We start from the raw sequence: 51911 nt of genomic DNA, 5'->3' as shown, positions 1-51911 counted from the left end.
ATTTTTTATATTTTCCGGTTGGTGAATTCCAGATAAAAAGCGATCTAAATATAATTATTGAAAATTAATTTCTTTATGCTTTGACTTTCATTTTTACATTATTAAACTGATAACGCGCTGTAACAAACGTGCGAAGGATATATAAGGATAAAATTATGCGTGAATTAAACTCCATTGAAATTGAAAATGTCTCTGGTGCTGGTTTCTTTGCCGATCTGGGCAAGAGCATTGGTTCTGCCATCGGCTCCATCGTTGATTTAGGCACTGGCGCAGGCGGGCTTAATACTGATGCCACTACCGCGGCAGAGAAACTGGGTTCCGGTATTGGTAGCCTCTTCGAGCTGGATTTTGTGAGTGCCATCTCTAATATCGGTGCTGGCATTGTCAATATTGTCGAATTCGGTATTGATGCAGTCGCACAAATCAAAGCTAAAAATTCAGCTTAAAAGTCAGTTCATCATTTTTAGCAGGACGATTATCGTCCTGCTTTTTTATATCGAATAATTACCACTTTTTATTCAGCACGCGGTCGATGCTGTAAGCGCCCGGACCGGTGATAAACAGCAGCAAATAGCCACCGCTGATAGACAGGTTTTTCATAAAGTTGATGGAGTTACCATCAACACTAAAATTAATGTGGAAAATAAACGCGGTAATTAGCGTGAACACGGCAGTGAAAATCGCTGTGAAGCGGGTCAGGAAGCCGAACAGGATTGCCAGGCCACCACCAAATTCCAGCAAAATGGTCAGCGGCAGAAAGAAACCGGGCACGCCCATATGTTCCATATACTGCTGAGTCCCGGCATAACCGGTAATCTTGCCCCAACCCGCCACAATAAACAGCACTGGCATTAAAATACGTGCGATCAGGAAACCGGCATCTTCTAATTTTTTCATCATCAACCCCAACAAGTTTTCACTGACTGACAGGTTTGTCAGTCGCTTTAAGTTCAGGCCTGGCGCGTATTTCGCGCTTAGTACCTTTCGTTGCTGGAGATAATATTCGCCGGAGGGAATTATTGTAAGCGAGTTAATCTGTCGATGTTTTTCAGGAAAATTGAACACAGAGGCCGGGCCCGGAACATACTGGACCCTGTGTCAGACTGAGGAGAAGCTGCTTTAGCGGCGGGGCAGGTAGTTGCGTACCACGCGCCATGTGCTCCATACGCCGAAGCCGCGTTTGGCCCAGCGGGTGATAAAACGGGGATTTCGGACTGACCAGATCGCCATCAGGCCGCTGCCTACCGCCACATAGCGGCGCAGGCCAACCAGTGTCAGCCAGCCATGATCGTAACGGGCCGTACGTTCCAGCCACAGATTCCTGTCGGCACTCAGGTCGAGACGCTGCTGCTGGACCTGACGCAGCAGCTCAGCCTTACGCTCGTCACGTTCGCGGCTCATCAGTCATCCTCCAGCAGCTTGCGGTCGGACTTCAGTTCTTTGCGCGTGGCGCTGAGCAGCGTGGAGCGACGCGATTTGGCCAGCGTCCAGAGTCCAAAGATAATGGCCAGGGCGAACAGCACTGCCGTGGTAATGCCAATAGCCATAAGACGGTATTGCGCATCCACCGCCCAGATAATCAGCACCATCAGGCTCATCAGGCCGAAAGCAGTAAAGAGCATAGTCAGGCCAATCATCATCAACATCTGAATCAGATTAGCTTTCTCTTCCTCAAGCTCAACCACTGCCAGCCGCACGCGGGTTTCCACGATCCCCACCATGGTGGTGACGATACGCTGCCCAATGTTAATGACCCCTTTGCCGGGGCCTTGGCTTTGCTGAGAATCCGCCATCATTAACGGCGCGTCAGCAGGACACCCAGTACCACACCAATGGCGGCACCGATACCCACGCTGGTCCAGGGATTTTCACGCACGTAAACATCGGCATGATCGGCCACTTCGCGAGAAGTTTTGGCAATACGATCGCCGGATTCACCCAAACGGGCGCGGGTGTCTTTCAGGGCGCTCTGCGCTTTGCTGCGCAGCTTGTCCAGCTCGGTTTTCGACTTGTCGCCGGTATTGCTGAGCACTTCTTCCAGCGTGTCCGCCAGGGTTTTCAGTTCCGCGCGCAGGTGCTCAGAGGTGGTATCTTTTGACATGACAAACTCCTTTAGTGATCAATGGTGAGAGTCCGGCTAAGGGCGCTCAGTAGGGCGCAGCCTGGACTTCCTTCAGTTCATGTTTTGCTTCTGCCAGCTTCTCTTCACGTTTGGCGATTTTTTTGTGGTCATCGCCGTCCGCTTTCTCCCGATCCAGCTCTTTCTGACGTTCTTCAACTTTTTGCTGATGCTCTTTAATCTTTTCCTGATGCAGTTTTGAGAGCTTCTCATCCGTACAGCCTGCGCGGGCTTCGGTCAGTGCGCGTTCCAGCCCGTTCACCCGGCGCTGATTGTCATGCTGGCGGGCAATCTCAATTTCATGCTGTATATCCTGCTCTTTTTGCAGACACAGCGAATCCGCCGCCTGGGCAAAAGTGGTCAGGGATAAAAGGCTGAGTCCGAGGATCGTGCGGTATTTCATCTTGATATTCACCTTCCGTTGTTTGGGCGCCGGAACACCCTGTCAATCCTGTAACGCTTCGATTTAGCTGGCTCAGGTTAAGCATAGTCAGAAAAACCAGAAAGCTCAAAAAGAGAAAAGATTCTTAGAGATAGCGTGCCCGGCGGGCGGTGAGAGCCGGGCAACGAGGCGGCTACCCCACCGTCTGACGGTGCGGGCTGATGCGGCTGATCCACTCTGACGCGGCGGGCTGCTCCAACTGAGCGATGTCGAAACCGTAGGGCAGTAACTCCCGCAGCACTTTTTCGGCCGCCACGCTTTGTTCCTGCGAATCAAATTTGATCACCAGTGAGTTTTTATCCGGCGTGATGCTCTTAATTTGAATGCCTTCAGCGTTAAGTCGCTGATAAACATAAAAACCATCGGGCAAAGCGATGCCCTGGCGAGAGGCGCGGATCTGCAGGGCTGTCTCGCTGCGGAACAGCGCAGGTAAAAAGACCACCATCAGTAACGCGGCGGTGGCAACGGCCACAATGGTCAGGCAGCGCGGGGTGGCCCAGGGTTTGATCTGATTCAGCATCATGAGTTTTTCCCGGCGTCTGCACTGCGTTTTTTACGCCACAGCACGTAGAGAGACCCAAACAGCCCGCAGACCAGCAGTAGCAGCGGCAGCATCATCAGGCAGAACATCAGCTGATCTTCATATTTCCGGAAAATCGGTGTTTTGCCCAGCGCAAAGCCAAGCACCGTCAGGATCAGCACCCACAGGAAGCCGCTCATCCAGTTGAAGAACTGGAAGCGTGCGTTACTCAGGCCGGAGAGACCGGCAATGGTGGGTAACAGGGTTCTGACGAACGCAATAAAGCGGCCCATCAGCAGAGCTGAAAGTCCGTGGCGATGAAACAGACTGTGCGCCCGCTCGTGATACTGCGCCGGTAAATGCGAGAGCCATTTCTGCACGGTGGACGTGTTGCCCAGCCATCGCCCCTGTATATAACTGACCCAACAACCCAGGCTGGCAGCAGTGGTCAGGATCAGCAAGGTCAGCGGAAAGGTCATAGTGCCTTTGGCAATCAGCACGCCGACCAGGATCAGCAGGCTGTCGCCAGGCAGGAAAGCGGCCGGAAGCAGGCCATTCTCCAGAAAAAGGATCATAAACAGCACAAAATAGATTGCCCAGACCAGCGTGGGGTCGGCCAGCATCTCGTAATCCTGCTGCCAGAGTGCGTGGACCAGGTCTTTAAAAATATCCATAAAAGGTATTCCTGAACAGCGTTGTTAACCCGGTTCTGGCGGCGGCCGGCACGATTTGATTATCGTTAGTATGAGTGCGGGTCGTCATCTGAACAGGGACAAAATCTTCACGGGGTAGAAAAATCGGGCTTCCGATCTCTCTCCCGTCTCAAACGGTAAAAAAAAGCGATTAACTGTAACAAAATGCCGACGGTTGAGACAGGGGTAACTTGTCGCCAAAGATGTTTTACAGGGGCTGCACGCCCTGGCAAAGGAGTTTTACACAGGCTGACATAATTGCGCTTACTGAACATTGATTACGCCCCATGACAGGGCGTAAATCTACTTTTTACCGTCCGGGAGAGCATCGAAGGCAACCACCGGGTTTTCGGTGAACATATAGCGGTCAACATTCGATTCAAAATCATCGGTAGTGGCGCGAAAAAGCATCTGGCGGGTGTGTTCCAGGTGCTGCCACATGGCCAGTTTGCTGGCGGCAGGATCTTTACGCATCAGTGCATTTAGGATTTTATCGTGATCTTCACACCAGCTCTCAATGGATTTTTCATCGATGTGCTCATGCAATTTCAGCCAGTATGGATTTTGCAACCGGTGTCGCCACATTTTTTCCACAATAGCTGCCAGCGCGCCATTCTGTGTGGCTTTCGCAATCTGCACGTGAAATTTGAGATCCCACTCAGAATCCCGGAAGCGATCTTCTTTTCGGGCCTGCTCCTGAATCTCCATCAGCAATAAAATATCCTGGCGGGTGATCTGGGTGGCAGCAAATTCAGCGATGTTGCTTTCAATCAGTTGGCGGGCCTGAAGCAGTTCAAAGGGGCCGAAGCTGGCAAACTCCAGTCCTTCAATATTAACGCGATTTTTTTGCTGCCGTGAGACGACGTGGATGCCGGAGCCTTTTCGGACCTCAACATAACCTTCCACCTCCAGCATGATGATGGCTTCACGCACCACAGTGCGGCTGACCCCCATCTCTTCAGCAATAAAACGCTCTGCAGGTAATTTCTCACCTACCGGATACATCCCTTGTTCAATGCGTCGTTTAAATTCCGCGGCGAGTTGTTGGTAAAGTCGACGAGACTCAGTCAGGTCCATGATCCACCCTCCGGCATAATTCCTGAAAATTGGAATTTGTTATACCACTTTTGTGCCGGGGGCGGAACTGGTTCATTAATGCTGGGGCGAGGCGTCCGGTATCGCCGCCGGTTCCGGATGCAGTTCAGAAATGGGTTTATTCTTTAACAGCGTCCAGATTGCCACCGCGCCCAGCAGATCGAAGACCGACAGCGCAGCGAACAGCGGGCTGAATCCCAGCGTATCCGCCAGTGCGCCTATCACCAGCGCAAACAGTGTACTGGCTGTCCACGCGGTCATCCCGGTCAGGCCGTTAGCCGTGGCAACCTCATTGCGACCAAAGATATCTGAAGAAAGAGTGATTAGCGCGCCGGACAGGGCCTGGTGCGCGAAACCGCCCACGCACAGCAGCGCAATCGCCGCATAGGGGCTGGTGAACAGGCCGATGGTGCCGGGGCCAATCATCAACACGGCACCCAGCGTCACCACCAGCTTACGTGAGACGATCAGATTGACCCCGAACCAGCGCTGAAACAGCGGGGGCAGATAGCCGCCGACAATACAGCCGAGATCGGCAAAAAGCATCGGCATCCAGGCGAACATGGCGATCTCTTTGAGATTGAAACCATAGACCCGAAACATAAACAGTGGGATCCATGCATTGAAGGTGCCCCAGGCTGGTTCTGCCAGAAACCGGGGCAGTGCGATGCCCCAAAACTGTCGGTGGCGGATGATTTGCCAGGCTGACATTTTTTGCGCATTTGTCGTCTGGTGATGCGCTTCCTGGCCGGAAAGAATGTATTGCCGCTCTTTCTGTTCGAGGCGTTTCTGATCTTTCGGGTGCTTATAGAAAATCAGCCAGCATAACGCCCAGATCATGCTGAGAACGCCGCTGACCACGAAGGCCATTTCCCAGCTGTGCGCAACGATCGCCCAGACCACCAGCGGGGGCGCCAGCATCGCCCCAATCGACGATCCCACATTGAAATAGCCCACCGCAATGGAACGCTCCTTCGCCGGAAACCACTCGCTGCTGGCCTTCAGTCCGGCCGGGATCATCGCGGCTTCGGCTGCGCCAACGGCAGCACGGGCAATTGCCAGGCCGCCCCAGCTGTTGGCCAGTGCGGTTGAGGCACAAAATATCGCCCACAAAATGGCAAACATGGCATAGCCGACTTTGGTTCCCAGTACATCCAGAATGTAGCCTGCCACCGGTTGCATTACCGTATAGCAGGCCGAATAGGCCGCAACGATATAAGAGTACTGCTGCGTGGTGATATGCAACTGCGACTCCAGGGTGGGTGCGGCTACTGCGATTGTGTTGCGGGTCAGATAACCCAGTATCGTTCCCAGCGTCACCAGACCAATCATATACCAGCGTAATCCTTTGATTTTACGCATCAATAAAAACTCCCGACGGTATTATCCGGGCCACATTGTGCTGTGGCCGCCCTCTACGAAGCGGGACGACTTGTCGGAGATGACACCCGCGCGACAGATGTTTACTTTCTGACCGGCCGAAAATAAACGCCGCCACGATAACTTGTCATACATCTTTTAAAGGTGCGTGCCATCACAAAAAGACATTAAAAATAGTGTGGTTAATATAATATTTCTATAAAACAAATAATTGATGATTGTTTTTGTTCTTTAAGAAAAAATACACCGATAAAAAGTGCTTCTTTTGTGATCTGGCAGGTATAAATGTTCTCATTATTGGCGTAATTGGTGTGATAACTTTATCCATAGCTTGTTGAAAAGGAGCCAGAGATGGCCGGATTTATCCACGAGAACTTTTTACTGAAGGGCGAGTTTTCCCGCCGGTTGTACCATGAATATGCCGCAGGACAGCCCATATTTGACTATCACTGCCATCTTCCGCCGCAGCAGATTGCGGAGAATTATCGTTTCAGCAACCTGTATGATATCTGGCTGAAGGGCGACCACTACAAATGGCGTGCGATGCGCGCTAATGGCGTTTCGGAAAATCTCATCACCGGTGATGCCAGCGACCATGAGAAGTTCCTGGCCTGGGCGAAAACGGTGCCGGACACCCTCGGTAATCCACTCTATCACTGGACACACCTGGAGCTTCGTCGTCCGTTTGGCATCACCGATATTCTGCTGTCAGAGAAGACGGCTGAGCCTCTCTGGCAGCGGTGTAATGCCCTGCTGGTCAGAGAGGAGTTCAGCGCTCGCGGCATTCTGCAGCAGATGAATGTCAACATGGTGGGAACTACAGACGATCCCGTCGACAACCTGCGTTATCACCGCCAACTCGCTGACGATGCCTCTTTCAGCATTAAAGTTTTGCCGAGCTGGCGTCCGGATAAAGCCTGCAACATTGGTGCGGCTGGTTTTATTGATTATCTGCAAAAACTCTCTGCCGTAGCGGATGTGCATATCACCCGTTTCGACGACTTATGTGTGGCGCTGAGTCGTCGGCTCGATCACTTTGCGGCGCATGGCTGCAAAGTGTCCGACCATGCGCTGGATGAGGTGCTCTATGCTGAAGCGGATGACGCCACGCTGGACACTATTCTGCAACGCAGGTTGAAGGGAGCATTGCCCGGCGCGCTGGAGATTGCACAGTTTAAAACGGCCCTGCTGGTCTGGCTGGGCGAACAGTACGCCCGTCGCGGCTGGGTGCAGCAGTATCACATCGGCGCGTTGCGTAATGCCAATAGTGAGCAGTTCGCGCTGCTGGGACCGGATGTTGGTTATGACGCGATCAATGACCGTCCGGTCGCCATTCCGCTGGCCTTGCTGCTGGATGCCCAGCAGCGGAACAAGGCATTACCCAAAACTATCCTTTACTGCCTGAATCCGCGCGACAACGAAGTGATTGCCACCATGGCGGGTAATTTTCAGGGAGAGGGACAACCGGGAAAAATGCAGTTTGGCTCGGCCTGGTGGTTTAACGACCAGAAGGACGGCATGACCCGCCAGATGACCCAGCTGGCGCAGATGGGGCTGCTCAGCCGCTTTGTGGGCATGCTGACCGATAGCCGCAGCTTCCTCTCATACACCCGCCACGAATATTTCCGCCGCCTGCTGTGCCAGATGATGGGCCGCTGGGTGGAAGACGGCGAAGCCCCTGACGATATCGAACTGCTGGGCAATATGGTGCGCAATATCTGTTTTAACAACGCGCGGGATTACTTCGCGATTGAGCTCTGATCCGCCGGGGCAGGGTTTTCTCTGTCCCTGTCTTATTAGTCCTTCAAAGGAAAACGCTATGCTCCGTTTAAACCGCAGGGATTTTCCAGGACGGTTTCACCCTGACCGGATTATTCAGTTTGGCGAAGGAAATTTTCTTCGCGCTTTCACCGACTGGCAGATTGATCTGCTTAACGAACACACCGATCTGGACGCCGGGGTGGTGGTGGTGCGTCCCCGTAACAGCCAGCCAGCCAGAACACTTAACGGGCAGGATGGCCTCTATACCACACTGATCCGCGGCATTGATGAAACGGGTGAGCGGGTAAATCAGCCAAGGCTGATCCGCTCGGTAAACCGCGAGATCCACCCTTATCAGCAGTTCGACGAATATCTGGCGTTGGCGCGGGATGAGGCGATTCGCTTTGTATTTTCCAATACCACGGAAGCTGGCATTCGCTATGAGGCTGGCGACAGCCTGACGGACAGGCCACCGGGATCATTCCCCGCAAAACTGACTCAGCTGCTGCTGGAGCGCTGGCGATATTTTAACGGTGCCAGTGACAGGGGCTGGGTGATCATTCCCTGCGAGCTGATTGACGATAACGGAGAGGCGCTGAAAGCGCTGGTGCTGCGTTATGTCAGCGAGTGGCAGCTTCCGGCAGCATTCAGCCAGTGGGTTGAGCAGGAGAATATTTTTTGCTCCACATTAGTGGATCGCATTGTGACTGGCTACCCGCAGGAGGCCGCAGAGATTGAACAGCGGCTGGGCTACCGCGACGATTACCTGGTGGCCGGAGAAGTGTATTACCTGCTGGTGCTCCAGGGACCACGCTGGCTGGAACAGGCGCTGCGGCTGGATCGCTGTGCGCTGAATGTCCGGCTGGTTGATGATATCAAACCCTTCAAAGAGCAGAAGGTGGCGATCCTCAATGGCGCGCACACAGCGATGGTGCCGGTCGCGTTTCTGGCCGGGCTGGACACGGTGGGGGAAGCCATGGCCGATCCGGAAATCGCGGGCTACATCGACAGCCTGCTGCGTGAGGAGGTCATCCCGACGCTGAGCCTGCCAGCCGCAGAACTGAACAGCTTTGCGGATGCCGTTCTCAATCGCTTCCGCAACCCTTTTATTTGCCATCAGTTACAGGCGATCGCACTGAACAGCATGACAAAATTTCGCACCCGCCTGCTGCCTCAACTGCTTGCCAGCCAGCGCTTGCAGGGGAAACCGCCGGTCAGGCTGACCTTTGCACTGGCAGCGCTGCTGGCGTTTTATCGCGGCCAGCGCGAGGACGGCAGTTATTCGCTTCAGGATGAGGAGCGTTTGTTGCAGCGCTTACGCGAGTTGTGGAACCAGCTCAGCAGCGGGAACATCGCCCCGCAGCAGTTGGTGGAAGCGGTGCTGGGTGACGCGCAGCACTGGGGAGAAAACCTTAATGAAGTACCCGGATTAACCGCCGCCGTGACAGAGCATCTGCAGCGGATCGAAGGTGATGGCATGCGTGCGGCACTGACCCACGTGAACTGAGGAAATTGCTATGCAGCGTTTTATTAAAATACATAACAACGATAACGTCGCCGTGGCCCTCAGCGGGCTGGACGAGGACGAAAAACTGGACGTGGCGGGTCTCTCCGTCCTGCTGCAACAGCCGGTGGATCGCGGGCACAAATTCGCCCTGCAGCCGCTGGAAAAGGGTGAGCTGATTATGAAATACGGCCTGCCAATCGGCCACGCCACCCAGCCGATCGCCGCCGGAGAAGCGATTCATTCCCACAATGCCCGCACCAATCTGAGCGATGTGGACGACTACCACTATCAGCCTGATTTCGCCACGCTTCCGGCCCAGATGGGCGATCGCGAAGTGAAAATTTACCGTCGGCGCAATGGTAACGTCGGCATCCGCAATGAGCTGTGGGTGTTGCCAACGGTTGGCTGTGTGAACGGCATTGCGAAGCAGATTGTCAGCCGCTTTCTGAAGGAGAGCGATGACGCGGCGGGGATAGATGGCGTGCACCTGTTTACCCACCCGTTCGGCTGCTCGCAGCTCGGCCAGGATCATGAGAATACCCGTACCATGCTGCAAAATATGGTGCGCCATCCTAACGCCGGAGCGGTGCTGGTTATCGGGCTGGGCTGTGAGAACAATCAGGTCGGCGTGTTTCGCGAAACGCTGGGAGAATACGATGCTGATCGCGTCGGGTTTATGGCGCTGCAGCAGCATGATGACGAGGTGGAGGCCGGACTGGTCCATCTGCGACGTTTATACGCGGCGATGCGCCACGATCGCCGTGAGCCGGGCCGCCTGAGCGAGCTGAAATTTGGGCTGGAGTGCGGCGGCTCTGACGGCCTGTCTGGCATTACCGCCAACCCGCTGCTGGGACGTTTCTCCGATCAGATGATTGCTAACGGCGGGACAACGGTGCTGACTGAGGTGCCGGAGATGTTTGGTGCCGAACGTATTCTGATGAGCCGCTGCCGTGACGAAGCGACGTTCGATAAAACCGTGCGGATGATTAACGACTTCAAGCGCTATTTTATCGATCACCACCAGCCGATTTATGAAAACCCTTCGCCGGGCAACAAGGCAGGCGGCATCACCACGCTGGAAGAGAAGTCGCTGGGCTGTACGCAAAAAGCCGGACAGAGCAAAGTGGTCGACGTATTGAAGTATGGCGAGCGCTTGCAGCAGCCGGGGCTGAACCTGCTGAGTGCGCCGGGAAATGATGCGGTCGCCACCAGTGCGCTGGCTGGTGCTGGCTGCCATATGGTGCTGTTCAGTACCGGACGGGGCACGCCCTACGGCGGCTTTGTGCCAACGGTGAAACTGGCGACCAACAGTGAGCTGGCATTGAAAAAGCCGCACTGGATCGATTTTGATGCCGGTGCGCTGATCCGCGGCACGGAAATGGGGACGCTTCTGGCGAACTTTGTCGACGTGCTGGTAGAGATTGCCGATGGGCGTCAGACCAAAAATGAGCTGAACGATTTCCGCGAGCTGGCGATTTTCAAAAGTGGCGTGACTTTGTAGGAATGAAAAAGGCCGCCACGGCAGGGCGCTGTGGCGGGGAACATCAGGCTTTTTGCTCTACATTACGATCTTCAGCCATACAGGCTGCGGCGGTAAACAGAATGTCCGCCGAAGAGTTCAGCGCGGTTTCGGCTGAATCCTGCAGCACGCCGATGATAAAGCCTACGGCAACCACCTGCATTGCCACCTCATTCGGGATGCCGAACATGTTGCAGGCCACCGGGATCAGCAGCAGCGAACCGCCCGCCACGCCGGACGCGCCACAGGCGCAAATCGAGGCCACCAGACTCAGCAGGATCGCCGTGCTGGTATCCACCTGAATGCCCAGCGTATTGACCGCCGCCAGCGTCAGCACGGTAATGGTAATCGACGCACCGGCCATACTGATGTTTGCGCCAACCGGGATCGACACGGAATAGGTATCCTCATCCAGATCCAGCTTCTTAGCCAGCGCCATATTCACCGGGATATTGGCGGCCGAGCTGCGGGTAAAGAAGGCGGTTACGCCGCTTTCGCGCAGGCACATAAACACCAGCGGAAAAGGATTGCGACGGATTTTCCAGTAAACCAGAATCGGGTTTACCACCAGCGCCATCAGCAGCATACAGCCCAGCAGCAGGCTCAGCAGATGGGCGTAGTCCCACAGTGCAGAAAACCCGGTAGTGGCGAGGATCGAGGCCACCAGGCCAAAGATGCCCAGCGGCGCAAAGCGGATCACGATGCGCACCAGCATGGTCACGGCATCCGAAGCATCATTGAGGAACGCACGGGTGGTGTCGCTGCTGTGACGGAAGGCAAAGCCCAGACCAATCGCCCACACCAGAATGCCAATGTAGTTGGCATGCATCAGTGCCTCAATCGGGTTTGAAACCATGCTCATCAGCAGGCCGTTAAGCACTTCCATAATGCCTGAAGGGGGCACAATTTCCTGATTTGCAGCGGTCAGCGTCAGGTTTTGCGGGAACAGGTGACTGAACACCACTGCCAGCACGGCGGCAAAAAAGGTACTCAGCAGATAGAGGATCACGATAGGGCGGATATTGGTCTTCTGCCCGTGCTGATGGTTAGCGATTGAGGCAATCACCAGCACCATGACCAGCAGAGGAGCAACCGCTTTCAGCGCGCTGACGAACAGCGACCCCAGCAGGCTGACGGACTGAGCACTCTCTTTTGAGAAGTACGCCAGGGCGATACCGGCCACCAGGCCGATCATAATTTGGGTGACCAGGCTTCCCTGCAACAGACGTTGTAGCAGCCCCGGACGGCTCTTTTCCATAGACATAATAAAAACCAGCAGTGTAAGTGATTGTGGTACCCGTCAGCGTCGTTTGCGCTGAACTTAGCGGTGTTCTTGTGTTTGCGGGGAGAAGTATAAGGAAAAGATATGACAGGGGAAACGAAAAATGACCCGGCGGCAGAGTAGTGCTGCCCACGCCGGGCCTGATGTTACGTGCAGGTAAACAAATTATTTGCTGTTTTGCCGCTGGTCGTTGCGATGGTTGACCCAGGCGTTAATTAATAGCGTCACGGTCAGGATGCCGCCAACGATGCTCAGGGAAACAGCCACCGGGATATGGTAAAAATCGACGATCAGCATCTTGAAGCCGATAAATACCAGCACCACAGCCAGACCGTATTTCAGCATCGAGAAGCGTTCCGCCACGTTAGCCAGCAGGAAATACATCGCACGCAGGCCGAGAATGGCGAACAGGTTAGAGGTCAGCACGATGAACGGGTCGGTAGTGACCGCAAAGATCGCCGGGATGCTGTCCACGGCGAAAATCACGTCGCTCAATTCAACCATGATCAGCACCAGCAGCAGCGGGGTGGCAAACAGCACGCCGTTGCGGCGGATAAAAAACTTCTCGCCTTCAAGATTTTCCGTCATGCGCAGATGCCCGCGCAGCCAGCGGACTACCGGCTTATCGCCCACGGCGCCTTCGTCATCTTCTCCGGCCATCGCCATCTTCACCCCGGTGAACAGCAGGAAAGCACCGAAGACGTAGAGGATCCAGCTGAATTCGTTAACCAGCCAGCTGCCCGCGAAGATCATGATGGTTCGCAGCACAATCGCCCCGAGCACGCCATAAATCAGCACGCGACGCTGCAGATTTGCGGGAACCGCGAAGTAGCTGAACAGCATCAGCCAGACAAAGACGTTATCAACGGCCAGCGCTTTTTCCAGCACGTAGCCGGTGAGGAAAGCGAGAGTTTGGGTATGAGCGATTTCCGGCCCAACGGTGCCTTTCAGGTACCACCACAGACCGGCGGCGAACAGCAGAGAAACGGAGACCCAGACCAGCGACCAGAACGCGGCCTGTTTAAGAGACATGGTTTGTGCACCACGGCGGCCCTGCAGAAGCAGGTCAATGGCCAGCATGATCAGCACCACGACAGCGAAGCTGCCCCAGAGTAACGGTGTGCCTACGGTATTCATAAGTCCTTCCTGTACAAAATAAAATGGCCAACGTCGGAAGACGTCAGCCACAGTATTTTTGCTGTATGCAAACCTCGCCTTCCGGCAAGGTCTCACTTACAACACAGGACATATCCTGGATGCCCGGCAACCGGGTGCTTGCGCACCGTAATGACGATTAACCGGCAATGAAGTTACTCCCCTTTGCTGCGACTGAAGATAAAGGGTGAGGCAGCAAAGGTCAACGGCGCACGGTAATATTTAGAAATATTTACACAGTGGCCTGATCGGGTAACTCATCCGCCGGGAAAACCACCCCGGTCTGACGGCGGATTTCAGTCAGCAGTTTCGCCGTGGTGCGGGAGGTCGCCAGCCCGGCATGGTTCACTTCGTTATTCGTCACCAGTCGGGCAAAGGTTTCGGCCTCGTACAGCATGGTGTTGATATGCTGGGGCTGGCTGAGGTCCTGTGATTTACCTCCACGCGGCACAAAGCTGACGCGCTGGCACTCGGAAATCAGTTCAATCACCAGCGAGCCATCTTCCCCCTGGATTTCGCTGGGGATCACTGACTGGCTGACTTTGGAATGTAGAAGCGTGACGTCAAAATCGCCGTAATTCATCACTACCGTGCCGTGAGCGTCAACGCCGCTTTCCAGCAATGAGGCGGTGGCGGTTACGCTGTAGGGTTCTCCCCACAAGCTCACCGCCGAAGCCAGGCAGTAAAAGCCGATATCCATAATCGAGCCGTTCGACCAGGCGGGATTGAAGGTATTCGGGTTCTCACCCTCCAGATAGCGCTGATAGCGGGAAGAGTACTGGCAGTAATTGATCAGCGCTTTACGCAGCTTGCCCGCCTTCGGCAGTGACTGTTGCAGGATGTGGAAGTTAGGCAGGCTGGCCGTTTTAAACGCTTCAAACAGTACCACCTGGTTGTCGCGCGCACAGGCGATCATCGCCTCCACTTCGCGGATATTTGAGGCCAGCGGCTTCTCGCAAATCACATGTTTTTTATGCTGCAGAAAAAGCAGTGACTGCTGGCAGTGCAGGGCGTTGGGGCTGGCGATATAAACCGCGTCAACCGCGTCCGACTGCGCCAGTTGCTCCAGCGAAGTGAACAGGTGTTCCACAGGGTAGTCATTGCTGAAGGCCTGAGCCTGTTCAAGCGAGCGGGAATAGACGGCGGTAAGCTTCATTTTGCCGCTTTCATGCGCGGCATCGACAAACTGGCGTGTTATCCAGTTTGTCCCTACAACAGCGAAGCGTATCATGGCGTGTTTCAGTCTCCACACGGTCTGGGTGGACGGATCCGGGTCCGACACAGGATTAAATATCAGAGTAGCATGCGAGCCTGTCAGGGCAATGGCTAAAAAAAGCGATGCACTGACTATTTGATTTTTAACGCATCCTCTCTCACGATAAGAGCATACCAGGGGTGTGGAGTGAATGAAGACAATGACCACGGGCAGCAAACATGCACTGAACTGGACCAGTATTCTGGTCGCTATCCCCGTGGGTCTGATTGCTTCGCTGGTGACGCTCGGATTCCGTGGCCTGATTGAGCTGATTAACTCGCTGGTGTTTGGTACCCAGCAGGATGTCACTCAGGCAATTGGCGTTTATCCGTGGTATTTGTGGCCGCTAATTGTGGGTTTGGGCGGCCTGATCGCCGGGTTCTTCCTGCGTTACGCCACCGCTATCGAGCAGAAAGAGACGGTGCGTACCGATTATCTGGAAGTGATTAACGCCCGGCTGGATGCGGTGCCGACCAAAACATCCCTGTTTCGCGCGCTCTCTTCCATTGCCAGCATCAGCAGCGGTGCCTCGATAGGTAAAGAGGGGCCGATGGTGCAGCTTTCCGCCCTCAGCGGCAGTCTGATAGGGCGGCTGCTGTTCAAAAATTTCAGGCTGAAGAACAGTGACGTGGTGGCGATGGCTGCCGCTGCCGGACTCTCTTCGGTCTACCACGCGCCGCTGGCCTCGGCTATCTTCGTCGCAGAAATCGCTTTCGGCATCTCCGCATTACAGCGGCTGATCCCGCTGATCATCTCTTCCGGCGTGGCCGTGCTGACGATGTGGACGCTGGGTTACCGTTCGGCCATCTACCCGTTCTCGCATGCGCAGTTTGAAATGACGATGGGCAATATGCTGCTGACCATCGTGATTGGCCTGCTGGCGGGGCTGGTGGGGTTTGCGATGATCTGGCTGATTGGGCAGAGTAAGCAGCGTTTTGGCCGGATTAAAAGCCTGCCACTGCGGCTTGGGCTTGGCGGCTTGCTGGTCGGCATCATGGCGATTGCCACCCGCAATATTCTCGGGAACGGTTATGAAGTGATTGTCGCCATCATGGCGGGAGGCTTTTTACTGAAAGGGCTGATTGTCCTGCTATTGCTGAAGATGATTGCTACTGCCGTTTCGGTGGGGTCGAATGCCGTCGGCGGTTTGTTTACGCCTTCGTTGCTGATTGGCGCAGTGCTGGGCGTGCTGGTGAGCACCCTGGTAAGCCTGGCGGGCTGGCCGGTAAGCAGTACGGTAATATTTGCCGCAGTAGGGATGGGCGCGGTGCTGGCCTCGGTCAGCCAGGCACCGCTGATGGCAATGCTGATGGTGCTGGAGATGACGCTGAACAGCAGCCTGTTGTTCCCGACGATGATCGCCTGCGTGCTGGCCTCAATGACCGTTTACCGCCTGCAGTCAAACAGCACCTATCCGGTGATTAAAAATCACTTCAGCCGCTCGGACGCCAAGTTTGATTTCGACAACGGCATTATCTCTCAGTTTATTGTCTCCGGCGCGGCGCTGAAGCCGGAAGATTCGGTCGGTAAAGCGCTGGCGGTCAGTTCACTGAAGCGCGAACGCTTTGTCTATGTGATCAGCGAAACGGGGCAGTTTATGGGGGCCGTCTCTATCCACGATATCTCCCGTAAAGTGCTGGATAAAGAGATCACCCTCAGTTCACCGGTCAGTTGCGTGATGGATGAGGATTTCCCTTATATTTTCGAAAACCAGACTATTACCGAAGGGTGGGAAGCCTTTGCCCGTGTTACCCTGGAGCGCCTGCCGGTGTTGAATAACGCGGTTGAGAGGAAGTACCTCGGCGCACTGACCAAGACCAGCCTGATCCAGAAGGCTAAGGATTTTCTTTAAGCGCTTTCCGGCCATTTTAATCGAGGCAAAGTGTCACTGGTAAGAGGCTTCCTTCTGCCAGCGCCTGTGGCGCCAGAGCAGAGAGTTCACCTCGCAGTTCATCGCTTAATGCCGGATCTTTCAGAATCGCTTCCCGTTTTATTTACTTGTGACCGAATGGGTGAAAATGCTCCCTGATCGCAGCAGCCAGCGGATAATAAACTGAGAAAAGCACGCTGAGGGCTCGCGATACGCCGAACCCCCGCATAATGCTTACATACAGTCGGCCTTGTATTCGTACTTATCAGCCTTAGCGTGTTCGTGCGAATCAATGCTCACCAGCTCGGTCAGGGTCTGCTTCGGTACCGTCTGTCCCGCCATCATCTTGCTGGCCGTTTCAATCACCGCTTCCCCTTCCTGCTTTGGATTCTGAGCAATCAATACGTTGATGGTGCCGTTCTTCAGCGCGCTCACTTCCGCCGTTGCGGCGTCATAGGCCACCATCTTCACCTTTTTCGTTGCACCAGCCTGGCGCAGCCCGGTAATTGCCCCAATCGCGCCCTGATCGTTGGTGGAGAAAATCCCGGCGAGTTGTGGATGTGCCGACAGGGTCGAAGTCACAATTTCCGCCGCTTTTTGTGGGTCATCGCTCTGATACTGCGCCCCGATGTAGTTGATCCCCGGATACTTTTTGATTTGCTCAGCGAAGCCGTGCTCGCGGGCATCCTGCGCGGCCGATCCTGGCGGCTGAGTGATCACCAGCACCTCACCTTTACCGCCCAGAAGCTTATTCATCGCATCCGCTGCCATCTTCCCGCCCTGTTCGTTATCCGAGATAATCTCCGTTTGCAGGAATGAGGAGTCGTTCAGCGTCTGATCGACCGTCAGCACTTTCGTTCCTCGTCCTGCCAGCTGTTTCATGGGAGCAATCAGCGCCTGGGTATCTGTCGGCACGATAGCGGCGACGGCAGGCTGAGTGGCGGTTACGGCATTCACCACCGGGATCTGGCTGTCGGCGGCAAACTGATCGGGAGCCGAGACCACCAGGTTAATGCCCATCTGTTTTGCTTTCTCCTGCGCACCACACTGCAAAGCCTGATAAAACGGGCTGCCTTTCACCCCCAGCACCAGCGCCACGGACTTATTTTCGGCGCTCATGCCCGGCTGGATCAGCGCCAGTGAAAGGGCGGTACCAACCGTTAACCTGATGAACTTACGCATACTGTTTTTCCCCTGTGTCCGAATGAAAGGTGAGTGCTAACTGCGTTCTCTTGCTTTACGTTTTAACTGATCGATCCACACGGCGAGGATCAGTACCGCGCCCATCGCCACGGTCTGCCAGAACGGCGGAATGCCGAGGATGACAAAACCGTTCAGCAGGATGATGGGAATAAACACGCCGATTACCGTGCCCGCCACGCTGCCGATGCCGCCGAACAGGCTGGTACCGCCCAGCACCACCGCTGAGATGGTGGAGAGGTTATCCATAGCGTGGCCGGAGAGGGTGGTGGTAGAGAAGCGGGCGTTGGACATTACCGCTGCCACGCCAGCCAGCGCGCCAGAGATCATATAGATGCCGATTAGCCGGATGCGCACGTTGATCCCGGCGCGGCGCAGGGCTTCCATATTCGACCCCAGTGCGAAGGTATGCAGGCCGAAGCGGGTCAGATGCAGGATAAAGGCTGCCACGGCCACCACCACGATCGCCACCACCACCAGTGAGGGAATTCCGGCCACATCGCCGCTGCCCAGGCTGTCGACCAGCTTTTCCGGCATGGCCCGGACGTCCACGCCGCCGGAAAAAATCTGCGCCAGACCGAGCGCCATACCAAATGTTCCCAGCGTGACGATCAGCGCGGGGATCCGTGCCACGGCGACCAGGAATCCATTCACTGCGCCCCACAATGTCCCGGCGATAACGGCCACCAGCGATCCGGCGGCAATCACTCCCCAGCCCGCATCGGTGGTGCCAAAGGTCGTACCTGAAGCACCGGTCATTGCCAGCATCACTTGTGCTGAAACCACCGAGGAGAAGACCAGCACGGCACCGACGGAAAGGTCGATCCCGGCGGCGATAATCACCCAGGTCTGGCCGACGGAGAGTACCAGCAGGATCGCGGCGTTGATGGTCAGCTGCGAGAGGTTATAAGCCGAGCCAAACTGTGCCGGTCGTAAAAAGCTGAAGGTGGCAATAAGCAGAAGCAGCAGAATAAAAATCCAGCCGCCGCCGATCAGACGTGCCAGCAGCTCTTTTTTGCCCTGACTTTTCTGAGGCCCGTTCAGCGACTGGCTCAGCACTGTTTTGTTCATGCTTCCTCCCCAACCGGGCTGCAGGTGCCGCTGGTCATCAGTGAAACAAGGTCGTCAACGCGCAGGCCGCTGGTGGGCATCCGGGCGACGCTTTTGCCCAGCCGCAGCACTTCAACCCGGTCGGCAATCTCCAGCACCTGCGGCATGTTATGGCTGATCAGGACTACCGCGATGCCGGTCTCCCGTACCTGACGGATCAGCTGCAGCACCCGATCGGTTTGTACCACGCCAAGTGCTGCGGTCGGCTCATCCATAAAAATCACCCGGCCTGCCCACATCGCCGCCCTGGCAATCGCCACCGACTGACGCTGACCACCGGAAAGGGTGGAAACAGGCACCGACAGCGAGCGCAGATTCACCCCGAGCCTGGCAAATTGATCGACTGCTTTGCGCCTCATCGACGCACGGTTCAGCATACCCAGTTTGCCCGCCAGCCCGCTCCTCAGCTCTTCACGCCCAAGGAACAGGTTATCCACCGGCGTCAGCTCCGGAGCCAGCGCCAGATCCTGATACACCGTGGAGATGCCGTACTGCTGGGCACAGCCCGGCGAGTCAAACACTACCGGCTGCCCGTCAATCTTCAGGCTGCCGCTGTCCGGACGATCTGCGCCGGAGAGGATACGGGTCAGAGTGGATTTGCCCGCGCCGTTATCACCAATCAGGGCGCAAATTTCTCCCGGATAGACGCGAAAACTCACCTCTTCCAGTGCCCTGACCCCGCCGAAGTGGCGGCTGATACCGGTTGCTTCAAGAACTGGCGTGCTCATAGGCCTGTTTCTCCAGCGCCATGCCGACATTGTTGGAAAAGGCAAACCACTCGTTATAGGCGGCGGCGGTCAGGCTGGCCCAGTAAGCAAAAGCCGCTTCCGGGCTGGCGAACTGCCAGATCTCAACGGTTTCAAAATCATGCTGGCCGCGCACGTGGTACTGGCCGACAAAGGTCGCCCCTTCTGTGCTGGCCTGTTGTGCCAGTGTGGCCCAGCGGGCACGTTTTTCCTGCTGCTCCTGTGCTGTTAATCGGTACCAGTGTGGGCGCGGGCGGGCGTAGTGGATCCAAATACTTTCCGTCATAAATCAGTCCTCAATAGGGGGCAGGTAACAGCAGTTCGCTCAGTGGACGCAGGCGACCGATCACGTGTCGGGAGGTGGTGAACATAAAGTCCGCCGCGTCTTCATGGCCGGTAATGGCCCGGTCGGCGACTTCCGGCGCGGCAATTTCCCAGATCCCCAGGTGATGCCAGTTGTGCGCCCAGTCCAGACGATGGCGACCGGCAATATTGACGTTCAGCGCCAGATCGCCTTTGAAAGCCACATCGCACTCGGCATCGTATTCCACGCGCTGTTCAGCGGAGGCTTCACACCAGGCGTCGTTCCACTCCCAGAAGGCCATAAAGCCCCAGTCGCGTGGGATGTCCGGCCCGCTGCCGTTGACCGTGGCGAACTCGCGCGGGCCAATCAGCCATTCGGTGGTGAACAATTTTGCCCAGCCAGCCTCTTCAAGCCGTATCGTCCCTGCGATGGCCGCGCTCAACGTCGGGGCTTCAAATGCTCCGCTGATGTCCCAGGGATGGGCGAAACCGCTGTCCATCGCCATCGGGGTGGCGGCAGATTCCGGCGTGAACATCGCGCGGAAGGAGAGCAGCCAGCCTTCTTCAGAGAGCTGAGCCAGCAGCGCGATAAGCTGCTGATAATCCTGCTGGCTGTACAACGTATCGGCCTGGCGCCTGGCCAGGAAAGCCACCACGCAGCGCGAAGATGCCAGCGGTTGCGAGCTGAAGACTTCGGTTTCACCGGTCAGAAGCGTCATAGCCCCTCCCGCACTTTCATTACCGCAGTCATCAGCTCCTCCACCCGTTTGGGATCGACCGGCTTCCACCACTGGCCGTCCTGTTTCAGCCACTGGCCGATAATCGCGCCATCGGCGGTGGCGAACAGCTCAGGAACCTGTGAAGGCGACAGACCGGACCCGACGATCACCGGCAGATTGGTGCCGTTGCGTACTTCATCCACTTCACTGGTGCTGGTGGGGTTGCCGGTTCGTGTACCGGTGGCGATCAGCACATCCGCATCGAACCATTCGGCATCGGTGGCCTGCTCCGGAATACTGCGATCGGCGGTAATGGCATGCGCGCCGAATTTGACATGAACGTCGGCGAAAATGGCGACATCGCGGGCATCAATCATGGAGCGGTAGCGCATCGCTTCCGGGGCCGGGCCATTGATAAAGCCTTCATTGGCGATATAAGCGTTGGCCCACTGGTTGACGCGCACCCAGCGAGCGCCAACCGCTTTGGCAATGGCGAGGGCGGGAATTGCACCATTAGCCACGCAGGTAATGCCAATCGGCGTATCCACGGCGTTGCGCACGGCCAGACAGGCGGCGGTCAGGGCGGCCACCGTTTCCGGACCGATATGTTCCGGGCGGGCGAACGGCAGGTCACTGGCGTTCTCGATGATAATGCCGTCCACGCCACCCCGTGACAGGGTCAGCGCATCGGCCACGGCGGCGTCGTAAACCTCTCTCATGGGCTGGCCGTTATAGCGCGGCGCGCCGGGCAGCGGCTGAAGATGGATCACGCCGATTACCGGTTTTTTTACCTGAAACAGCGTCTCCAGGGCGTTACTCTTCTGCGGCAGTACTTGTGGTCCGGCCATAGTCTCTCTCTCTGAAATGCGGGTTATTAAGGGTCAGCGCAGGCTGGCCTGGCGAAATTCGGCAAGTTGCTTCCGCGTGGGATAAGAAGGCTGCGCACCAGCCCGGCCACAGCTGATTGTGGCGGCGAAAACGGCTTCACCGAGCGCGGCGGCAACGGGATCGCCGGCCTGGATGCGCCCGATAAACCAGCCAGCCAGGCAGTCTCCCGCGCCGGTGGTGTCGACGATCTCCGGCGTCAGCGGAGAGCGGGCCTCGATGGTTTCGGTGGCGGAGGTGTAGCTGGCTCCGCGTGGTCCAAGGGTGGAAACCACGCTTTTTACGCCCAGGTCGAGCAGGCGCTGGACAGGATTGTCGCCAAGCTGCAGCAGCGAGCGCTGATTGCAGAACACCGTTTCTGCACCGTCCAGCAGAGGGTGGAGCGGTGCCAGACCGTCGCTGAAGGTGGCGGGTTCAAGATCCAACGACCACCGGCAGCCAGCCTGGCGCGCCTGTCCGATCAGATGCCAGGCACCTTCGCCATACACGGCGGTATGCACCCAGTCGATGCCCTGCAAAGAGAGTGACTGAATCCAGGCGAGAGAAGGGTAGAGTGAGACGCCAGGCTCCAGCAGCAGGCGCTTTTCCCCGTGGGGTTCCAGCAGCACAATGGCCCGGCAGGTGCGCCCCGGCATTTTGCGGCTGACGATCTTGATGCCGGATTGCGCCAGCGAGGCGAGCAGTGAATCAGCAAACAGATCGTCGCCGGTTTCAATTGCCAGCACCGCGTTTCCTTCGGCCATACGGCAGGCGAGGGCGGCATTGCTGATCACCCCGCCAGCCGATTCGTTATCAATTTTTACGTGCAGCTTCTCATCGGGCTGCGGGATGTAGCCCAGCTGCACGGTGGTATCCAGGCTGATGTCGCCGACGAATAACGCTTTGCCGCCCGCCATTATGTGCGTACCAGGTCAATGGCGAAGGCGTACCGGTCGGCGCGGTAATGCACCACCGCGTACTCCACGGGCAACTGTGCCTGATCGTGGCTGAGGCGACGGGCGACCAGTGTGGCCGAGCCTTTGGCAACTTTCAGCCGGCGGGCCAGCTCAGAGGTCACCAGCGCGGCACCGATCGTTTCCTGAGCGCCGGTGATCCGGCAGTCGCAGTGCTGCTCAAGCCAGACATACAGTGATTCGCGGTCCAGTTTGTCGCTGGCGGGGGGCGCATGCAGGTCGAACAAACCCGGCCTCAGCCAGCTGTAAGAGAGCGCCATGGGCTGTCCGTCGGCGTTGAGCAGGCGCGAGATGGCAAAGGCTTTTTCATCTCTGCTCAGACCCAGCGCGGCTGCGGCCTCGGCAGGTGGCATCACCATCCGGGCGCTGAGGGTTTTGTAGCTGGCCGTAAAGCCCCGGCGGCGCATATCTTCCGCAAAGCTCGACATCTGACTGAGCGGCTGGATCACCTGCGGCGGCAACACCACAGAGCCTTTACCAGCCCGACGGCTGATCAGCCCTTCCTGCTCCAGCTTATCGAGCGCGGTGCGGGCGGTGGTGCGGCTGACGCCAAAGACCTGATTGAGCGTGGCTTCCGAAGGCAGAATATCGCCCTGCTTAAAACCGCCAAATTCGATCTCCCGGCGCAGCCTTTCGGCTATCTGCCACCACAGAGGTTGCGAACCGGCGACCAGCGCCTGCTGATTCCACTGCATATCACCCATCCCGTGTTGCCTGAAGTTAAGGGGATAATTGATTGGCATGACAATGCTGTCAATACGGTATGGTTGGAGGAAAGTGCTTTTAAATCAGTGGGTTTTGATGGGTAATTGACGTGACATTTACCGCTTTGTGACCGGAAAACAAGCAATTAGCAGCGGACAATTTCGGCTGAAAGTGAGCGGACAATTCGCTTAAAAAAGAAGCATAGGAAATTACTATGCCTCTTTTTTTCCTGTCTCAGTTCGGCGGTTATTTTAACTGAGCGCAGGCGGCCTGAATCTTCTGGCAGGCGGCTTCCAGCAGGGCGTCGTCCACGGCATAAGCCAGGCGTAAATAACCAGGAGTGCCAAAAGCTGAGCCGTGCAGGACCGCCACACTGGCTTCGGTCAGGATCCAGCTGGCGACGGCCCGATCATCCTCAAGGCGCTCACCCGTCGGGGTTTTCCGCCCAATCAGTCCCTGGCAGTTGGCGAAAACATAGAAGGCCCCCTGCGGGACGTTGGCGCTCAGCCCGTCCGTTTCTTCGATCATCTTCAACACGCGCCTGCGGCGGCAGTCCAGCTTTTTGATCCAGCCGGTCAGGAAGTCCGCTGGCTGGCTGAGGGCAGCAACGGCTGCGGCCTGAGCGATGCTGCTGGGATTGGAGGTGCTCTGTGACTGCAGAATTTGCATCGCCGCAATCAGCCAGCCCGGTCCGGCCGCGTAGCCCAGTCGCCAGCCTGTCATCGCGTGGCTCTTCGAGACGCCATTAACGGTCAGCGTCCGCTCTGCCAGCTGCGGCGCAATTTCGGCGAAGGTGGCAAACGGTGCCTGGTCATAGCGCAGCGGCTCATAGATGTCGTCCGCCATAATTAACACCTGCGGATGATCGGCCAGGACATCTGCCAGCGCCTGCAGTTCTGCGGCGGTGTAAATTGCTCCAGTGGGGTTACCTGGCGAATTAAGGATCAGCCAGCGCGTTTCCGGCGTCAGGGCTGTGGCCAGCCGATCCGGCTGCAGCTTCCAGTCGTGCTGTTCCTCACATGCCACGATCACCGGCTCGCCTTCCGCCAGCGTCACCATATCAGGATAGGAAACCCAGTACGGAGCCGGAATAATTACCTGCTGTCCTGGATCAACGGTTGCCAGCAGGGCGTTAAAAATCAGCTGTTTGGCACCGCTTCCGGCGATGATTTCATCCGGCTGAAAGTGCAGGTGATTATCGCGGGCAAACTTGGCTGCAATCGCGGCTTTCAGTGCGGCGGTGCCGGAAACGGCGGTGTATTTGGTCTGGTGCTGCACAATCGCTTCAATGCCCGCATAGCTGATGCTGGCCGGGGTGGAGAAATCCAGCTCTCCTTCGCCTAAATTGATCACTGCGGTTCCCGCCGCTTCAAGCGCCCGGACCTGGTCAGAGATGGTTGCCGTTGGCGAAGGCCGCACCCGCTGCATACGTCGGGCTGTCTGACTGATATTCATAAAACCTCTTTTGTATCTGATGATTCAACTTATACAATTGTCTGCCCAACGTCAGCAGGAAATGCGTAATGTCACCGATCTTCATTCTTGATGATTCACCCGTCCCGGCCCGTTTTGGCGTCACCGCCAGCCTGTGGGCCAGTCAGCTAGGGCTGCCGCTGTGGAGCCTGCGGCCTGACTTTGACCGGGATTTTCACGACAGTCATCAGCACGTTATCCGTGCGGGCTACTGCGTGACCAGCGGCCTGTGCCGTAGCGATACCCTGCTGCAGGAGGTCACCGATCCCACTCAGCTCCCCACCCAGGACGCGGTGGTAGTGCTGTCGGCCTCACAGATGCAGCGCATTGCCATGTTACAGGGAAGTCGTCTGCACAGCCTGACCCGGCACGACCGGCTGGAACTTCGGGATGACAACCAGACGCTGCTGCAGCTTGTGGCTGACGACTATGGCCGCTGGTCCACATTCCATCCACAAAGCGCGGGTACCCTGTTGCGCATTGGCCTGATTGGCCGTGAAAACGACCACCGTCAGGTTTATCCCGCTACGCTGGCTGCTCTCGGTGATGCGGCAACAGCCCTGAACCTGCGCGCGGAAGTGCATTTCCTTCCGCCAGCCAGCCTTTCCGCAGACCTGCATGAACTGAACAGCCTGCACGGCGTGGTGCTGCCGGGCGGTGCATCAATGGCGGCAGTGGCCGGGCAGATCCGGGTTGCTGAGGCTACCCTCAGCCGCACGCTGCCCACGCTGGGACTCTGTCTCGGCATGCAAAGCATGTCGACGGCGGCAGTCCGGCAAAGCAAAGGTTTTGAGCAGGCGATCCCGGCTGAAGTAGCCCCGGATGCCGCGCTGCACAGTTTTATTGCCTTTGAAGATGCCCGCCATCGCTGCGGCGTGTTGCCCTTCACTTTCAGCGGATTACCTGCTGCGATACCGGAGATGCACTACAACCACCGTTACCGCTTCAACCCTTCTCTGCTACCGCAACTGGCCGCCAGCGGAGTGAAAATCAGTGCAAAGACCGGCGATATCGTTGAGGGAATTTCCCTGCCCACTTTGCCGTTCTGGCACGGTGTTCAGGGGCACCCGGAGCTGTTGTCACGCGCCGGGGCTCCTCATCCGCTGTTTATCGCTTTTCTGCTGGCGGCGCTTAATCCGCCAGCGTGACGCCGGTACGGGTATCGCTGGCCAGCTGTTTCATCACGCTGGTCAGCGCGGCCAGTGCTTCAGTCGAAACGGGTTTCAGCGGAGCACGCACGGTGCCACCCTTAAAACCACGCAGTGCCATTGCCGCTTTCACCAGCTGCGGCTGGCCATGCTGACGGGCCAGCGCGCGATAGTCGTACCACAGCTGATGCAGGTCGCGGGCGGTAGTGGCATCGCCTTTCTCCACCGCGCGGAAGGTGGCCAGCACCAGCTCGGGCAGCGCACCGCTGTTGGTGGTGCTGATGCCATCGAAGCCCGCCATCATCGGGCCTAAAAATGCCAGATCCGAGGCGCAGAACAGGCGCAGCTTGCCGCGCAGGCGATTGGCAATCTGATCGATAGCGGTCGGATTCAGGTCGCCCTGTTTAATGCCCACCACGCCCGGCACTTCTGCCAGCTGTTCCAGTAGGGCAGGCGACAACGTGATGCCAATGCCCGGCGCGTTGTAAACCAGAATGCCGGTTTTTGACAGCGGGGCCATCTCGCGGAAGTAAGCCAGAATCTGCCCTTCGGTGATCTCGCTGACGTAAGGGGCAGTGACCATTGGCAGGCCGCCCAGATCGCCCGCCAGAGCGGTCAGTTCACGGGCTTCACGCGGATCGGCGCTGGCGCTGCACAGCATCACCGGGATGCGATCCTGCACGCAGTCCATTACTTCGCTGAACAGCTCGCGGCGCTCGGCCAGCGACATCACCGGAAACTCACCGTAGGTGCCGCCAATCAGGATGCCGTCATAGCCCAGGCCGATCACGCGCTCAATGTTTTCACGCAGCGCAGCAAAGTCGATGTCACCCTGAGCATCAAAAGGGGTCACGGTGATATTGAAAATGCCACGCAGGCGGTCACGGCATTCGTTGATGTCTTTCATTTTTATTCCTTACAGCAAAGTTAATGGGCGGTTGAGGGTGCCAAGCTGGCGATAACCGGTTTCAGTGACCACCACGGTTTCACTGACGCCAACGGTAAATTCACCGTAGATGCGCAGGGCGGGTGGGATATGGAAAGTCATGCCCGGTTGCAGTTCGGTGGTCACGCCGCTGTACAGGCTGAGAATGCCGCCTTCGCCCCAGTCCGGTGCAAAGGACACCCCGATGGAATACCCGGTGCGCTTCTTGAAATTGTCGGTGAAACCGGCGCGATCGATAACCTGCTGGCAGGCAAGGTGCGGCGCTTCGCAGGTGGCACCGGGACGGATGGCGTCCAGCGCAGCCTGCAAGGCTTCCTGACAGACTTTCTCCATCTCCAGCGCGATGGCTGGCGGGCGGCCAAGCCAGGCAGAACGCATCAGTGCGGCATGGTAGCGATCGTGAGCGGCAGCCATCTCCAGGAATACCGGATCGTTATCCTGCATCACGCGACGACGCCAGGTACCGTGCGGCACGCCGCTGCGCGGGCCGGTGGAGACCAGCGGTTCCATGCCGACGTATTCTGAACCGGCAGCAATGGCAGCCCCCATCATGGCGGACACCAGCGCGTTCTCGTCAGCGCCGCTGCGGATGGCGGCTATCCCGGCGAGCATCCCGGCATCCACATAGCGGGCGGCGGTAGCGATTTTCTCTACTTCCGCCGCAGATTTCACCGCACGCAGGGGTTCAATCACGCCAGCGGTATCGGCAATGGTGCCCAGCTTGCTCTGCAGCGCTTCATACACGGCCACCGGCAGGAACCAGCCGCGCTTGTCCAGCCCGATACGCTTGTTGAGCCAGTTTTGCCGTTTTAGCATGCCGACCAGAAAATCGACCGGGTTGTCGCCGTCCTGATAAATGGCGGCGTCGGAGATAAAGGTGTTGGCGATAAAGTTGAAGTACTCCAGCTGACGGATCACAAACACCGGCTCGCCTTCAACCGGCAGCAGCAGGGCCTGGAAGGTGTAGTAGCCCGGCGTCTGCTGGCCGGTCAGCCAGAAGATGTTTTCCGGTCCGGTGACAATCATCACGTCCACGCCCGCTGCGCTCAGGCGCTCACGGGTGCGATGGATACGCTGTGCATACTCCTCCGCGCTGAAGGCGGACTCACTGCCCTGAATCACATTAATTTGTTGCATCACTAAACTCCTGAAGGAAGGTGGCGCGCGCGGCATCGAAATGCACGCCCAGGCCGGGAGAATCAATCACGTTTATCTGGCCATTGTGGTAGCGCAGGCCACTGACCGGGTCGTCGGTCAGGCCATCAGCGCCATACAGTTCGGCAAAGGCGGGTTGCAGTACGCGGCAGAGTTGCAGCGCCGCTGCGGTAGCCGCGTGGCCTTCATTCATCTGGCCGATCATAAAGGGGACATCCGCTTCCTGCAGGCGACGAGCTGCCGCCAGCGTTGGTGTGATGCCTCCCAGCTTCACCAGTTTCAGATGGCCCCATAAGGTGCCCCCTGCGGCGGCCAGTCGTTCGATGGCGGCTTCGCTGTTAAGGCTTTCATCCAGCATGATCGGAATGCCATAACCTGCCAGCTCTGCCAGCTGCGCATCCTCAGCCGGAGCAAGCGGCTGCTCGATATAGCTCAGTGCCAGCTCGCGAAGCTGTGGAAAAGCCCGTTGAGCATCGGCCAGTGACCACTGGCCGTTAACGTCAATCGCCAGCGAGACGGTTTCGCCGAAAGTTTCACGCAGCGCCCAGAGACGGGCCAGGTCGGTGGCAAAATCGGCGATGCCGGTACGCAATTTCAGCTGGTTGAAGCCGCGCGCCACATAGGAACGCGCCTGCGCCAGCATCTGCGTTTCGCTGCCCCAGAACAGCGTCTGGTTGGTGGTGTAAGCGGGCAGGCTGTGCGGTGCGCCCAGATTTGCCGCCACGCTTTCGCCTTTCTCGCGAGCCAACAGATCGTGCAGGGCCATATCTATCAGCATGCGCGAAGGGGCCAGCAATGGGCTGTCCGGCGCATGGATCGCCTCCAGCAGCGCCTGCGCATCGCGGTGCCAGTTCCACTGCGTCAGCATCTGCATCAGGTTGCTCAGCACCTGCGCTTCGCTGTAGCCGTGCAGATACTGAATATTCAGCCGCACTTCACCGATACCATGAACGCCCTGAGATTCGAGGCGCAGCCACAGCGAATCCAGCGCGAGAACCGCGCCGGAGCTTGCCGTATGCAGTGTCACACCGGCATAGTGCAGGTCACCCCGCCACAGCTGTGCTTTCACGATGCGGACTCCGGCGGCAGCAGAGCCAGCGCGATATCCAGATAGATATGCGCGGCGGCGATAAACTCTTCGATCGGCACAAATTCATCCGGCTTATGCGCCACCGCCAGCGTGCCAGGCCCGACCACCACGCCTTTGGCCCCAAGCGCGCGGAAGTGCACCAGATCGCAACCGCCCTGAAAACCAAACGGACCGGGCTCTGACTGACCATGACGACGGCAGGCTTCCAGGCTGTGGCGTACAATCGCTTCATTGCTGTCGGTTTCGGTGGCACCACCGGTGGTAGGCTGCCAGGCAATGATTTCCGCCTCGACACCGGCATTCTGACGGGCGTGATCCAGCAGCTGTTGCAGCTCCGCTTTCACTTCGGCCTCGTCCTCGCCAGGCACCATGCGGCGATCCAGCAGCAGCTCGCAGCTGTCCGGCACCACGTTATCTGCATGGCCGCCGTGGATGCGGGTGACGGTCAGACTGGCGTTGCCGACCAGCGCATGGCAGCGGCAGCGCACCTGCTGATGGTGAGCTTCTTCAATCAGCCCCAGCAGCCTGGCCGACTGATAAATGGCATTGATTCCCAGCTCCGGCGTGCCGGAGTGCGCGGTAACGCCTTTAACCCGCACACGCGGGCGCAGGCTGCCTTTGTGGGCAGAGAATGTGGCATTGGACGTCGGTTCACCAATCACCGCAAAATCGATGGCGGGCGGCGCGTCGGTGGCATAAAACTTCGCACCTTCGCTGGCGACCTCCTCATCGGCGGTGAAAACGCCCATCAGCGTGCCGGACCAGTGCTGGCGATGCTCAGCCAGCTGGCGCAGCGCCTCGACCATTGCCACCAGCGGGCCTTTGGCATCGCAGGAGCCGCGACCGTACAAACGGCCTTCGCGTTCGGTCAGGGTAAAGGGATCGCTGGACCAGCCTTCACCGGCCGGCACCGTATCCAGATGGGTGTTAAAGGCAAAGCACGGTCCGGCACCGTTTTTCAGCACGGCAATGACGTTGGTGCGTCCCGGCGCGTATTCGCTGAAGGAGAGGTCAAAACCGGCAGCCCGGAGCCAGCCCGCCACGCATTCGGCGGCTTCACGCTCCTGGCCTGGTGGGTTCTCCGTATTGATGGCGACCAGCGCGGTCAGATCCTGCTTCATGCGCACGCTGTTAACCTGATAAGTTGTCATACAAACTCCGCTGTTAATGTAAAATCTGGTCGAGGAAGCGCTTTGCCCGCTCGCTGACCTGGCCTGCGAAAAAGTCCTGGGCGGCGGCCCGTTCAAGGATTTTGCCCTCTTCCATAAACAGAATGTGGTTGGCGGCCCGGCGGGCGAAGCCCATCTCATGGGTCACCACCATGCTGGTCATCCCTTCGGCGCTCAGCTCTGCCATCACTTCAACCACTTCACGGATCATCTCCGGATCGAGCGCAGAAGTTGGCTCGTCATAAAGCATCAGCTCCGGTTTCATCGCCAGTGCCCGTGCAATCGCCACGCGCTGCTGCTGGCCGCCGGACAGCTCGTCAGGGAAGTGGTCGGCTTTGTCGTGAATGCGGACTTTTGCCAGCAGGGCTTCAGCCTGTTTGCGCGCCTCAATGCGGTTAACTCCCAGCACCGTCATCGGTGCCAGCATGATGTTTTCCGCCGCGGTGAGATGTGAAAACAGCTCGTAGTTCTGGAACACCATGCCGATGCGTTGGCGCAGCTGATGAGGCGGAACCTCGCCCCGGCTGACGTTCTGGCTGGCGAAAAAGATATCGCCGCTGTCCGCCGGGGAGAGCATATTGACGCACCGCAGCAGGGTGGATTTGCCGGAGCCGGATGGCCCAATCAGCACCACCGTCTCACCCCGGTTGATATTTAAAGAGCAGTTTTTCAGCACAGGCTGGCGATCAAAGGCTTTGTCGATGCCGATCATTTCCAGCAAAGGTTTTTTATCCTGGCTCATGGGGTTTCCCTCGCTGGCTTGGGTAATTTCATCTGGCGTGCGCGGGCTTTCAGGCCTTTCTGGCGACGCTGTTTAGGATCCAGCACGCTCTCCAGCCAGGACTGGAAAATCATAAACAGGGTGGTCAGCAGCAGGTAATAGATGCCTGCGGCGCACAGGGCCTCAAAGTAGCGGAAGCTGGCACTGGCAGTCTGGTTTGCCACAAGCAGCAGCTCCTGCACTGCGATGACCGACACCAGCGCGCTCGACTTCAGCATGCTGATCATCTGGTTTCCCATCGGCGGCAGGACGATGCGGGCAGCCTGCGGCAGCACGACCTTGCGCATGATTTGCGGGCTGGTCATACCCAGCGCCATACCCGCTGTGCGCTGGCCGCTTTTTACTGCCTGCAGGCCGGAACGTAAAATCTCAGCCATATAGGCGCCCTCGTTCAGCGAGAGCGCCAGCACTGCACAGGTAAACGCGGAGAAGCGTATGCCGAAGCCAGGCAGCACGTTGTAGACAAAGATGATTTGGAACAGCACTGGCGTGCCGCGAAACAGCCACAGATAGACAAATGCCAGCCCTTTTCCTGCGCGGAACGGGGCCTCCTGCAGCAGGGCCAGTACCAGACCCATCACCACGCCACACAACAGTGAGCAGAGGGTGATTAACAGTGTCATCCAGGCACCCTGGAGAAATTCGGGTGAAAGGAAGTACTGCCACATTAATTCGATCGACATAACGTTCTCCGGTTAAGACTGGTACGGATTAATAAATGGCCACGGAATCCGGGAAATTCCACTTCTCAATCAGTTGCTTATAGGTGCCGTTTTTCACCAGACCCTGCAGGCCTTTTTCCAGCTGGGCTTTGGTTTCTTCATCGCCTTTCCGCACGGCAAAGGCAATGTGGGTGTCGGCTTCAAACTCCTCTCCCACGGCTTCAAACAGGCCTGGTTTTTCGCTGAACAGCGCGACTGTGCCAGGGGTTGAGAGGAACTCGGCATCCGCGCGCCCCTGCGCCACGGCCACGGCTGAATCGGTCGCCGCCGGGAAGGTCATCACGTTGATCTCTGCTTTGCTGGCCGCCACGCAATTTTTGTTATCTGCGCGTGCCTGGCTCTCTTCGATGCCACCCAGGGTGACGGCGATGTTTTTGCCGCACAGGGATAAATCACGGCCGGTGATCTTCGCCGGATTGCCTTTCGCTACCACCACGCGGCTGCCAATTTTCAGGTAGGGCACGAAATCCACCTGAGTGGCGCGCGTCGGGTTCACGTACATCGCAGAGTTGATGATGTCCAGGCGCTTGCCCTGCAGAGCGGGGATCAGGCCTTTGAACTCCATCGACATCGGTGCCGGTTCCAGTTTGATCTCCTTGCTCAGGGCGGTAATCAAATCAATATCAAAGCCGGTGAGCTTGCCGTTCTTCATAAATTCAAACGGCATAAAGGTGGCGGCAGTGCCATAGGTCAGCTTGCCTGAGGTAACGCTTTCGGGGGCGGCCTGGCTGACTGCTGGCAGCAACAGCCCGGCTAACATCAGGCCACGTAACATTAAAGAGGTGCTGGTCATACTCGTCTCCTGGAGAAGATTTAAATTGAATTTTGTGAATCAACAAATACAATCCTGGTTGCAAAAAAAATGCCTCTTTTTGATGCAGTCTGCACGGTTATCGTGCAATTCCTGCTTTATTTCGCGGCAGCCTGGCGGCTGTGTTATTGTATCTTCAGACCACAACAATGCATTTCAGGAAACCTTCCCCATGCAGTCTGACTCTACCGCGAGCAGTCTCCGGATAGCCCGGCAAATCCTTGACCTGATCTATGAAGCAAGATTCGATCCAGGTCATCATTTACGTGAACAACATCTGGCCGACGCGCTGGGTGTTTCGCGCACGCCGGTGCGTGCCGGGCTGAAGGAATTAACCCGACTGGGCGCGGTGGAAGCCCGGCCTAATCAGGGGTTTTTTCTGTTAAAAAGTGCGGATGCGCTGCAACAGATCGAAATTGCGCAACCGCAAAGCTCCGACCAGACTCTGTATGAATTACTGGTGCGGGATCGCATTGCGGGAGCGCTGCCGGAGTCCTTCACCCAGACCGGTATCGGCCAGCGCTATGAGGTTGACCGCGGCGTGCTGGCCCGCACGCTGGTGAAGCTGTCGGAGGATGGCCTGATTGCCCGCAATGCAGGGCACGGCTGGCGTTTTCAGCAGACGCTGAACTCAGAAGTGGCGCTGCGTAACAGCTACGGTTTTCGCCTGATGATTGAACCGGCCGCGCTGCTGACGCCGCACCTCAGGGTGGATCGCCAACTGCTGAAGCGCCTGCGTGCGCAGCATCTGCGGCTGATTACCCATCCCGACATTACCCGGGTACCCGCCAGAGAAATCTTCGAGACGGATGCATCCTTCCACGAGCTGCTGGCGGAAGCCAGTGGCAATCTGTTTGTTCTGCAGGCCATCCAGCAGCAAAACCGGCTGCGGCGGCTGATGGAGTTTGGCAGCTACCACAACAAGCGACGGGTTAAGGCCTGGTGCGAGGAGCACGTGGCGATCATCGATGCGCTGCGGGATAACAAAGCGGAGCTGGCTGCCGAATTGATGAGACAACATCTGCAATCCGCCTGCGACCAGGTAAATTTAAAAGCCGCCCGGTGATATCCGGCATCATTTTTGCACATAACGATCCTGAAAATACAATCAGGAGGCTTTATGGATTTGCAAATACAGCAGCGAGTGGCGCTGGTATGTGGGGCGGGAAGTGGGTTAGGACGGGCGATTGCTCAGTCTCTGGCAAAGGAAGGCGTCAGGGTGGCGGTATGCGGCCGAAATGCGGAGAAGCTGGCGGAAACCATCGCTGCCATTACTGAGCAGGGCGGAACCGCTCGTGCCTGGACGCTGGATCTGGCCGCGCCAGAGAATTTTGACGGGATGCTGGAGGAGATCCGTCAGCACTGGGGCGATGTTGATATTCTGGTGAATAACTCCGGTGGTCCACCACCAGCCCAGGCACAGGGCACTGATGCCGCTGTGTGGCAACAGCAGTTCAGCCTGATGGTGGCCTCGCTGATCCAACTGACGGATAAAGTGCTGCCCGCCATGCGTAAGCAGGGCTGGGGGCGCATCATTACCACCACCTCTTCCGGCGTGGTTGCCCCGATTGCTAACCTGGCTTTATCTAATGCGTTACGCATGAGCCTGCTGGGCTGGTCTAAAACCCTGGCCAGCGAAGTTGCTGCTGATGGCGTGACGGTGAATGTCATGGTGCCGGGCCGCATCGCCACCGCCCGCGTCAGCCAGCTCGATGCGATCAAGGCCGGACGCGAGAACAGCACGGCGGAAGAAGTGGCAGAAAAGAGCCGCAAAACTATCCCCGCTGGCCGCTACGGCGAGCCTGAAGAGTATGGTGCGACGGCGGCCTTCCTCGCAGGTGTTCCCGCCAGCTATATCACTGGCTCGGTGATCCGGGTTGATGGCGGGCTGATCTCCTCCATGTAAACCCAGGTGCATTCCGGAAGCGGGGGAACCTCGCTTCCGGTTGCCCTGGCGAGCTGATATTCTCGGCGGGTGGCTGAAATTTATCACCTGTTTCCGGGAAAAGGCTTTGTTATGAACCTGTCTCAGCAAAATATCCACGACCTTAATACTGTTGCCCGCTGGCTGGCAGAAGACGATCTGAACGCTGGCGATCAGCAGATCGACAGTGGCAGGCGCACGCCGGTGGTCAACGCAGAGATAATGATCCTGGCGGGCCACGCGATCCTGCCGAATATCACCGGTGCATTCGATTTACTGGCTGCCACCAGCCTGCCCGTGTTGTTCAGCGGCGGGGTGGGGCATTCGACCGGGCTGCTGAAGCAGGCGCTGGCCTCGGCTTCGCGCTATGCCCATGTCACTACCACGGCAGACAGTGAAGCAGAGATGCTGGCCGATGCGGCAGAACAGGGGTTCGACGTTCCCCGTGAACGCCTTCTTATTGAAAATCTGTCACGTAACTGTGGCGAGAATGCTGACTTCAGCCTGACCTTCCTGCAAAAAAATGGCGCGGTGCCGGAGCGTATTTTGCTGGTGCAGGATCCGTTAATGCAGCGCAGAACCACGGCCACCTTCCGCACCGCCTGGGCCCGACGGGGCATGAATGCCACGTTTATCAGCTGGCCGGTTTTTGTGCCTTACCTTGCTCTCCGACAGGGGGAATGTGTTATAGCCGGAGCGGATACGCAGGAAGGGTTATGGCAGCTGGATCGTTACGTTTCGATGATTTTAGGGGAAGTTAAGCGCCTGCGGGATGATGAAAACGGCTACGGCCCGGCGGGAATGGGCTTTATCGATCATCTTGATATTCCCCCAGAGGTTGAAGAGGCCAGCCAGAGGCTGGCAGGCAGCGCCGGATTGGCCGGATTGGTGCGATAGAGCGGCATCAACGGCCCTGCAGGCATCTGGCGTCAGCAGGTAATGTGCTCCGGCCAGTCAGGCCAGAGCACAACCTGCATTTAGTCGAGATCCCGCCCGTTGCTGGCAATCACTTTTTTATACCACCAGAACGACTTTTTCCGCGTGCGGGCCAGCGTGCCGTTGCCCTGGTCATCGCGGTCAACGTAGACAAAGCCGTAGCGTTTGCTCATCTCTCCGGTTGAAGCTGCCACCAGGTCAATGCAGCCCCAGCTGGTGTAGCCCATTACCGGGATACCATCCTCAATCGCCTCGCCCATCGCGCGGATATGATCCCGCAGATAGCTGATGCGGTAATCGTCTTTAATCTCGCCGTTTTCGTTGAATTCATCCTTCGCGCCCAGGCCGTTTTCCACCAGGAACAGCGGCTTCTGATAGCGATCGTACATCATGTTCATGGTGATGCGTAATCCCAGCGGATCGATTCCCCATCCCCAGTCGCTGCGCTGCACGTGCGGGTTAGACAGTGATTTCACCACGTTGGCGGCGCTGCTGTTGTGCTCGTTCATTTCTGCCGAGGCACAGCGTGAGGCGTAGTAGCTGAAGGAGACAAAATCCACCGTATTTTTCAGGATCTCCGTGTCGCCCGGCTCCATAACAATGCTGACGCCTTTCTCACGAAACACGCGGGCTGAATAAGAGGGATAAGCGCCGCGGGCCTGCACATCAATAAAGAACAGGTTTTCCCGATCCTTCTCTAACGCCGCCCAGACATCTTCCGGCTTGCACGACCACGGATAAAAATTGCCCCCGGCCAGCATGCAGCCAACCTGGTTCTCAGAATTGACCTGATGAGCAATGCGGGTCGCCAGCGCACTGGCAATCAGCTCATGATGGGTGGCCTGATACTTCACCTGATCGCGGTTTTCTCCCTCTTCAAAGACCAGCCCCGCGCCGGAAAACGGGCTGGCAAGCAGGATATTGATCTCATTAAAGGTCAGCCAGTATTTCACCAGCCCGTCGAAGGCCTCAAAGCAGGTGCGTGCATAGCGGGTGAAGAACTCCACCATCCTGCGGTTACGCCAGGAGCCATATTCGGTTACCAGATGCATCGGCACGTCAAAATGGCACAGTGTGACCAGCGGCTCGATGCCATGCTTACGGCATTCCCTGAAGACATCCCGATAAAATGCGATTCCCTGTTCATTGGGGGTCTGCTCGTCACCCTGAGGATAGAGTCGGCTCCAGGCGATGGAGGTGCGGAAGACGGTGAAGCCCATCTCCGCCATCAGCGCGATATCCTCTTTGTAGTGATGGTAAAAGTCGATTGCCTGATGGCTGGGGTAAAACTCATCGTCACGCAGGGTGAAGCGCTTCTCCAGCCCGAGCTTGACCGGCATACGGTGTTCGCCATGTGGCAGCATATCGACGGTGGTCAGCCCTTTGCCACCCTCCAGGTAACCCCCTTCCGACTGGTTGGCGGCCAGTGCACCGCCCCACAAAAATCCCTGCGGAAATGGCGAATCAGACATCAGTAACCCCTTTCATATGTTCAGTAACAGGCCGGCTTGCGCTGGCCGTATTGCGTGGCTCAACCTCAGTGCTGTTCTGCGTCGGTTCATCCTCCGGAATGTCCTCAAAACCGAGGATCAACGTCAGAATAAAGGAGAGCACCACGGCGAGGATCATCACTCCCACCACCCAGGCCACGGTCATCGGGTTGGACGGATTGAAGAACTGCACGCTGGTAAACAGCCCTGGCGAGGCCATCGAGTGGCTGGCCAGTCCGCCGATCCCGGCAACGGCACCGCAGATAAAGCCGCTGATCACGCTGGCGATCAGCGGGCGTTTAAGGCGAACCGCAACGCCGTAAAGCGCGGGTTCAGAGATCCCGGCAACAATGGCGGAAGCCGCTGCCGCCAGCGCGGTCTGACGCAGCTCGCGGTTTTTGGTGCGATAGGCCACCGCCAGTGAAGAGCCGCCCAGTGACAGGTTTGCCCCGATCTCCGAGGGCATCACCATGCCCTCTTTGCCGGTTTCCGCGATGGTCTGAATGATGGTTGGCGTAAAGACGCGGTGCATCCCTGTGACCACCAGCAGCGGCCAGATAGCGCCCATAATTGCCACCGACAGCCAGCCCAGATAGCCGTGAACGGTGTACACCACGGTGGAGATCCCGCTGCCGATCCAGATCCCCGCCGGGCCGATAAAGACAACGGCGATCGGCGCGGCAATCAGCACGATCAGCATCGGTTTCAGGAAGTTTTTCGTCACCGCCGGGGTGATGCGATCGACCCATTTTTCGATATACGACAGGATCCAGGTCATACACAGCGCCGGGATCACCGTATAGGTGTATTTCACCGCGGTAACGGGAATGAAGGTGAATGAGACGGGCTGACCCTGAGCGGCTTTAGCCATCAGATCGATAAAATTGGGATGAACCAGTACCCCGGCAATGGCGATCGCCAGTGATAAATTGGTTTTAAACTTCAGTGCGGCAGAGGCCGCGACCATCACCGGCAGGAAGAAGAAGGCCCCGTCACCGATTACATTCAGCAGCACCAGCGTGGTCGATCCCTTCTCAAACACGCCAGCCATATCGAGGATCATCGCCAGCAGCTTAACCATCGATCCGCCGATAATTGCCGGGATCAGCGGTGACATGGTGCCGATCAGCGCATCAAGGATCCCGCTCCCGATACTCTTCAGCGTTATTTTACGTTTACCGGCAGGTTGAGCGGCCGATCCGCCTGGCGTGCCGAGGTTCAGCACCGCCTGATAAGCTTTGCCGACGTTGTTACCGATAATCACCTGGCACTGGGTATCGGTATTCACCACGCCCATTACGCCGTCAATGGCCTTCAACCTGGGATTGTCGACTTTCTGACGATCCCTGATCACAAAGCGCAGTCGGGTCATGCAGTGGGTGACGGCTTCGATATTATCAAGACCGCCCAGCGCGCTGACGATACGCTGAGAAACCTGGGCATAATCTTTTGCCATTTTTTGTGTCTCCGGAGGCTGTAGGCAGAGGTATACCGGTATGTGCTCGTTATTTATCAAAGAATTAATTTGTATCCGGCGAAAACTCAACAGCTGCTTTTCGCCCGAGTGCGCACAGTTAAGATCCTGTCGGATCGCATTGTAGGAAACCGGTTTCACAAAATAATGTTTAGACTCCTCTATCAATACAAGAAATAAAAATTTTACGTTTTTGTTTTGTGATCGTGATCGCTGGCAAAGATACGCGGGCTGGTCGGGCGGGCGGGCAAAAATACTTCCAATAATGAGGGAGTTGAGTAGACTGCTGGCAGCTATCGTGATGAAGGGATGAAAAGCATGACAACTATACTTGAGGTGGCAAAGAAAGCGGGCGTCTCCAAGGCGACCGTCTCCCGGGTGTTGTCAGGCAACGGCTACGTCAGCGAAGAGACTAAAGCGCGGGTATTCAGCGCCATCCAGGATACGGGCTACCGGCCGAATCTGCTGGCCCGCAACCTTGCCACCAAATCCACGCAAACCCTCGGCCTGGTGGTCACCAACACGCTATACAGCGGCAATTACTTCAGTGAAATTCTCTTCCACTCCGCCAGATTGATGGAGCAGCATGGTCGCCAGCTGATCCTCGCCGACGGCAAACACAGCGCGGAAGAGGAGCGGGCTGCAATCGACTTCCTGCTGGATCTCCGCTGTGATGGGATCATTATCTACCCCCGTTTTCTGACCATTGCTGAAATGGACGAGATCATCGCCCGGCACAAGCAGCCGATTATGGTGATCAACCGGCAGCTGCGGGCGAACCAGAGCTACTGCATTTACAGCGATCAGAAAGGATCTGGCCAGCTGGCTGTCGATTATCTGCTGGAACAGGGCCACCGCGATATCGCCTTTATCACCGGTTCGCTGGATTCACCCACCGGGGTGGAGCGCCTGTCAGGTTATAAAACGGCGTTAGCGAAACACGGTATTCCGCTGCGAGAAGAGCTGATTGTTAACGGCAAATGGACGGCGCAAAGCGGGATGGAAGCTGCCACAAAGCTGCTGGCAGGCGGAGCGCCATTCAGTGCGCTGGTCGCCAGCAATGATGACATGGCCGTTGGCGCGCTGAAAGCGCTGGCGGAACAGGGCGTGCGGGTGCCGGGGCAGGTCTCGCTAATTGGTTTTGATGATATCGCGCTGGCCCCGTTTACCCAGCCTTCACTGACCACGATGAAAGTGCCGTTAACTGAGATGATGAAAGAAACCATCGACCGGCTGGTTGCCATGCTGGACGGCGGTGAACTGAAGCCGCGTACCGATTTTTCCGCCAGCCTGGTGCTGCGCGATTCTGTTGCGCCGGGGCCATTCAGTCAGCAGTAACGTTGTTTTCCAGATCCCTCGCCGTCAGCCACAGCCGGGTATCAAACTCCAGCTGGTGGTACTGCGGCTCCATATGGCAACAGAGCTGATAGAAGGCTTTGTTGTGATCCTTCTCTTTGATGTGGGCCAGCTCGTGCACCACGATCATCCGCAAAAACGCCTCGGGTGCCTGTTTAAAAATGGTGGCCACCCGGATCTCCGCCTTGGCCTTCAGCTTGCCGCCCTGCACGCGCGAAATGGCAGTATGCAGCCCAAGCGCATGCTTCATCACTTTGATTTTATTGTCGTAAAAGACTTTATTCAGTTGCGGCGCATTGCGCAGTGACTGGTTCTTCAGATCCAGCGCGTAGTCGTACAGCGCTTTATCGCTGGTGATGTTGTGGCTGTCGGGGTAGCGCTTTTGCAGCACTTCGCCCAGCCGCTGCTGTTCGATCAGCGTGCGTACCTGGGCCAGCAGGGATTCGGGATAGCCTTGCAGATAAGTAAGGGACGACATGCTGACTCCGGAAAAGAAAAACGACCCACAGGGGTAAACCGGCAGGGAGTTTACCACGGCTGGGATCCCGCGGGTTAATATAGCCGAGGCTTAGATTGTTAGCCAAGGTTATAGGTTACTGAAAAATAAGGTTTTTTAAATTCTGCTTTTGTGGCAGAATCGCCGCCTCGATTTGAAGAACAATAAAATTAGCGGTGTTTTTTTATGGCGTTTTCAATTTTTCAGCTGGTCGTTTCCTTATTGATTATCGTGGTGGCCGCTGAGATTTTCACCAATGCGCTGGAGCATTTAGGGCAAAAACTGAAGATTTCTGAAGGAGTCACCGGTTCGTTGTTTGCGGCTGTCGGCACTGCGCTGCCGGAAACGATTGTGCCGATCATCGCCATTGCTTCCGGCACGGCGGTTTCAGCCCACAACGAAGAGATTGGCGTCGGAGCGATAATCGGCGCGCCGCTGATGCTCTCCACCTTATCGGTGTTTATCATGGCGCTGGCGGTGGTGGGAAGCCGGGGACTGAACGGCGATATCCGGCCAGAACCGCGCGGTTTCCGCCGGGATACCCGCTTCTTCTTACTGGCCTTTATCATTGCGGCCACCACCATGTTTATCCCGCATTCCAACACCCTGTTGCGGGCAACCATCAGTGGGTCACTGATCGGCCTTTATGTTATCTATGTAATTTTAACCGTGCATGCTTCAAAGCAACTGGTGCAGACGGGTGAGGTAACCGAAGCGGGCAGCCAGCTGTTGCTGAACAGGGTCGGCCTGCCGGTTAATCTGCGGACAGTTTTACTGCAGGTATTTGTCGGCACGGGCATACTGGTCGGCGGGGCTTTCTGGTTTATTGACGGCGTGCAGGATGCTTCCGGCCTGCTGGGAATTTCTGCGCTGCTGCTTTCGCTGATCATCATCCCGATCGCCACCGAGCTGCCAGAGAAGATCAACAGCGTGCTGTGGATCAGAAAAAATAAGGACACTCTGGCGCTGGGCAATATCACTGGCGCGATGGTCTTTCAGGGCACCATCTTGCCTTCCCTCGGGATTATGCTGACGCCGTGGGAGCCGCGTTCCGAGGTGCTGCTGGGGGTGATCATTACCCTGATAGCCGCCTTCTGGCTCTGGCTGAATGCGACCCGCAGGCAGCTGAAAATCTGGGCGCTGGGGGTGAATGGCCTGCTCTATATTATCTATATTGCGATTTCGCTGTTCTACCAGAAGCATGTTTGAGCGGCGACTGACGGTCCTGGCTAAGAAAAACGTTTACTGTCGGCCCGTTTTAGGGGATAAATCGCGGGAATTTTTACCATGCCGGAGATCCCATGAGCGAATTAGAACTGAGCCACCGCACGCTGACGCTGCACCGTTTTCCCCAGACGCGCGAAGAGAGCCCGCTACAGGCGTGGGATGCTGCCGATGAATACCTGCTGCAGCATGTGGCTGATGCTTCAGCTAGCGGCCCGACATTTATCTTTAATGACACCTTTGGGGCGCTGGCCTGTGCGTTGGTCGGCGAAGAGCTGTACAGCATCAGCGACTCGTTGATGGGTCAGCTGGCCACGCGCCACAACCTGACGATGAACGGCATGGATGAAGGGGATGTGCACTTCCTCGACAGCCTTGCTTCACTGCCGCTGGCTCCCGCCCGCGTGCTGATTAAGATCCCGAAAACGCTGGCGCTGCTGGAGCAACAGCTGCGGTCACTGCGCAGCGTGGTCACGCCTGAAACGCAGATTGTTGCGGCAGGCAAAGCGAAGGATATCCATACTTCCACACTGCAATTGTTCGAGCGCGTGCTGGGAACCACCACCACCTCGCTGGCGGTGAAAAAAGCTCGCCTGATTTTCTGCACGCCAACGCTGCCGAACCTTGCGGACGCCCCGGAAACGTATTCCTGGATGCTCGAAGGCACCGACTACCTTATTCACAATCACGCCAACGTATTTGCCCGCAGTGGACTGGACGTGGGCGGGCGCTTCTTTATGGCGAATCTGCCAGACAATATTGACGGTGAGATTGTCGATCTCGGCTGTGGCAACGGCGTGATTGGCCTGAAGGCGCTGGAGCAAAACCCGGCGGCAGAGATGCATTTTGTGGATGAATCCTGGATGGCCGTGGCGTCCAGCCGGATGAACGTGGAAGTTAACCGACCGGAAGACCTGGATCGCTGCCACTTTACGGTCAATAACTCGCTGGCTGGTTTCCCTTCCGATCGTCTGCATGCGGTGTTGTGTAACCCGCCATTCCATCAGCAAAATACCCTGACCGACTACATTGCCTGGCAGATGTTCCGCGATGCCCGCCGCTGCTTACAGTACGGCGGAGAGCTGCGTATCGTGGGTAACCGTCATCTCGACTACTACCGCAAAATGAAGAAGCTGTTTGGCAACTGCACCACCGTGGCCTCTAACCAGAAGTTCGTGATCCTGCGTTCGGTGAAACTGCGCTGATTTGCACTTATCGCCGCTTTATCCACGAGAATCGCTGCTGATAGCCGTGGTTAAAATGGGTGTTGCGGCGATAGCTCGCCTGCTCTTCAGCCATGCAATAAGTACACACCTCACTCAGTTCTATTTGCGCTTCCGGCACGCCTTCCCTGATCGCCATGCGCCTGGCAAGCAGCGGTAAATCAAACCACACGCCCTGAGTGGTGCCTTTCGCCTGAGGGCGGATGGCCTTTGGGTTGCCGATCTGCTGTTTCGTATGGGCCATCAGCGGTACCAGGTTGTTAAGGTTTTCCTCTCTGATACTTGCCATCTTTTCCTCTCCCAGCTCATAACAGCAGGGGCCAATTGACGGGCCTATGGCAAGAGTCAGGCTGTCCGGCGTCGCGCCAAGTTCGCACAAGCGGCGGAGAGTGTTAATCAGCACGCCGCCGAGCGCGCCATTCAGCCCGGCATGCACGGCGGCAACCTGCTGCTGGCGACTGTCGGCAATCAGGATTGGCAGGCAGTCAGCGGTATAAATCGCAACCGGGCGCGTGCCGGTCCCTATCAGCCCGTCGGCCTGGCAGCTTTTGACCGGCAGCGCTTCGCTGTCCAGCACCACATCAGATGTATGGCGCTGGTGGTTGTAGATGCTCTCTTCCGGCGGTCGCTCACCGGCGGCCAGGAAGGCATGGTCAAGCCAGTCGAATGAGGAGAGCAGGGTGGAGCGATAAGCGTTCAACATCACAATGTCCTGGTTTCGGCAATCTTTACTAACAATAGCTTCACATTATGCCTGAGATGCGACATTTTTAAGGCGTTAATTCGAAAGCATTTCCGGTAAATGACAGAATGGAGCCCCACTTTGAAGATGAAAAAAACGTCGTTGTTAAGCACCAGCCTGCTGATGGTTCTGGCGCTGTCCGGCTGTGCCACGCAGAAACCCGATGCCGCTGACCAGCTCAATCAACAGTCGGTGATGGCGCTGAACTGGTTCCAGCAGTCTGGTGAGTATCAGGCGCTGGCGTATCAGGCCTTTAACTTTGCCACCCTGGCCTATGATAAAGCGCCGTCGCTGACCGGCAAACCGAAAGCGGTGATTGTCGATCTGGATGAAACGATGATCGACAACAGCGCCTACAGCGCGTGGCAGGTAAAGGCCGGTCAGTCGTATGCCGACCAGACCTGGTCCACCTGGACTCAGGCACGTCAGGCAACTGCCGTGCCGGGTGCGGTGAATTTTGCTAATTATGTAAACAGTCACGGCGGCACGATGTTTTACGTCTCCAACCGTGACAGTAAGGATGCTGCGGCCACGGCGGATAACCTGAAGCGCCTGGGCTTTACCGGTGTGAACGAGAAGACGCTGCGCCTGAAAACCGACAGTTCCAACAAGCAGGCCCGTTTTGATGCCATCAGGGCGGAAGGGTATAACGTGGTGCTGTATATCGGCGATAACCTGAACGATTATGGTGCGGCCACTTACCATCAGGGCAACGCCCAGCGTCGGGCATTTGTGAACCAGAATAGCCGGCTGTTCGGCACCCAGTTTATTATTCTGCCTAACCCGCTTTACGGCGACTGGGAGAGCGGGCTGGGCGAGGGCTATAACAAGCTGACGCCAGAACAGAAGTTGCAGACCCGTGACGCCAACCTGAAGGCCTGGAGTGGGAAATAAGGGTAATCTGCGCGAGGGGGAATGACACAGCCCCCTGAATATGAGGCATGCACGAACGCGGGGCGAAATATCTTCCGCCCCAACCAAAGATGTACCCGTCAGGTGATGGCGGAATTATTTCCGCCCGCTTTATCAGATCGTCAGCGCTAAACGAGTGCCCTGGGCTATCGCCCGGCGGGCATCCAGCTCCAGCGCCACATCGGCACCTCCGATGATATGCACGGTTTTCCCCAACTGCTCTAAGGCAGTGGCCAGCCGCCGGTTTGGTTCCTGTCCTGCGCAAATCACTACGTTATCCACCTGCAGCACTTCCGGCCGGCCCTCGTGCAGGATATGCAGCCCCTCGTCATCAATCTTCTGATACTCCACGCTGCCCCACATCACGACGCGACGCATCTGCAGGCTGGCGCGGTGGATCCAGCCGGTGGTTTTGCCCAGAGCGGCTCCCGGTTTCCCCGGTTTGCGCTGCAGTAGCCAGATCTGCCTTTCAGGCTGCGGATAAACTGGTGCAGTCAGCCCGCCCGGCTGTTCCAGCGTCTGGTCGATGCCCCATTCAGCACAGAAGGCGGCGACATTCAGGCTGGCGGACTCGCCGTGCTGGCTCAGATACTCGGCGGTATCAAACCCAATACCACCTGCACCAATGATCGCCACGCGCTTGCCGACCGGCTTTTTATCCCGCAGTACGTCAAGATAGCTCAGCACACTGGAGTGAGTAATGCCTGCAATCTCAGGCGTGCGGGGAGAAACGCCGGTCGCCAGTACCACTTCTTCAAAACCCGACAGGTCAGTGGCGGTCACCTGCTGGTTGAGGCGCTGCGTCACGCCATTGATTTCCAGCTGGCGGCGGAAGTAGCGCAGCGTCTCACTGAACTCCTCCTTGCCGGGGATCTGCCGCGCAATGTTGAACTGGCCACCTATGTCAGTCGCCTGGTCAAACAGGGTGACCTGATGGCCGCGTCCGGCGGCATTCACCGCAAACGCCAGCCCGGCGGGGCCAGCGCCAACCACGGCCAGTTTTTTCGGCTGGTGGGCAACGGTCAGCAGCATCTCGGTTTCATGGCAGGCGCGTGGATTCACCAGGCAGGAGGTCAGCTTCCCGGCAAAAATCTGGTCGAGGCAGGCCTGATTGCAGCCGATACAGGTGTTAATCTCATCACTGCGACCAGCCTGTGCTTTCTGCACGAACTCTGCATCCGCGAGGAAGGGGCGCGCCATGGAAACCATATCGGCACAGCCTTCATCCAGCAGCGCCTGCGCCACATCCGGATGGTTGATGCGGTTAGTGGTGATGACCGGCACGCTCAGGTGCTGGCGCAGCTGCTTCGTCACCCAGCCAAACGCTCCGCGCGGCACCGAAGTGGCGATAGTGGGGATCCTCGCCTCGTGCCAGCCAATGCCGGTATTAATCAGCGTGGCACCGGCATGTTCAATGGCTTTCGCCAGCCGCACCGTTTGCGGCAGCGTGTTGCCCTGTTCCACCAGATCGAGCATCGACAGGCGATAAATAATGATAAATTCCCGTCCGACCGCTTCCCGTGCCGCACGGACAATCTCTACGGCAAATCGCATCCGGCGGGTTTCATCCCCGCCCCATTCGTCATCGCGCTGGTTGGTTCTGGCCGCCAGAAACTGGTTAATCAGGTAGCCTTCCGAGCCCATAATTTCGACACCGTCATAGCCTGCCTCTTTCGCCAGCGCAGCGCAGCGGGCAAAGTCACCGATCAGTGCCAGAATATCGTCGTTATTCAGCGCGTTGGGCTTAAATGGGTTGATCGGAGCCTGCAACGGGGAAGGGGCGACCAGCGAGGGCTGGTAGCTGTAGCGGCCCGCATGCAGGATTTGCAGAGCAATTTTGCCTCCGGCCTGATGCACCGCTTCCGTCACTTCGCGATGCTGAGCCAGCTGGCTGGGGTGATTCAGTACCGACGCGCCCGCCATGACCACGCCTTCCGGAGAAGGGGAAATCCCACCGGTAACAATCAAAGCCACGCCCGCAGCGGCTCGTTCAGCGTAAAACGCCGCCAGACGACGCGATCCGTCAGGATGTTCTTCCAGCCCGGTGTGCATCGAACCCATCAGCACGCGATTTTTCAGCCGGGTGAAGCCCAGATCCAGAGGAGAAAAAAGAGAAGCACTCATAGCAGCCCGCAGGTAAGTGGTCGGATGAGTTTACTGTAGCGGCGAAAATCGCTTTCGGAAAGTGACTTGCCTGGATGTGTGATGTGCGCCTGATTATTGGCTCACCCCGGCAGCATGGCAGGCAGGTTGCGGCTACAACTTAATCATCTCTGGCTGTTTTGATGCAAGGAACTACGATGCCCATAACCATAATTGCCGTTGGCGTGATCCTGCTGCTGGTACTGATGATCGTCTTTAAAGTGAACGGATTTATTGCGCTGGTCTTTGTCTCTGCCGTGGTGGGGATGACGGAGGGGATGACGCCGCTGGCGGTTGTGGCCTCGATTCAGAAAGGGATCGGCGGCACGCTCGGCAGCCTGGCGATGATCCTTGGCTTTGGGGCCATGCTGGGCAGGCTGGTTTCCGATACTGGTGCTGCGCAACGGGTGGCGACCACGCTGATTGCCGCCTTCGGGAAAAAACGCCTGCAGTGGGCGCTGGTGGTTACCGGGCTGATTGTCGGGCTGGCGATGTTTTATGAGGTGGGCTTTGTGCTGTTGCTGCCGCTGGTTTTCACTATCGTGGCGGCGGCAAACCTTCCCCTGCTGTATGTTGGCGTGCCGATGGTGGCCGCGCTGTCGGTGACGCACTGCTTCCTGCCGCCGCATCCCGGTCCAACGGCCATTGCCACCATTTTTGGAGCGAACATCGGCACCACGCTGCTTTACGGGCTGATTATTACCCTGCCGACGGTAATTATTGCCGGGCCGGTCTTCTCCCGCTTCCTGAAAAGCTTTGAAAGAAAGCCGCCGGAAGGGCTGTTTAACCCGAAAATCTTTGAAGAGCACGAGATGCCCGGCTTCTGGATCAGCATCTTTGCGGCGGTCATCCCGGTGATCCTGATGGCAATTGCCGCCGTCTGCGAGCTGACCATGCCGAAAGAGAACGCAATCAGGCAGTTTTTTGAATTTATCGGCAACCCCGCCGTGGCGCTGTTTATTGCCGTGGTGGTGGCGGTACTGACGCTGGGGCTGCGCAACGGCCGTAAGATGGACGAGGTGATGGATATCTGTGGCAGTTCAATTGCGGCTATCGCCATGATTGTGTTCATTATTGCCGGTGGCGGTGCGTTCAAACAGGTGCTGGTGGACAGTGGGGTGGGCAACTACATTGCCGATCTGATGAAAGGATCGTCTCTGTCGCCGCTGCTGATGTGCTGGACGGTGGCAGCCATGCTGCGCGTGGCGTTGGGATCGGCAACCGTCGCGGCGATCACGACGGCGGGGATTGTCACGCCGATTATCGCCATTACCCACACCGATCCGGCGCTGATGGTGCTGGCGGTTGGATCCGGCAGCGTGATCGCCTCGCACGTTAACGATCCGGGCTTCTGGTTGTTCAAAGGCTATTTCAATCTGACCGTGGTGGAAACGCTGAAAACCTGGACGGTGATGGAAACGCTGATCTCGTTCCTCGGCCTGGCGGGTGTGCTGATCATTAACGCGGTGATCCACTGAACGGACTCCCCTTCAGCCCTGTCTGGCTCCTGATCTTCTTCGTTATATGGTATCGTATATAGCGTTCAGCTGCTCATATGCAAAGGAGAAAAGGATGCATCTGTTTATGTTTTATGTTGGTGGCAATGCGGGTAAGTCAAATATTGAAGTGCATGATATTCAGTTTGTGGCTGCCGACACTCCGGAAGCCGCGTGGCCGGCTCTGCGTGAAGCCTGGTTCGGTGACGCGGATAAAATCCATATTGATGGTTATGCGCGCATTACCTGGGCGGACGGTTACAAAGTCAGTCTCAGCACCACGCCGGTCAGCAGCGATAAAAAGCTGTTCTTTGTGAATGCAGGTGGCTATACCCCTGAGACGCTGGCCGAGCTGCATGCTTTCGATCTCTTTGTTGCCAGCAACGTGAAAGAGGCTAAGAAAAAAGGGCTTGAAGTGCTGCTCCGCGGTGCCGATCAGCAGCATAAAGATAATCTCAAGGATGTTGACGATTGTCTGCTGCTGGAGAAGATTGGCGACTACTATATCCAGCTGGAACCGGATGCGGCAGGCACGCCGTTTAAGCCGGAATGGCAGGGATATCAGCCTATCGGGGTTTAACCCAGCTCCTCCACTGCCTGGATGATGTGCTGAATAACCCGCTGCGCCGCCCGTGAAAGCTGGCGGGACGGTGCGGTACAGAGTGCCAGCGTCAGTGGCCGCACCGGCATTCCCTTCAGCGGAATAAAGCACAACATTCCCTCCCTGACCTCATCCAGCACGTCCAGCTGGCTCAGAATACTCAGCCCGCTTCCTCCTTTGATCAGCGACTTGATTAAGCGGATATCGTTGCAGACGATAATGTTCTCCGGCGAAAAGTTGTGACGCCGGTAGAGCATCTCCACGCGGTCGTGCACGATCAGCGGTGCGCCAGGCAGAATATGCCGCTCATTACTCAACTGACCCGGCGACAAGGTTTCCTGCTCACTTAACGGGTGATCGGCCGGTAAAACCACGCCCAGCGGGAGCTCGGCAAAGGCAATCACTTCCAGTCCCGCCTGCCCTTCAGGATCGAGGATCAGCCCGAAATCCAGCTCCGCGTCGCGGATCCGCTGGCTGATGGTCTGGCTGTCGGCCACGCTGAGATCGAGGCGCAGCCACGGATGTTCGGCGGCGACTGAAGAGAAGATCCGCGCCATCTGCCCTTCGTTCATCGCCTGGATCAGCCCGATGCTGACGTGCCCGCGCTTCAGCCCCTGGATCTCATCAAATCGCTCAAGTGTCCGCTGGAATTCCCGCTGCCAGCGACGGATATCGGTATAAAGAAGCTCGCCTGCGGTAGTCAGCCGCATCCCGTCCGGCAGCCGTTCGAACAGGCGGGTATTCAGCTCTTCTTCCGCCTGCAGGATCTGACGATTAATGGCTGAAGCAGAAACGTGCAGTTTTTCAGCGGCTTTACGCAGGCTCCCGCTACGGGCGACCTCGGCGAAATAGTGGGAAAAGCGCGAAAATGGGATCATGGCGTTGCCTGTCTCGTTTTTTGCAACAGGTAAGTGAGAAAACAGTTATGGATCGCAACAGCCTCTCCTGTCAAAAATAATCACAACATAACAATGCGGACCGGCAATGACCGGCCCGGTGTGAGCAAACAGACAGGTAGATAACCATGAACAAGCCAACCCCACCCGCACACTGCACTTTTGAACCCGACGACTGGCTGCGACTGGCCCGCTGCTGGCATCCGGTGGCCCGCTCCTGTGAGATCGCTGGTGCGCCCGCTAAAGCGGTATTGCTGGACGAGCAACTGGTGATTTACCGCATTAACGGTAAGGTTGTGGTGGCGAAAGACGTCTGTCCGCACCGTGGCGTACCGCTGACGCTGGGATTCCACGATGAGCATGGCATTGTCTGCCCTTATCATGGCCTGCGCTTTGGTGAGGATGGGCACTGCAACCGCATCCCTTCCAGTCCGCAGCAGGCGATACCGGCCAAGCTGAACCTGCTGACCTTTGCGGTGGAAGAGCGCTTCGGGCTGATCTGGGTCTGCATGGCACCGGAAGAGGGCAAGCTGCCTGACCTGCCGAAGATGCCGCACTGGGAAGATCAGGGCTTCCAGCAGATCGTTTGTCCGCACTTTGACGTGGCTGGTTTTGCCGGTCGCCAGGTGGAAGGCTTCCTCGATGTGGCACACTTCGCCTGGATCCACACCGAGACGTTTGCCGATCCGGAAAATCAGGAAGTGCCGCCTTATAACGCGGTTGAAACGGATTACGGTTTCAGCGTGGACTACTGGAGTTCGGTCGCCAACTATCCGGCAGGTTCCGATCTGCATGCGCCGGAGGGTTTCCAGTGGCTGCGTCATTTTGAGATGTACCTTCCGTTCACCGCGACGCTGACCATTCACTTCCCGGGCGAAGCACGACTGGCGATTATGAACGCCGCTTCGCCGGTATCAGCGCGGAAAACGCGGATGTTTGCGCCAATTGCACGTAATTTTGATCTGCACGTACCGGTTGAGGATGTACATTCTTTCAACCATCGCATCTTCGAAGAAGATCGGCTGATGGTGGAACCCAGCGCCCGGAACGCCTGCCGCTGGATCTGACTCTGGAGGCGCACATTCCGGCCGACCGCAGCTCGATTGCCTACCGTCGCGGCCTGAAACGTCAGGGCTTCGGCGAGTTCTTCCTGGTGTAGTGAGGGGGCAATGATGAACACCTTAAAAGTTGTTGTGGACGCGATGTCCCGCCAGGGGAAAGGCAACGTGGCGCTGCGGCTGGTTGCGGAAAACGGGCAGCCTCTGCCGGAGTGGGAGGCGGGGGCGCACATCGATCTGCATCTGGGTAACGGACTGATCCGCCAGTATTCGCTGACCGGTTCGCCTTCCCGGCACGATCGTTATCTGATCTGTGTCCGGCTGGAATCGCTGTCCCGTGGCGGCTCGCGTTATATCCATGACACGCTGCGGCTGGGGCAGACGCTGACCATCTCCGCGCCACGGAACGTCTTCAGCCTGATGCCCGCCAGCAAAGTGGTGCTGATGGCGGCCGGGATCGGTATCACGCCGTTGCTGGCGATGATAGAAAAACTTGAGGTGAGCGGCACTGCATTTGCGCTGCATTACTATCTGAAAGACAGAGAGAGCACCGCTTTTTTGCGTGACTTATCACGTCGCTATCAGCACGGGAATTGCACCATCTGGTACAGCAGCGAAGGCAACAGCCCTCGCCAGCATCTTCCAGCCGATTTGCTGGAACCCGCACCGGATACGCGGCTGTATATGTGCGGGCCGGATGGGTTTATGTCACACGTTCGTCGCCAGGCGCTGGCACAGGGCTGGCCGGAGGAGGCACTGCATGCCGAAGCCTTTATGGCCACCCCTCTGGCTGCAGCAAACGGCGAGGCAGATGATGTGTTCACCATTACCCTCGCTTCTTCAGGTGCCAGCTGGCCGGTTCCGGCAGACAAAACCATTGCCCGCGTGTTGCAGGACAACGGCGTGAGCGTGCCGCTGTCCTGCGAGATGGGCATTTGCGGGGCCTGTCTGACCCCGGTGGTGGAAGGGACTGCCGATCACCGCGATACCGTGCAGTCAGAATCTGAGAAATGTGCTCCACAGCAGCAGGTCGCGCTGTGCTGCTCACGCAGCCGTAGCAAAAACCTGGTTATTGATATGTGATTGCCCTCTGCAGTAGCTGTAGCAAAAACCTGGTTAATGATATGTGATAGCACGCTGCAGTTGCCGTATCTACCTGGTCATCAGATACCGGGCTTGTGGCTTGCAGGTAAAATATTAATGTAAAGATGTTTAAATATTTCAGGTTATTTCTGACAGTAGTTGATAAATGAAGTTATTACTACCTGACTTATTTGTCCATAATGAAATTTAACGGAGTTATGGCGCTAACTTAATAACAAGCAAGGATTTTAAAGTTGTAATTTTAGAATGCAGAAAGATTGAAGCAGGTTCTGATCTTTAAAATAACCCTGATAAGCTATAGGTTTTTCTTATATATAGATATGT

50 protein-coding genes and 1 pseudogene are annotated in these 51911 nt (G+C 57.1%); 17 read left to right on the top strand and 34 right to left on the bottom strand.

What is annotated here, in order from left to right; translation table 11 throughout:
• Positions 1–155: 155 nt before the first annotated feature.
• Complete coding sequence (locus GSQ70_RS00275) at positions 156–446, top strand: hypothetical protein (protein ID WP_158780412.1); 291 nt, start codon at positions 156–158, stop codon at positions 444–446.
• Between the two features lie 58 nt (positions 447–504).
• Here the strand turns inward: GSQ70_RS00275 and GSQ70_RS00270 are convergent, their stop codons facing one another.
• The 9 genes from GSQ70_RS00270 to GSQ70_RS00230 all read right to left on the bottom strand — a co-directional run bounded on the left by GSQ70_RS00270 (position 505) and on the right by GSQ70_RS00230 (position 6230).
• Positions 505–897, bottom strand: coding sequence for a DoxX family protein (locus tag GSQ70_RS00270; RefSeq protein WP_158780411.1), 393 nt, complete (start codon positions 895–897; stop codon positions 505–507).
• A 222-nt stretch (positions 898–1119) separates the two neighbouring features.
• Positions 1120–1401, bottom strand: a complete 282-nt coding sequence (locus GSQ70_RS00265) for a YqjK-like family protein (RefSeq protein WP_158780410.1) — start codon at positions 1399–1401, stop codon at positions 1120–1122.
• Positions 1401–1793 (bottom strand): phage holin family protein, encoded by a 393-nt coding sequence (locus GSQ70_RS00260; protein ID WP_199257188.1) that lies wholly within the window; start codon positions 1791–1793, stop codon positions 1401–1403. The genes GSQ70_RS00265 and GSQ70_RS00260 overlap by 1 nt, the downstream gene beginning before the upstream one ends.
• Before the next feature lie 2 nt (positions 1794–1795).
• Positions 1796–2101 carry a YqjD family protein gene (locus GSQ70_RS00255; RefSeq protein WP_158780408.1) on the bottom strand — a complete coding sequence of 102 codons (306 nt, stop codon included), beginning with the start codon at positions 2099–2101 and terminating at the stop codon, positions 1796–1798.
• 46 nt (positions 2102–2147) lie between these two features.
• On the bottom strand, positions 2148–2522 hold the full coding sequence (locus tag GSQ70_RS00250) for a DUF1090 domain-containing protein (protein ID WP_158780407.1): 375 nt from the start codon (positions 2520–2522) through the stop codon (positions 2148–2150).
• A 172-nt stretch (positions 2523–2694) separates the two neighbouring features.
• On the bottom strand, positions 2695–3081 hold the full coding sequence (gene mzrA, locus GSQ70_RS00245; RefSeq protein ID WP_158780466.1) for an EnvZ/OmpR regulon moderator MzrA: 387 nt from the start codon (positions 3079–3081) through the stop codon (positions 2695–2697).
• Complete coding sequence (locus GSQ70_RS00240; RefSeq protein ID WP_158780406.1) at positions 3081–3755, bottom strand: DedA family protein; 675 nt, start codon at positions 3753–3755, stop codon at positions 3081–3083. The genes mzrA and GSQ70_RS00240 overlap by 1 nt, the downstream gene beginning before the upstream one ends.
• Positions 3756–4076: 321 nt before the next feature.
• Positions 4077–4850, bottom strand: a complete 774-nt coding sequence (exuR, locus tag GSQ70_RS00235) for a transcriptional regulator ExuR (protein WP_158780405.1) — start codon at positions 4848–4850, stop codon at positions 4077–4079.
• A gap of 75 nt (positions 4851–4925) precedes the next feature.
• Positions 4926–6230, bottom strand: a complete 1305-nt coding sequence (locus GSQ70_RS00230; protein ID WP_158780404.1) for an MFS transporter — start codon at positions 6228–6230, stop codon at positions 4926–4928.
• A 369-nt stretch (positions 6231–6599) separates the two neighbouring features.
• Between GSQ70_RS00230 and uxaC the strand changes: the two genes are divergently transcribed.
• Genes uxaC through GSQ70_RS00215 form a run of 3 tightly spaced genes read left to right on the top strand, consistent with a single transcriptional unit; the run spans position 6600 to position 11017 of the window.
• Positions 6600–8009: a glucuronate isomerase gene (gene uxaC / locus GSQ70_RS00225; protein WP_158780403.1), complete on the top strand. Its 1410-nt coding sequence runs from the start codon at positions 6600–6602 to the stop codon at positions 8007–8009.
• Between the two features lie 58 nt (positions 8010–8067).
• Positions 8068–9516 carry a tagaturonate reductase gene (locus tag GSQ70_RS00220; RefSeq protein ID WP_158780402.1) on the top strand — a complete coding sequence of 483 codons (1449 nt, stop codon included), beginning with the start codon at positions 8068–8070 and terminating at the stop codon, positions 9514–9516.
• Between the two features lie 10 nt (positions 9517–9526).
• Positions 9527–11017 (top strand): UxaA family hydrolase, encoded by a 1491-nt coding sequence (locus tag GSQ70_RS00215; RefSeq protein ID WP_158780401.1) that lies wholly within the window; start codon positions 9527–9529, stop codon positions 11015–11017.
• Positions 11018–11060: 43 nt separating this feature from the next.
• On the opposite strand, the gene sstT is transcribed toward GSQ70_RS00215, so the two are convergent.
• The 3 genes from sstT to GSQ70_RS00200 all read right to left on the bottom strand — a co-directional run bounded on the left by sstT (position 11061) and on the right by GSQ70_RS00200 (position 14703).
• Positions 11061–12293: a serine/threonine transporter SstT gene (sstT, locus tag GSQ70_RS00210; RefSeq protein WP_158780465.1), complete on the bottom strand. Its 1233-nt coding sequence runs from the start codon at positions 12291–12293 to the stop codon at positions 11061–11063.
• A 189-nt stretch (positions 12294–12482) separates the two neighbouring features.
• Positions 12483–13454 (bottom strand): TerC family protein, encoded by a 972-nt coding sequence (locus GSQ70_RS00205; RefSeq protein WP_158780400.1) that lies wholly within the window; start codon positions 13452–13454, stop codon positions 12483–12485.
• A 250-nt stretch (positions 13455–13704) separates the two neighbouring features.
• Positions 13705–14703, bottom strand: a complete 999-nt coding sequence (locus GSQ70_RS00200; protein ID WP_158780399.1) for a Gfo/Idh/MocA family protein — start codon at positions 14701–14703, stop codon at positions 13705–13707.
• A gap of 184 nt (positions 14704–14887) precedes the next feature.
• On the opposite strand from GSQ70_RS00200, the gene GSQ70_RS00195 reads away from it, so the two are divergent.
• Positions 14888–16579, top strand: a complete 1692-nt coding sequence (locus GSQ70_RS00195) for a chloride channel protein (RefSeq protein WP_158780464.1) — start codon at positions 14888–14890, stop codon at positions 16577–16579.
• Positions 16580–16831: 252 nt separating this feature from the next.
• Here the strand turns inward: GSQ70_RS00195 and GSQ70_RS00190 are convergent, their stop codons facing one another.
• The 9 genes from GSQ70_RS00190 to GSQ70_RS00150 form a co-directional block, all read right to left on the bottom strand.
• Positions 16832–17779 (bottom strand): ABC transporter substrate-binding protein, encoded by a 948-nt coding sequence (locus tag GSQ70_RS00190; protein ID WP_158780398.1) that lies wholly within the window; start codon positions 17777–17779, stop codon positions 16832–16834.
• A 36-nt stretch (positions 17780–17815) separates the two neighbouring features.
• Positions 17816–18868, bottom strand: a complete 1053-nt coding sequence (locus tag GSQ70_RS00185) for an ABC transporter permease (RefSeq protein ID WP_158780397.1) — start codon at positions 18866–18868, stop codon at positions 17816–17818.
• Entirely contained in the window at positions 18865–19635 is a 771-nt protein-coding gene (locus GSQ70_RS00180) for an ATP-binding cassette domain-containing protein (protein ID WP_158780396.1), read from the bottom strand. The genes GSQ70_RS00185 and GSQ70_RS00180 overlap by 4 nt, the downstream gene beginning before the upstream one ends.
• Entirely contained in the window at positions 19616–19939 is a 324-nt protein-coding gene (locus GSQ70_RS00175; protein ID WP_158780395.1) for a hypothetical protein, read from the bottom strand. The genes GSQ70_RS00180 and GSQ70_RS00175 overlap by 20 nt, the downstream gene beginning before the upstream one ends.
• Positions 19940–19949: 10 nt before the next feature.
• The gene (locus tag GSQ70_RS00170) at positions 19950–20675 is read right to left on the bottom strand and encodes a hypothetical protein (protein WP_158780394.1); all 726 of its coding nucleotides are present in this window, start codon (positions 20673–20675) and stop codon (positions 19950–19952) included.
• Positions 20672–21523: a BtpA/SgcQ family protein gene (locus GSQ70_RS00165; RefSeq protein ID WP_158780393.1), complete on the bottom strand. Its 852-nt coding sequence runs from the start codon at positions 21521–21523 to the stop codon at positions 20672–20674. The genes GSQ70_RS00170 and GSQ70_RS00165 overlap by 4 nt, the downstream gene beginning before the upstream one ends.
• A gap of 33 nt (positions 21524–21556) precedes the next feature.
• Positions 21557–22456: a carbohydrate kinase family protein gene (locus tag GSQ70_RS00160; RefSeq protein WP_158780392.1), complete on the bottom strand. Its 900-nt coding sequence runs from the start codon at positions 22454–22456 to the stop codon at positions 21557–21559.
• Positions 22456–23208, bottom strand: coding sequence for a GntR family transcriptional regulator (locus tag GSQ70_RS00155; RefSeq protein WP_158780391.1), 753 nt, complete (start codon positions 23206–23208; stop codon positions 22456–22458). The genes GSQ70_RS00160 and GSQ70_RS00155 overlap by 1 nt, the downstream gene beginning before the upstream one ends.
• 256 nt (positions 23209–23464) lie before the next feature.
• Entirely contained in the window at positions 23465–24673 is a 1209-nt protein-coding gene (locus GSQ70_RS00150) for a pyridoxal phosphate-dependent aminotransferase (RefSeq protein WP_158780390.1), read from the bottom strand.
• Between the two features lie 68 nt (positions 24674–24741).
• Between GSQ70_RS00150 and GSQ70_RS00145 the strand changes: the two genes are divergently transcribed.
• A complete protein-coding gene (locus tag GSQ70_RS00145) occupies positions 24742–25839 on the top strand; it encodes a CTP synthase (RefSeq protein ID WP_158780389.1) in 1098 nt (365 codons plus the stop codon).
• Here GSQ70_RS00145 and GSQ70_RS00140 read toward each other — a convergent pair.
• The 7 genes from GSQ70_RS00140 to GSQ70_RS00110 are packed head-to-tail and all read right to left on the bottom strand — an operon-like array spanning position 25823 to position 32495.
• Positions 25823–26746 carry a dihydrodipicolinate synthase family protein gene (locus tag GSQ70_RS00140; protein WP_158780388.1) on the bottom strand — a complete coding sequence of 308 codons (924 nt, stop codon included), beginning with the start codon at positions 26744–26746 and terminating at the stop codon, positions 25823–25825. The two genes, GSQ70_RS00145 and GSQ70_RS00140, sit on opposite strands and share 17 nt — an antisense overlap.
• A gap of 9 nt (positions 26747–26755) precedes the next feature.
• Positions 26756–27922, bottom strand: coding sequence for a Xaa-Pro peptidase family protein (locus tag GSQ70_RS00135; RefSeq protein WP_158780387.1), 1167 nt, complete (start codon positions 27920–27922; stop codon positions 26756–26758).
• Positions 27909–29009 (bottom strand): mandelate racemase/muconate lactonizing enzyme family protein, encoded by a 1101-nt coding sequence (locus tag GSQ70_RS00130; RefSeq protein ID WP_158780386.1) that lies wholly within the window; start codon positions 29007–29009, stop codon positions 27909–27911. Before GSQ70_RS00130 ends, GSQ70_RS00135 begins: the two co-directional genes overlap by 14 nt.
• Entirely contained in the window at positions 29006–30181 is a 1176-nt protein-coding gene (locus tag GSQ70_RS00125; protein ID WP_158780385.1) for a M20 family metallopeptidase, read from the bottom strand. The genes GSQ70_RS00130 and GSQ70_RS00125 overlap by 4 nt, the downstream gene beginning before the upstream one ends.
• Positions 30182–30194: 13 nt before the next feature.
• Positions 30195–30941, bottom strand: a complete 747-nt coding sequence (locus GSQ70_RS00120) for an amino acid ABC transporter ATP-binding protein (protein ID WP_158780384.1) — start codon at positions 30939–30941, stop codon at positions 30195–30197.
• Entirely contained in the window at positions 30938–31663 is a 726-nt protein-coding gene (locus GSQ70_RS00115; RefSeq protein ID WP_158780383.1) for an amino acid ABC transporter permease, read from the bottom strand. The genes GSQ70_RS00120 and GSQ70_RS00115 overlap by 4 nt, the downstream gene beginning before the upstream one ends.
• A gap of 28 nt (positions 31664–31691) precedes the next feature.
• Complete coding sequence (locus GSQ70_RS00110) at positions 31692–32495, bottom strand: ABC transporter substrate-binding protein (protein WP_158780382.1); 804 nt, start codon at positions 32493–32495, stop codon at positions 31692–31694.
• A gap of 190 nt (positions 32496–32685) precedes the next feature.
• On the opposite strand from GSQ70_RS00110, the gene GSQ70_RS00105 reads away from it, so the two are divergent.
• The 3 genes from GSQ70_RS00105 (at position 32686) to GSQ70_RS00095 (ending at position 35334) form a co-directional block, all read left to right on the top strand.
• Complete coding sequence (locus GSQ70_RS00105; RefSeq protein WP_158780381.1) at positions 32686–33579, top strand: GntR family transcriptional regulator; 894 nt, start codon at positions 32686–32688, stop codon at positions 33577–33579.
• A 54-nt stretch (positions 33580–33633) separates the two neighbouring features.
• Positions 33634–34419 (top strand): SDR family oxidoreductase, encoded by a 786-nt coding sequence (locus GSQ70_RS00100; RefSeq protein ID WP_158780380.1) that lies wholly within the window; start codon positions 33634–33636, stop codon positions 34417–34419.
• A 111-nt stretch (positions 34420–34530) separates the two neighbouring features.
• Entirely contained in the window at positions 34531–35334 is an 804-nt protein-coding gene (locus GSQ70_RS00095; RefSeq protein ID WP_158780379.1) for a YdcF family protein, read from the top strand.
• An 80-nt stretch (positions 35335–35414) separates the two neighbouring features.
• Here the strand turns inward: GSQ70_RS00095 and GSQ70_RS00090 are convergent, their stop codons facing one another.
• Positions 35415–36845, bottom strand: coding sequence for a 6-phospho-beta-glucosidase (locus tag GSQ70_RS00090; protein ID WP_158780378.1), 1431 nt, complete (start codon positions 36843–36845; stop codon positions 35415–35417).
• Complete coding sequence (gene ascF / locus GSQ70_RS00085) at positions 36838–38319, bottom strand: PTS cellobiose/arbutin/salicin transporter subunit IIBC (protein ID WP_158780377.1); 1482 nt, start codon at positions 38317–38319, stop codon at positions 36838–36840. The genes GSQ70_RS00090 and ascF overlap by 8 nt, the downstream gene beginning before the upstream one ends.
• Positions 38320–38655: 336 nt before the next feature.
• Here ascF and GSQ70_RS00080 point away from each other — a divergent pair, with 336 nt between their 5' ends.
• On the top strand, positions 38656–39675 hold the full coding sequence (locus GSQ70_RS00080) for a LacI family DNA-binding transcriptional regulator (RefSeq protein WP_158780376.1): 1020 nt from the start codon (positions 38656–38658) through the stop codon (positions 39673–39675).
• Here GSQ70_RS00080 and GSQ70_RS00075 read toward each other — a convergent pair.
• Complete coding sequence (locus GSQ70_RS00075) at positions 39662–40171, bottom strand: M48 family metallopeptidase (RefSeq protein ID WP_158780375.1); 510 nt, start codon at positions 40169–40171, stop codon at positions 39662–39664. The two genes, GSQ70_RS00080 and GSQ70_RS00075, sit on opposite strands and share 14 nt — an antisense overlap.
• Positions 40172–40375: 204 nt before the next feature.
• On the opposite strand from GSQ70_RS00075, the gene GSQ70_RS00070 reads away from it, so the two are divergent.
• Positions 40376–41398, top strand: a complete 1023-nt coding sequence (locus tag GSQ70_RS00070) for a sodium:calcium antiporter (protein ID WP_158780374.1) — start codon at positions 40376–40378, stop codon at positions 41396–41398.
• A 92-nt stretch (positions 41399–41490) separates the two neighbouring features.
• Entirely contained in the window at positions 41491–42618 is a 1128-nt protein-coding gene (gene rlmG / locus GSQ70_RS00065) for a 23S rRNA (guanine(1835)-N(2))-methyltransferase RlmG (protein ID WP_158780373.1), read from the top strand.
• A gap of 7 nt (positions 42619–42625) precedes the next feature.
• On the opposite strand, the gene GSQ70_RS00060 is transcribed toward rlmG, so the two are convergent.
• The gene (locus GSQ70_RS00060) at positions 42626–43339 is read right to left on the bottom strand and encodes a polyphenol oxidase family protein (RefSeq protein ID WP_158780372.1); all 714 of its coding nucleotides are present in this window, start codon (positions 43337–43339) and stop codon (positions 42626–42628) included.
• 126 nt (positions 43340–43465) lie between these two features.
• Here GSQ70_RS00060 and GSQ70_RS00055 point away from each other — a divergent pair, with 126 nt between their 5' ends.
• A complete protein-coding gene (locus tag GSQ70_RS00055) occupies positions 43466–44272 on the top strand; it encodes a 5'-nucleotidase, lipoprotein e(P4) family (RefSeq protein WP_158780463.1) in 807 nt (268 codons plus the stop codon).
• A gap of 132 nt (positions 44273–44404) precedes the next feature.
• On the opposite strand, the gene GSQ70_RS00050 is transcribed toward GSQ70_RS00055, so the two are convergent.
• Positions 44405–46414: an NADPH-dependent 2,4-dienoyl-CoA reductase gene (locus tag GSQ70_RS00050; protein ID WP_158780371.1), complete on the bottom strand. Its 2010-nt coding sequence runs from the start codon at positions 46412–46414 to the stop codon at positions 44405–44407.
• A 161-nt stretch (positions 46415–46575) separates the two neighbouring features.
• On the opposite strand from GSQ70_RS00050, the gene GSQ70_RS00045 reads away from it, so the two are divergent.
• Together GSQ70_RS00045 and GSQ70_RS00040 are read left to right on the top strand one after the other, a co-directional pair.
• Positions 46576–47910: a gluconate:H+ symporter gene (locus GSQ70_RS00045; protein ID WP_370521022.1), complete on the top strand. Its 1335-nt coding sequence runs from the start codon at positions 46576–46578 to the stop codon at positions 47908–47910.
• A gap of 94 nt (positions 47911–48004) precedes the next feature.
• Positions 48005–48508 (top strand): DUF1543 domain-containing protein, encoded by a 504-nt coding sequence (locus GSQ70_RS00040; protein ID WP_158780369.1) that lies wholly within the window; start codon positions 48005–48007, stop codon positions 48506–48508.
• Here the strand turns inward: GSQ70_RS00040 and GSQ70_RS00035 are convergent.
• Complete coding sequence (locus GSQ70_RS00035) at positions 48505–49407, bottom strand: LysR family transcriptional regulator (protein ID WP_158780368.1); 903 nt, start codon at positions 49405–49407, stop codon at positions 48505–48507. The genes GSQ70_RS00040 and GSQ70_RS00035 overlap by 4 nt on opposite strands.
• Before the next feature lie 146 nt (positions 49408–49553).
• Between GSQ70_RS00035 and hpxD the strand changes: the two are divergent.
• Together hpxD and GSQ70_RS00025 are read left to right on the top strand one after the other, a co-directional pair.
• Positions 49554–50584, top strand: a pseudogene (gene hpxD, locus GSQ70_RS00030) (molybdenum cofactor-independent xanthine hydroxylase subunit HpxD).
• A 10-nt stretch (positions 50585–50594) separates the two neighbouring features.
• Positions 50595–51566, top strand: coding sequence for a PDR/VanB family oxidoreductase (locus GSQ70_RS00025; protein WP_158780367.1), 972 nt, complete (start codon positions 50595–50597; stop codon positions 51564–51566).
• Positions 51567–51911 lie beyond the last annotated feature (345 nt).

The organism is Pantoea sp. BAV 3049 (assembly GCF_009765445.1).
Taxonomy (GTDB): domain Bacteria; phylum Pseudomonadota; class Gammaproteobacteria; order Enterobacterales; family Enterobacteriaceae; genus Erwinia.
The sequence above is the reverse complement of the archived record's forward strand: the minus strand, read 5'-3'. Positions and strand labels throughout refer to the sequence as shown.

Bases quoted from the DNA above. Each gene is read 5' to 3' on its own strand.
- GSQ70_RS00275 (WP_158780412.1), top strand. From the start codon at position 156: ATGCGTGAATTAAACTCCATTGAAATTGAAAATGTCTCTGGTGCTGGT.
- GSQ70_RS00270 (WP_158780411.1), bottom strand. From the start codon at position 897: ATGAAAAAATTAGAAGATGCCGGTTTCCTGATCGCACGTATTTTAATG.
- GSQ70_RS00265 (WP_158780410.1), bottom strand. From the start codon at position 1,401: ATGAGCCGCGAACGTGACGAGCGTAAGGCTGAGCTGCTGCGTCAGGTC.
- GSQ70_RS00260 (WP_199257188.1), bottom strand. From the start codon at position 1,793: ATGGCGGATTCTCAGCAAAGCCAAGGCCCCGGCAAAGGGGTCATTAAC.
- GSQ70_RS00255 (WP_158780408.1), bottom strand. From the start codon at position 2,101: ATGTCAAAAGATACCACCTCTGAGCACCTGCGCGCGGAACTGAAAACC.
- GSQ70_RS00250 (WP_158780407.1), bottom strand. From the start codon at position 2,522: ATGAAATACCGCACGATCCTCGGACTCAGCCTTTTATCCCTGACCACT.
- mzrA (WP_158780466.1), bottom strand. From the start codon at position 3,081: ATGCTGAATCAGATCAAACCCTGGGCCACCCCGCGCTGCCTGACCATT.
- GSQ70_RS00240 (WP_158780406.1), bottom strand. From the start codon at position 3,755: ATGGATATTTTTAAAGACCTGGTCCACGCACTCTGGCAGCAGGATTAC.
- exuR (WP_158780405.1), bottom strand. From the start codon at position 4,850: ATGGACCTGACTGAGTCTCGTCGACTTTACCAACAACTCGCCGCGGAA.
- GSQ70_RS00230 (WP_158780404.1), bottom strand. From the start codon at position 6,230: ATGCGTAAAATCAAAGGATTACGCTGGTATATGATTGGTCTGGTGACG.
- uxaC (WP_158780403.1), top strand. From the start codon at position 6,600: ATGGCCGGATTTATCCACGAGAACTTTTTACTGAAGGGCGAGTTTTCC.
- GSQ70_RS00220 (WP_158780402.1), top strand. From the start codon at position 8,068: ATGCTCCGTTTAAACCGCAGGGATTTTCCAGGACGGTTTCACCCTGAC.
- GSQ70_RS00215 (WP_158780401.1), top strand. From the start codon at position 9,527: ATGCAGCGTTTTATTAAAATACATAACAACGATAACGTCGCCGTGGCC.
- sstT (WP_158780465.1), bottom strand. From the start codon at position 12,293: ATGGAAAAGAGCCGTCCGGGGCTGCTACAACGTCTGTTGCAGGGAAGC.
- GSQ70_RS00205 (WP_158780400.1), bottom strand. From the start codon at position 13,454: ATGAATACCGTAGGCACACCGTTACTCTGGGGCAGCTTCGCTGTCGTG.
- GSQ70_RS00200 (WP_158780399.1), bottom strand. From the start codon at position 14,703: ATGATACGCTTCGCTGTTGTAGGGACAAACTGGATAACACGCCAGTTT.
- GSQ70_RS00195 (WP_158780464.1), top strand. From the start codon at position 14,888: ATGACCACGGGCAGCAAACATGCACTGAACTGGACCAGTATTCTGGTC.
- GSQ70_RS00190 (WP_158780398.1), bottom strand. From the start codon at position 17,779: ATGCGTAAGTTCATCAGGTTAACGGTTGGTACCGCCCTTTCACTGGCG.
- GSQ70_RS00185 (WP_158780397.1), bottom strand. From the start codon at position 18,868: ATGAACAAAACAGTGCTGAGCCAGTCGCTGAACGGGCCTCAGAAAAGT.
- GSQ70_RS00180 (WP_158780396.1), bottom strand. From the start codon at position 19,635: ATGAGCACGCCAGTTCTTGAAGCAACCGGTATCAGCCGCCACTTCGGC.
- GSQ70_RS00175 (WP_158780395.1), bottom strand. From the start codon at position 19,939: ATGACGGAAAGTATTTGGATCCACTACGCCCGCCCGCGCCCACACTGG.
- GSQ70_RS00170 (WP_158780394.1), bottom strand. From the start codon at position 20,675: ATGACGCTTCTGACCGGTGAAACCGAAGTCTTCAGCTCGCAACCGCTG.
- GSQ70_RS00165 (WP_158780393.1), bottom strand. From the start codon at position 21,523: ATGGCCGGACCACAAGTACTGCCGCAGAAGAGTAACGCCCTGGAGACG.
- GSQ70_RS00160 (WP_158780392.1), bottom strand. From the start codon at position 22,456: ATGGCGGGCGGCAAAGCGTTATTCGTCGGCGACATCAGCCTGGATACC.
- GSQ70_RS00155 (WP_158780391.1), bottom strand. From the start codon at position 23,208: ATGCAGTGGAATCAGCAGGCGCTGGTCGCCGGTTCGCAACCTCTGTGG.
- GSQ70_RS00150 (WP_158780390.1), bottom strand. From the start codon at position 24,673: ATGAATATCAGTCAGACAGCCCGACGTATGCAGCGGGTGCGGCCTTCG.
- GSQ70_RS00145 (WP_158780389.1), top strand. From the start codon at position 24,742: ATGTCACCGATCTTCATTCTTGATGATTCACCCGTCCCGGCCCGTTTT.
- GSQ70_RS00140 (WP_158780388.1), bottom strand. From the start codon at position 26,746: ATGAAAGACATCAACGAATGCCGTGACCGCCTGCGTGGCATTTTCAAT.
- GSQ70_RS00135 (WP_158780387.1), bottom strand. From the start codon at position 27,922: ATGCAACAAATTAATGTGATTCAGGGCAGTGAGTCCGCCTTCAGCGCG.
- GSQ70_RS00125 (WP_158780385.1), bottom strand. From the start codon at position 30,181: ATGACAACTTATCAGGTTAACAGCGTGCGCATGAAGCAGGATCTGACC.
- GSQ70_RS00120 (WP_158780384.1), bottom strand. From the start codon at position 30,941: ATGAGCCAGGATAAAAAACCTTTGCTGGAAATGATCGGCATCGACAAA.
- GSQ70_RS00115 (WP_158780383.1), bottom strand. From the start codon at position 31,663: ATGTCGATCGAATTAATGTGGCAGTACTTCCTTTCACCCGAATTTCTC.
- GSQ70_RS00110 (WP_158780382.1), bottom strand. From the start codon at position 32,495: ATGACCAGCACCTCTTTAATGTTACGTGGCCTGATGTTAGCCGGGCTG.
- GSQ70_RS00105 (WP_158780381.1), top strand. From the start codon at position 32,686: ATGCAGTCTGACTCTACCGCGAGCAGTCTCCGGATAGCCCGGCAAATC.
- GSQ70_RS00100 (WP_158780380.1), top strand. From the start codon at position 33,634: ATGGATTTGCAAATACAGCAGCGAGTGGCGCTGGTATGTGGGGCGGGA.
- GSQ70_RS00095 (WP_158780379.1), top strand. From the start codon at position 34,531: ATGAACCTGTCTCAGCAAAATATCCACGACCTTAATACTGTTGCCCGC.
- GSQ70_RS00090 (WP_158780378.1), bottom strand. From the start codon at position 36,845: ATGTCTGATTCGCCATTTCCGCAGGGATTTTTGTGGGGCGGTGCACTG.
- ascF (WP_158780377.1), bottom strand. From the start codon at position 38,319: ATGGCAAAAGATTATGCCCAGGTTTCTCAGCGTATCGTCAGCGCGCTG.
- GSQ70_RS00080 (WP_158780376.1), top strand. From the start codon at position 38,656: ATGACAACTATACTTGAGGTGGCAAAGAAAGCGGGCGTCTCCAAGGCG.
- GSQ70_RS00075 (WP_158780375.1), bottom strand. From the start codon at position 40,171: ATGTCGTCCCTTACTTATCTGCAAGGCTATCCCGAATCCCTGCTGGCC.
- GSQ70_RS00070 (WP_158780374.1), top strand. From the start codon at position 40,376: ATGGCGTTTTCAATTTTTCAGCTGGTCGTTTCCTTATTGATTATCGTG.
- rlmG (WP_158780373.1), top strand. From the start codon at position 41,491: ATGAGCGAATTAGAACTGAGCCACCGCACGCTGACGCTGCACCGTTTT.
- GSQ70_RS00060 (WP_158780372.1), bottom strand. From the start codon at position 43,339: ATGTTGAACGCTTATCGCTCCACCCTGCTCTCCTCATTCGACTGGCTT.
- GSQ70_RS00055 (WP_158780463.1), top strand. From the start codon at position 43,466: ATGAAAAAAACGTCGTTGTTAAGCACCAGCCTGCTGATGGTTCTGGCG.
- GSQ70_RS00050 (WP_158780371.1), bottom strand. From the start codon at position 46,414: ATGAGTGCTTCTCTTTTTTCTCCTCTGGATCTGGGCTTCACCCGGCTG.
- GSQ70_RS00045 (WP_370521022.1), top strand. From the start codon at position 46,576: ATGCAAGGAACTACGATGCCCATAACCATAATTGCCGTTGGCGTGATC.
- GSQ70_RS00040 (WP_158780369.1), top strand. From the start codon at position 48,005: ATGCATCTGTTTATGTTTTATGTTGGTGGCAATGCGGGTAAGTCAAAT.
- GSQ70_RS00035 (WP_158780368.1), bottom strand. From the start codon at position 49,407: ATGATCCCATTTTCGCGCTTTTCCCACTATTTCGCCGAGGTCGCCCGT.
- GSQ70_RS00025 (WP_158780367.1), top strand. From the start codon at position 50,595: ATGATGAACACCTTAAAAGTTGTTGTGGACGCGATGTCCCGCCAGGGG.